The organism is Vibrio sp. V09_P4A23P171 (assembly GCF_963875615.1).
In the GTDB taxonomy this organism is placed as follows: Bacteria; Pseudomonadota; Gammaproteobacteria; order Enterobacterales; family Vibrionaceae; genus Vibrio; species Vibrio anguillarum.
Genome location: NZ_CAWNMR010000014.1, coordinates 1 through 53,066, shown reverse-complemented (window position 1 = coordinate 53,066; position 53,066 = coordinate 1). Strand labels below are relative to the sequence as shown.

General features: G+C 46.0%; 40 protein-coding genes and 2 pseudogenes. 16 read left to right on the top strand and 26 right to left on the bottom strand.

Features of this window, described 5'->3' with window-relative positions; translation table 11 throughout:
- Positions 1 to 95 precede the first annotated feature (95 nt).
- A complete protein-coding gene (locus AACT23_RS06410) occupies positions 96 to 995 on the bottom strand; it encodes a LysR family transcriptional regulator (protein ID WP_017046910.1) in 900 nt (299 codons plus the stop codon).
- A 220-nt stretch (positions 996 to 1,215) separates the two neighbouring features.
- Here AACT23_RS06410 and AACT23_RS06405 point away from each other — a divergent pair, with 220 nt between their 5' ends.
- From AACT23_RS06405 to AACT23_RS06395, 3 genes are all read left to right on the top strand, one after another.
- Positions 1,216 to 2,916 carry an L-lactate permease gene (locus tag AACT23_RS06405; RefSeq protein ID WP_029189968.1) on the top strand — a complete coding sequence of 567 codons (1,701 nt, stop codon included), beginning with the start codon at positions 1,216 to 1,218 and terminating at the stop codon, positions 2,914 to 2,916.
- Positions 2,917 to 3,023: 107 nt separating this feature from the next.
- The gene (lldD, locus tag AACT23_RS06400) at positions 3,024 to 4,160 is read left to right on the top strand and encodes an FMN-dependent L-lactate dehydrogenase LldD (RefSeq protein WP_094130067.1); all 1,137 of its coding nucleotides are present in this window, start codon (positions 3,024 to 3,026) and stop codon (positions 4,158 to 4,160) included.
- A gap of 69 nt (positions 4,161 to 4,229) precedes the next feature.
- Positions 4,230 to 7,070 (top strand): FAD-binding and (Fe-S)-binding domain-containing protein, encoded by a 2,841-nt coding sequence (locus AACT23_RS06395; protein ID WP_445286073.1) that lies wholly within the window; start codon positions 4,230 to 4,232, stop codon positions 7,068 to 7,070.
- 71 nt (positions 7,071 to 7,141) lie between these two features.
- On the opposite strand, the gene AACT23_RS06390 is transcribed toward AACT23_RS06395, so the two are convergent.
- From AACT23_RS06390 to AACT23_RS06370, 5 genes are all read right to left on the bottom strand, one after another.
- Positions 7,142 to 7,933, bottom strand: a complete 792-nt coding sequence (locus AACT23_RS06390) for a helix-turn-helix domain-containing protein (protein WP_445286072.1) — start codon at positions 7,931 to 7,933, stop codon at positions 7,142 to 7,144.
- A gap of 14 nt (positions 7,934 to 7,947) precedes the next feature.
- Positions 7,948 to 8,499 (bottom strand): YbhB/YbcL family Raf kinase inhibitor-like protein, encoded by a 552-nt coding sequence (locus tag AACT23_RS06385; protein WP_094130061.1) that lies wholly within the window; start codon positions 8,497 to 8,499, stop codon positions 7,948 to 7,950.
- Between the two features lie 306 nt (positions 8,500 to 8,805).
- Entirely contained in the window at positions 8,806 to 9,327 is a 522-nt protein-coding gene (locus tag AACT23_RS06380) for a DUF2058 domain-containing protein (RefSeq protein WP_026027777.1), read from the bottom strand.
- Positions 9,328 to 9,410: 83 nt separating this feature from the next.
- Positions 9,411 to 10,358: a hypothetical protein gene (locus AACT23_RS06375; protein ID WP_255211895.1), complete on the bottom strand. Its 948-nt coding sequence runs from the start codon at positions 10,356 to 10,358 to the stop codon at positions 9,411 to 9,413.
- The gene (locus AACT23_RS06370) at positions 10,359 to 11,687 is read right to left on the bottom strand and encodes a sphingomyelin phosphodiesterase (RefSeq protein WP_094130056.1); all 1,329 of its coding nucleotides are present in this window, start codon (positions 11,685 to 11,687) and stop codon (positions 10,359 to 10,361) included.
- A gap of 196 nt (positions 11,688 to 11,883) precedes the next feature.
- On the opposite strand from AACT23_RS06370, the gene AACT23_RS06365 reads away from it, so the two are divergent.
- Positions 11,884 to 12,414: an RNA methyltransferase gene (locus AACT23_RS06365; protein WP_370685849.1), complete on the top strand. Its 531-nt coding sequence runs from the start codon at positions 11,884 to 11,886 to the stop codon at positions 12,412 to 12,414.
- Between the two features lie 96 nt (positions 12,415 to 12,510).
- Here AACT23_RS06365 and AACT23_RS06360 read toward each other — a convergent pair whose 3' ends face one another.
- On the bottom strand, positions 12,511 to 15,429 hold the full coding sequence (locus AACT23_RS06360; protein ID WP_094130050.1) for an alkaline phosphatase family protein: 2,919 nt from the start codon (positions 15,427 to 15,429) through the stop codon (positions 12,511 to 12,513).
- Positions 15,430 to 15,663: 234 nt separating this feature from the next.
- Here AACT23_RS06360 and AACT23_RS06355 point away from each other — a divergent pair.
- Positions 15,664 to 17,221 (top strand): annotated as a pseudogene (locus AACT23_RS06355) (methyl-accepting chemotaxis protein).
- 37 nt (positions 17,222 to 17,258) lie between these two features.
- Here the strand turns inward: AACT23_RS06355 and AACT23_RS06350 are convergent.
- The 8 genes from AACT23_RS06350 to AACT23_RS06315 all read right to left on the bottom strand — a co-directional run bounded on the left by AACT23_RS06350 (position 17,259) and on the right by AACT23_RS06315 (position 27,924).
- The gene (locus tag AACT23_RS06350; RefSeq protein ID WP_026027775.1) at positions 17,259 to 18,272 is read right to left on the bottom strand and encodes a LacI family DNA-binding transcriptional regulator; all 1,014 of its coding nucleotides are present in this window, start codon (positions 18,270 to 18,272) and stop codon (positions 17,259 to 17,261) included.
- Between the two features lie 63 nt (positions 18,273 to 18,335).
- The gene (locus tag AACT23_RS06345) at positions 18,336 to 20,936 is read right to left on the bottom strand and encodes a glycoside hydrolase family 3 protein (protein ID WP_019281229.1); all 2,601 of its coding nucleotides are present in this window, start codon (positions 20,934 to 20,936) and stop codon (positions 18,336 to 18,338) included.
- On the bottom strand, positions 20,936 to 22,030 hold the full coding sequence (locus AACT23_RS06340) for an ABC transporter ATP-binding protein (RefSeq protein WP_017044899.1): 1,095 nt from the start codon (positions 22,028 to 22,030) through the stop codon (positions 20,936 to 20,938). The genes AACT23_RS06345 and AACT23_RS06340 overlap by 1 nt, the downstream gene beginning before the upstream one ends.
- An 80-nt stretch (positions 22,031 to 22,110) precedes the next feature.
- Positions 22,111 to 22,977, bottom strand: coding sequence for a carbohydrate ABC transporter permease (locus AACT23_RS06335; RefSeq protein WP_017044900.1), 867 nt, complete (start codon positions 22,975 to 22,977; stop codon positions 22,111 to 22,113).
- Positions 22,978 to 22,981: 4 nt separating this feature from the next.
- Positions 22,982 to 23,968 (bottom strand): carbohydrate ABC transporter permease, encoded by a 987-nt coding sequence (locus AACT23_RS06330; protein WP_094130047.1) that lies wholly within the window; start codon positions 23,966 to 23,968, stop codon positions 22,982 to 22,984.
- 94 nt (positions 23,969 to 24,062) lie between these two features.
- A complete protein-coding gene (locus AACT23_RS06325; protein WP_094130044.1) occupies positions 24,063 to 25,310 on the bottom strand; it encodes an extracellular solute-binding protein in 1,248 nt (415 codons plus the stop codon).
- A 30-nt stretch (positions 25,311 to 25,340) separates the two neighbouring features.
- The gene (locus AACT23_RS06320) at positions 25,341 to 26,348 is read right to left on the bottom strand and encodes a LacI family DNA-binding transcriptional regulator (protein ID WP_017044901.1); all 1,008 of its coding nucleotides are present in this window, start codon (positions 26,346 to 26,348) and stop codon (positions 25,341 to 25,343) included.
- A gap of 337 nt (positions 26,349 to 26,685) precedes the next feature.
- Complete coding sequence (locus tag AACT23_RS06315) at positions 26,686 to 27,924, bottom strand: carbohydrate porin (RefSeq protein WP_017044902.1); 1,239 nt, start codon at positions 27,922 to 27,924, stop codon at positions 26,686 to 26,688.
- Positions 27,925 to 28,384: 460 nt separating this feature from the next.
- Between AACT23_RS06315 and AACT23_RS06310 the strand changes: the two genes are divergently transcribed.
- From AACT23_RS06310 to AACT23_RS06300, 3 genes are all read left to right on the top strand, one after another.
- Positions 28,385 to 29,719 (top strand): MATE family efflux transporter, encoded by a 1,335-nt coding sequence (locus tag AACT23_RS06310; RefSeq protein WP_176428695.1) that lies wholly within the window; start codon positions 28,385 to 28,387, stop codon positions 29,717 to 29,719.
- Between the two features lie 99 nt (positions 29,720 to 29,818).
- A complete protein-coding gene (locus AACT23_RS06305; protein WP_017043842.1) occupies positions 29,819 to 30,448 on the top strand; it encodes a hypothetical protein in 630 nt (209 codons plus the stop codon).
- On the top strand, positions 30,426 to 31,163 hold the full coding sequence (locus tag AACT23_RS06300; protein ID WP_013868161.1) for an MBL fold metallo-hydrolase: 738 nt from the start codon (positions 30,426 to 30,428) through the stop codon (positions 31,161 to 31,163). The genes AACT23_RS06305 and AACT23_RS06300 overlap by 23 nt, the downstream gene beginning before the upstream one ends.
- Positions 31,164 to 31,205: 42 nt before the next feature.
- On the opposite strand, the gene AACT23_RS06295 is transcribed toward AACT23_RS06300, so the two are convergent.
- The 3 genes from AACT23_RS06295 to AACT23_RS06285 form a co-directional block, all read right to left on the bottom strand.
- Positions 31,206 to 32,450, bottom strand: a complete 1,245-nt coding sequence (locus AACT23_RS06295) for an MDR family MFS transporter (protein ID WP_176428694.1) — start codon at positions 32,448 to 32,450, stop codon at positions 31,206 to 31,208.
- 256 nt (positions 32,451 to 32,706) lie between these two features.
- Positions 32,707 to 34,335 (bottom strand): methyl-accepting chemotaxis protein, encoded by a 1,629-nt coding sequence (locus AACT23_RS06290; RefSeq protein WP_017044904.1) that lies wholly within the window; start codon positions 34,333 to 34,335, stop codon positions 32,707 to 32,709.
- Between the two features lie 270 nt (positions 34,336 to 34,605).
- Positions 34,606 to 36,966, bottom strand: coding sequence for a Lon protease family protein (locus AACT23_RS06285; protein ID WP_094130035.1), 2,361 nt, complete (start codon positions 36,964 to 36,966; stop codon positions 34,606 to 34,608).
- A 209-nt stretch (positions 36,967 to 37,175) separates the two neighbouring features.
- On the opposite strand from AACT23_RS06285, the gene AACT23_RS06280 reads away from it, so the two are divergent.
- The 7 genes from AACT23_RS06280 (at position 37,176) to AACT23_RS06250 (ending at position 43,809) form a co-directional block, all read left to right on the top strand.
- Entirely contained in the window at positions 37,176 to 37,688 is a 513-nt protein-coding gene (locus tag AACT23_RS06280) for a hypothetical protein (RefSeq protein WP_026028868.1), read from the top strand.
- A 356-nt stretch (positions 37,689 to 38,044) separates the two neighbouring features.
- A complete protein-coding gene (gene zwf, locus AACT23_RS06275) occupies positions 38,045 to 39,547 on the top strand; it encodes a glucose-6-phosphate dehydrogenase (RefSeq protein ID WP_026027771.1) in 1,503 nt (500 codons plus the stop codon).
- Complete coding sequence (gene pgl, locus AACT23_RS06270; protein ID WP_094130032.1) at positions 39,544 to 40,260, top strand: 6-phosphogluconolactonase; 717 nt, start codon at positions 39,544 to 39,546, stop codon at positions 40,258 to 40,260. Before zwf ends, pgl begins: the two co-directional genes overlap by 4 nt.
- Before the next feature lie 13 nt (positions 40,261 to 40,273).
- Entirely contained in the window at positions 40,274 to 41,722 is a 1,449-nt protein-coding gene (gene gnd / locus AACT23_RS06265; RefSeq protein ID WP_094130029.1) for a decarboxylating NADP(+)-dependent phosphogluconate dehydrogenase, read from the top strand.
- A 133-nt stretch (positions 41,723 to 41,855) separates the two neighbouring features.
- Positions 41,856 to 41,996: a hypothetical protein gene (locus AACT23_RS06260; RefSeq protein ID WP_010320537.1), complete on the top strand. Its 141-nt coding sequence runs from the start codon at positions 41,856 to 41,858 to the stop codon at positions 41,994 to 41,996.
- Positions 41,997 to 42,328: 332 nt separating this feature from the next.
- Positions 42,329 to 43,192 carry an MBL fold metallo-hydrolase gene (locus AACT23_RS06255; protein ID WP_094125056.1) on the top strand — a complete coding sequence of 288 codons (864 nt, stop codon included), beginning with the start codon at positions 42,329 to 42,331 and terminating at the stop codon, positions 43,190 to 43,192.
- Entirely contained in the window at positions 43,186 to 43,809 is a 624-nt protein-coding gene (locus tag AACT23_RS06250) for a DsbA family protein (protein WP_094130026.1), read from the top strand. Before AACT23_RS06255 ends, AACT23_RS06250 begins: the two co-directional genes overlap by 7 nt.
- Before the next feature lie 45 nt (positions 43,810 to 43,854).
- Here the strand turns inward: AACT23_RS06250 and AACT23_RS06245 are convergent, their stop codons facing one another.
- From AACT23_RS06245 to rbsD, 6 genes are all read right to left on the bottom strand, one after another.
- Positions 43,855 to 44,862, bottom strand: coding sequence for a substrate-binding domain-containing protein (locus AACT23_RS06245; protein WP_094130023.1), 1,008 nt, complete (start codon positions 44,860 to 44,862; stop codon positions 43,855 to 43,857).
- A gap of 16 nt (positions 44,863 to 44,878) precedes the next feature.
- The gene (gene rbsK, locus AACT23_RS06240; protein WP_094130020.1) at positions 44,879 to 45,799 is read right to left on the bottom strand and encodes a ribokinase; all 921 of its coding nucleotides are present in this window, start codon (positions 45,797 to 45,799) and stop codon (positions 44,879 to 44,881) included.
- A 177-nt stretch (positions 45,800 to 45,976) separates the two neighbouring features.
- Positions 45,977 to 46,855, bottom strand: a complete 879-nt coding sequence (gene rbsB, locus AACT23_RS06235) for a ribose ABC transporter substrate-binding protein RbsB (protein WP_010320543.1) — start codon at positions 46,853 to 46,855, stop codon at positions 45,977 to 45,979.
- Positions 46,856 to 46,928: 73 nt separating this feature from the next.
- Positions 46,929 to 47,897, bottom strand: a complete 969-nt coding sequence (gene rbsC, locus AACT23_RS06230; RefSeq protein WP_445286074.1) for a ribose ABC transporter permease — start codon at positions 47,895 to 47,897, stop codon at positions 46,929 to 46,931.
- 11 nt (positions 47,898 to 47,908) lie between these two features.
- On the bottom strand, positions 47,909 to 49,414 hold the full coding sequence (rbsA, locus tag AACT23_RS06225; protein ID WP_094130014.1) for a ribose ABC transporter ATP-binding protein RbsA: 1,506 nt from the start codon (positions 49,412 to 49,414) through the stop codon (positions 47,909 to 47,911).
- A 20-nt stretch (positions 49,415 to 49,434) separates the two neighbouring features.
- Positions 49,435 to 49,854: a D-ribose pyranase gene (rbsD, locus tag AACT23_RS06220; RefSeq protein WP_013868176.1), complete on the bottom strand. Its 420-nt coding sequence runs from the start codon at positions 49,852 to 49,854 to the stop codon at positions 49,435 to 49,437.
- 306 nt (positions 49,855 to 50,160) lie between these two features.
- Here rbsD and AACT23_RS06215 point away from each other — a divergent pair, with 306 nt between their 5' ends.
- A complete protein-coding gene (locus AACT23_RS06215; RefSeq protein ID WP_017050233.1) occupies positions 50,161 to 50,421 on the top strand; it encodes a DUF3012 domain-containing protein in 261 nt (86 codons plus the stop codon).
- A 65-nt stretch (positions 50,422 to 50,486) separates the two neighbouring features.
- Here the strand turns inward: AACT23_RS06215 and AACT23_RS06210 are convergent, their stop codons facing one another.
- Positions 50,487 to 50,873, bottom strand: coding sequence for a hypothetical protein (locus AACT23_RS06210; protein ID WP_047691023.1), 387 nt, complete (start codon positions 50,871 to 50,873; stop codon positions 50,487 to 50,489).
- A 664-nt stretch (positions 50,874 to 51,537) separates the two neighbouring features.
- Positions 51,538 to 53,066, bottom strand: a pseudogene (gene tssI, locus AACT23_RS06205) (type VI secretion system tip protein TssI/VgrG); the annotation flags it as partial.

Below are 53,066 nucleotides of genomic sequence, written 5' to 3'. Positions count from 1 at the left end.
CTTGGTTGCTGGCAGTACCCCCTCCTAACCTCCCCCTAAAAGGGGGAGGAACAGAACGGTATACAGACCGAAGACATGCTTTACATAAGTCACACTCAAAAATAGTGTGAAATAGTCAAATAGCGGGCGCGAATGTGCTCTATCAGCAAGCGGACTTTATTCGGGGGTTGGCGAGTAAAGGGATACACGGCGTATATACCCAATTTTTTGCCCACTTGTTCCGGGAAAATATCCACTAGCTGGCCGTTCCGAAAATCATGATAAACCAAACAGCGCGGCACATAAGCAATGCCGTGGCCGCCTAAAGCCGCTTTTCTCAATGCCGTGGCGTTATCCGTAGAAAAGCAGCCCGAGACTGTGACAATGTAGTTTCCTTTGCGGCCTTTAAATTCCCACTCGCTCGCGCCTGTGGTTTGGTAGGCATATTGAAAACAGTTGTGGTTGACTAAATCTTCCGGTTTTAACGGTTTTCCATTTTTCGCAATATAAGAGGGAGAAGCGCACACAACCCACTGTGAGTCTAAAATATGCCGCGCAATTAAGCTTGAATCTTCCAAATAACCAGTGCGGATCACTAAGTCAAAACCTCCTTCCACTAAATCAACAAAACGGTTATCAAGCGACATGTCCACCGTTAAGCCGGGGTGTAAATTGCAAAATTCCGCAACCGCGTCGGCCAATATTAGATCGCCTGATATGGTGGGTACCGACATTTTGATGTGGCCGCTGACATTTTCACCAAACCCAGACACCGCATCGACGGCTTCTTGAGTGGCAAGCTTCACATTTTTCGCACCCTGTAACAGTGCCTTGCCCGCTTCAGTCAGAGTTAATTTACGCGTAGTTCGATATAATAGCTGCACGCCTAACTCTTCTTCTAAACGCGCCATTCTTTTACTAACTACCGAATTTGTAAGGCTATTCTGTTCTGCTACTTTACTAAAACTTCCCAGTTCCATCACTTGTGAAAACAATATTAGGTCGTCTGCTCGCATCTTATTATGTCAATTTTGGAATTAATTATTTTCATTATTTCCCTATATCCATAAAAAATAAAGGAGTAAATTCACCCGGAATTAACAAAAACATCACAAATATAATAATTTAGCTACCCGACGTGGCCGAAAGGTCTGTAGCCCCTACAGGATGTCTGCTCCTCAACTATCCTACTATTTAGAGCTAGTACGAAGAGCACACTTTACGAGGAAGTATCCAATGAACGAAACCTTACTGGCACTAGTGGCCTTCTCCCCCATTGTGGTGGCAGCGATTCTTTTAGTCGGGCTCAACTGGCCTGCGAAAAAGGCGATGCCCGTGGCCTTTGCATTAACTGTGGCCATCGCCCTCACCTTTTGGGATATGTCGGCAAACCGCGTGCTCGCTTCTGTTTTGCAAGGGTTCGGTATCACGATTTCCGTGCTCTGGATTGTGTTTGGCGCAATCTTCCTACTCAACACCTTAAAACACACTGGTGCTATCACCACCATTCGTAACGGTTTTACGGATGTTTCGGCTGATCGCCGTGTGCAAGCCATTATCATTGCGTGGTGTTTTGGCTCTTTTATTGAAGGCGCTTCTGGTTTTGGTACACCGGCGGCTATCGCGGCTCCGTTGCTGGTTGCGATTGGTTTTCCTGCGTTGGCTGCCGTATTGATGGGGATGATGATCCAATCCACTCCTGTCTCTTTCGGCGCAGTGGGTACGCCCATTATTGTTGGGGTAAACAAGGGGTTAGATACGCACAACATCACCGAAACGCTGATCAGCAACGGTTCAAGTTGGGATGTGTATTTACAGCAAATCACCGCCAGTGTCGCCATCACCCATGCGATAGTCGGTACATTGATGCCAGTATTAATGGCGATGATGTTGACGCGCTTTTTCGGTAAGAACAAAAGCTGGACCGAAGGGTTAGATATTTTGCCTTTTGCGATTTTCTCTGGCTTGGCTTTTACTGTGCCTTACGCGCTAACGGGCGTCTTTCTTGGCCCAGAATTTCCCTCATTAATCGGTGGCTTGATCAGCTTGGCACTGGTTGTCACGGCCGCGAAAAAAGGCTTTTTAGTACCAAAATCGCAATGGGATTTTCCAGAAGAGAAATCGTGGCCCGCAGAGTGGTTAGGCTCATTAAAAATTGATATTGAGGAGATCAAAGCTAAACCGATGGGCCTTGCATTAGCTTGGACTCCCTATGTTCTGCTCGCGGTTATCCTTGTGGCAAGCCGTGTGAGCAGCGAATTTAAGTCACTGCTGGCTGGAGTGAGCCTATCCTTTAACAACATTCTGGCTGAAACAGGCATCAGCACGGCCATTCAACCGCTTTATCTTCCCGGTGGCATCTTGGTTTTTGTCGCGTTACTGGCAGTAATATTGCAGTCACGCAGTGCGACACCACTCATCAAAGCATTCGGTGAATCAAGCAAAACGCTGATCGGTGCGGGCTTTGTGTTGGTATTTACTATCCCTATGGTGCGCATTTTTATTAACTCTGGCGTCAATGGCGCAGAGCTTGCGAGCATGCCTGTCACTACCGCCAATTTTGCCGCGGGTTTAGTCGGTGATGCCTTCCCTGCATTAAGTGCCACCGTTGGTGCACTTGGGGCGTTCATCGCAGGCTCAAATACGGTGTCGAACATGATGTTTAGCCAGTTCCAGTTTGAAGTGGCGCAAACACTCTCTATCTCCAGTGTGATGATCATTGCGCTACAAGCTGTTGGCGCAGCAGCGGGCAATATGATTGCGATTCACAACGTCGTCGCGGCATCAGCAACGGTCGGTTTATTGGGCCGTGAAGGAGCCACGCTGCGCAAAACCATTATCCCAACTTTCTACTACCTTGTGATGACCGGCCTTATCGGTTTAGTGGTGATTTACGGCTTTAATATGACCGACGTACTAATGACCCAGCAACCCTAAGTTTGGTGATGTGATTTGGTATCAACTTGGTTTTTATAACCATTAATCTTGTGTAATAAATGCAGAGCTCGCTAGGCGGCAGCTCTGTACAAATTAGGATTCAATCTATGATTATTTCAGCCTCCACCGACTATCGCGCTGCCGCGAAAGCGAAATTGCCTCCTTTTCTGTTTCATTATATTGATGGTGGCTCATACGGTGAGCACACGCTCACACGCAATACCGCGGATTTAGCTGACATCGCACTGCGCCAACGCGTGCTTAATGACATGTCAGAGCTCAGTTTAGAAACACAACTGTTTGGCGAACAGCTTGCAATGCCGATTGCACTTGCCCCTGTTGGCTTAACTGGTATGTACGCGCGGCGCGGCGAAGTGCAAGCGGCGCGCGCGGCTGAAAATAAAGGCATTCCTTTTACACTGTCTACCGTATCGGTTTGCCCGATCGAAGAAGTATCATCGGCGCTGGCTCGGCCGATTTGGTTTCAACTCTACGTACTTAAAGATCGCGGTTTTATGAAAAATGTGTTGGAGCGCGCCAAAGCCGCGGGGGTAAAAAACCTCGTGTTTACCGTGGACATGCCCGTTCCCGGCGCGCGTTACCGCGACATGCATTCTGGCATGAGCGGCCCTAATGCGGCGATGCGCCGAGTGTTTCAAGCGATGAAACACCCAAGCTGGGCGTGGGATGTCGGCTTGCTCGGTAAACCACACGATTTAGGCAATATTTCTGCCTACCGTGGCACGCCGACTAAATTGGAAGACTATATTGGTTGGCTTGGTGAGAATTTTGATCCTTCCATTTCATGGAAAGATTTAGAGTGGATCCGCGACTTTTGGGACGGCCCGATGATCATTAAAGGCATTCTAGATACAGAAGATGCCAAAGACGCGGTGCGATTTGGCGCTGATGGCATTATCGTATCCAACCACGGTGGTCGCCAGCTTGATGGGGTATTGTCAACCGCCAAAGCCTTACCTGCGATTGCTGATGCGGTGAAGGGCGACCTGAAAATTCTGGTCGATTCAGGGATTCGCACTGGGCTTGATGTGGTGCGCATGCTGGCGCTGGGCGCGGACTGCACGCTGCTGGGTCGCTCGTTTGTTTATGCATTGGCGGCGCAAGGTCAAAGCGGCGTTGAGAACTTGCTCGATTTGTATGAAAAAGAGATGCGCGTTGCCATGACCTTAACCGGAGCGAAAACCATTGCCGATTTGTCACGAGACTCGTTAGTCAAACTTTAATCTCATGATGACAAACCAACGGTAGCCGCACGTTAACCTATCCACAACCTCAATTTAAAATGGGAAACAATGATGGCCAGCACTCTTTCAGACGCCACCTATCGTCAACTGGAAACGCAACTCGCTACGCGCATCGACCCTGAGCGCATCATCACGCAGCAGGCAAAACGCCTTGCTTATGGCACTGATGCCAGTTTCTATCGCTTGGTGCCGAAAATTGTGCTGCGCTTACAAAGCCTTGATGAGGTCATTTTTGCCATTAAAAGCTGCCGCGAGCTTGGCGTTCACTGCACGTTTCGCGCCGCTGGCACCAGTTTATCTGGTCAGGCAGTTTCTGATTCGGTTTTGATCGCCTTAACCGATGACTGGCGAGGCCATAGCATTCACGATGAGGGCAAAAAAATCACCCTACAACCGGGGGTCATCGGAGCCGATGCCAACAAATACCTTGCCCCTTTTCAACGCAAAATCGGCCCAGATCCAGCCTCAATTAACACCTGCAAAATTGGTGGAATCGCCGCCAATAACGCCAGTGGTATGTGCTGCGGCACCGCGCAAAATTCTTACCGCACTGTCGATAGTATGAAGATCGTCTTCGCAGACGGTTCCGTGCTCGACACCGCAAACCCAGAAAGCATCGCTGCATTCAAAATCGCTAAACCCGAATTGATTGAAGGTATTGCTCAACTTCATGCACAAACGGCGCAAAATCACACACTATCAAAGCTTATTCACCACAAATATCGCCTAAAAAACACCACTGGCTACGCCCTAAATGCTCTCGTTGATTACTCTGATCCGATTGAAATTATTGAACATTTGATGATTGGGTCGGAAGGCACACTCGGTTTTATTGCCGACATCACCTACAACACCGTCATTGAGCACGCGCACAAAGCCTCGGCGCTGCTTGTCTTTGCTGATATTGAGCAGGCTAGCCAAGCGGTTACGACCCTGTCCAAAACCCCAGTTGCGGCAGTCGAAATGATGGATGGACGCGCGATGCGCTCTGTCGCTGACAAAGCTGGCATGCCCGCGTTTATTGCGCAATTGGATCTAGAAGCCGCTGCGCTGCTAATTGAGTCTCACGCCAGCGATCACGTAACACTTCATTCACAATGCAGCACCGTGATGGCAGCACTAAGCGACTATCAGATCATCGAATCCGTACCATTCACCTCTGATACCAAAACGGTGGCAACCTTATGGGGCATTCGCAAAGGGATGTTCCCTGCCGTCGGCGCGGTGCGCGAAGTAGGGACAACCGTCATCATTGAAGATGTGGCGTTTCCGGTAGAAAGCCTTGCCAATGGTGTGCGCGATTTGCAGGCTCTGTTTGATCACTACCACTATCACGAAGCCATCATCTTCGGCCACGCTCTGGAAGGCAACTTGCATTTTGTCTTTACACAAGGCTTTGATAGCCAAAGCGAGATCGACCGCTACGGCGCATTTATGGATGAAGTGGCCGAGCTGGTGGCAGTGAAATATCAAGGCTCACTCAAAGCCGAGCACGGCACGGGCCGCAACATGGCACCGTATGTGGAGTTGGAATGGGGCAAAGACGGTTACGCCTTAATGCAACAAATCAAAACCCTGTTTGACCCACAAGGCTTACTCAACCCCGGTGTTATTATCAACGATGATCCGCGTTCCCACTTAGCTAACCTAAAGCCGATGCCAGCGGCTGATGCCTTGGTCGATCGCTGCATCGAATGCGGGTTTTGCGAACCTGTTTGTCCATCTCGCACACTATCACTCTCGCCCCGTCAACGAATCGTCTTGTACCGCGAGCTACAACGTCGACGCGCGCAAGGTGAAACGGTAGAAGCTTCTGAGCTTGAAAAAGTCTTTGAATACCAAGGATTAGACACCTGCGCCGCAACTGGCTTATGCGCTGAGCGCTGCCCTGTTGGTATCAACACTGGCGATTTAGTGAAAAAGCTGCGCACCGCGAAATACCAAAAATTCATCCCCATTGCTACATGGACGGCGGATCACTTTGCCGCCACCACAGCCGTGGCTAAAATCGGCCTCAGTGCCAACCAATTGGCGAGCAAATGGCTGGGCGAGAAGTTAGTCGGCGGCGCAACCAACGGCTTGCGTAAACTCAGCAAAGGCAAAACGCCTATTTGGTATCCACAACTGCCGCAAGCCAATCATCAAAACTTAGCCATTGCAGTAGAAAACCTGCCGCGCCGTGAGAAAAAAGTCGTCTATCTACCCTCTTGTGCGAGCCGAAATATGGGCCAACAAAACAGCGCGGGCGATCAGCGGCCATTAACCGAAGTGACCTTATCGCTGCTTAACAAAGCAGGATATGAGGTGATCCTACCTAACGAGCTCAACAGCCAATGTTGTGGTATGCCCTATGACAGCAAGGGAATGAATGAGCTTGCACAGTCAAAAGCGCAGCAGTTAGAAGCCGCGTTATGGCAAGCTAGCCAACAAGGGCGATATCCGGTATTGATGGATACCAGCCCGTGTGCAAAACGCAGTATTGAACAATTTACCAAACCACTGGAGATCTTAGAACCCGTCGGTTTTGTCAATAAGTATCTGCTGGATTCTTTAGCTATCAAAGTCAAAGAAGAAACTGTGATGCTGCATATCACCTGCAGTGCGCGCAAAATGGGGTTAGAAGCCGAGATGCTCAAATTGACCCAAACCTGCGTCAGCACGGTGATTGTGCCAGAGCATATTCAATGCTGCGGCTGGGCGGGCGATAAAGGCTTTACCACGCCAGAACTGAATGCGGCGGCCGTTCATCCGCTCAAAGAGCAAGTCCCTGCTCACTGCGAACGCGGATTCAGTAATAGCCGTACCTGTGAAATTGGCCTATCACACCACAGCGGCATTCCATATCAATCCATTTTGTATTTGGTCGATGAAGTGTCTAAACCGCTTTGATCTACCCTCAATCTTAAAATAGCTCATTGGATAAAATGGGCTGTTTTTTTGTCTCTTTATCTGGCGTACCTTTACCTCGCATACCAAGAGTTTGTAAATACGCTTTGGGGCTTAAACCAAACTGCAAACTGACTGCGAAAGCGTTGATTAAATCGCTGTTCCGATTGGTAGCCGCAACACTGTGCCAATATCGCTATATTTCGTTGGCCACTTTGCATTAAGTTCAGCGCGTGATTCACACGCACTTCAGCCAAAACCTCACGGTAACGGGTGCCATGTTGCTTTAAGCGTCGAATTAAGGTCGCGCGGCTCATGGCAAAGTGCGTTGCTACCCGCTCAAGTGGATGTTCTTCTTCTGGTGACTGGGCGAGGTAGTTTCTCAGCTTCTGCTCAAAGGGTAGAGAATTACTCTCAAAGAGCCAATGCAGTGCACCTTGCTCAGCCAATTGTTGGTATAACACCATCAGTAGATAGGCTTGGGTTTCTTGGCTGATTAACGAAAGATCGAACGAGGCGAGCGCATTGAGCGAACTTTTCAGTGAGGGGCTGGTTGAAATCACAGGCCACATAACTGGGCGATCATGACTTGCGCTTAACGCAAGCATCGCCTCGGTCGGGCGGTAGGTGAAACTGAACAGCCTTGAAGAGAAGTAACCGTGTTCTGGTAAATTTTCGAAACTGAGCGAAGCTGAGGCCTCACACAATAATAACGAAGTGCTCGATAGATTGATGGCGTCGTCCTTATGAAACAGTTTTTTACTGCCAGATTGGATCTGAATCAAGCTTGGAGAGTGAATCCTCACATTTCTCAGCCTTTGTTGCTGAGCGGCTCGAAAGGTGGTGACTTGGTATTGGTGATTCATCACTCCCCCATGAATTAGCGTGTATAGGTTGCGGTCAGCGTCGCTTTTTCTAACGCCAAACTATTGAGGGTAAAACCAACCACCGCAGGTGATACATCGGCCGCCAAATTGAGTTTTTCCGTCGGGAGAGCCCATACCGTAAACTGGTAACGGTGCATTCCGTGCCCTTCTGGCGGACAAGCACCACCAAAACCAACGCTGCCATAATCGATACGTGTTTCTATTGCACCGAGCTTTTTGACTTCAACCCCACGTGCTAGCTCACTCGCTGTCGCTGGAATATCCAGCGCAATCCAATGCCAAAAGCCACTTCCTGTCGGAGCATCTGGATCAAAAGCCGTAATAGCAAAACTTTTGGTTCCTTGTGGTGCATCAGTCCAAATTAAGTGCGGCGAAAGATTCTCCCCAGCACAACCCCAGCCTGAAAATTCAAAGGTTTTTGCCATCGGGTGGCCTTCTTGGATATCACGGCTACTGAGTTGCAAAGCATTTGCCATCCCTGTAAATAATAAGCTGGTGGTTAACGTCGTGATGACGATGGCCGAGCTAAAAATCGTCGAGTTCATTGTTTTCTCCTATGAATAAGTTCATGAACAAGTCTAGCAGCATCACCCATGCAACATCCGACAAAAAGTATCATTTATCTTCTTTAATAATCAGCCAATGATACTTTGTGTTGCAGCCACTCTTCTATTATTAATACGTCTACTTGGCTTAATAGCGGCAATTGTATTGAGTTCGACTCAAGCCACAGCTTCAACGGAAAAAGAACCACTACCCACTATCGCGGATAACGTTATTGTAGAGTGGAAAGTAGAGGTAGGAAGGGAGAACGAGAGCCCTCCTCCGTTGAGAAGGAGAGCCGGAAGGAATTACCACATCAAATCATCAGGGACTACGAAATCCGCGTACGGATCATCTTCAGCAGGTAGAGATTCATCGGCGGTTTTATTTTCGATAATGCTCTCTTCATCACGCATGAAGATTTTATCCGCTACCACACCCGGAATGACAGCATAGCCATCTTCATAACGTGCAATAGCCAGGATTCCTTTACTCAGTTGATCACGAACCAGTGAATCGACATAAAGTGACTTCACCAACTTACCATCAACAAAGTTGTATTTGATTTCACCGTGTTTTAGATCCAGCTTATTCATCTCAATCAGTTGTTTTACTTGAGCACGAATTTCTTTGCTCAACAACTGCTCTTTTTGCTGTTTATTTAGTGCCTTGTCGCGCTCTTGTTGCTCGACTTTATTCGCTTCTACTGCCGCTTTCACTTCACGTGCTTGCACGCGCGATTTTTTAGAGCTCTTTTTCGCTTTGCTGAGTTTTTTGGCGTTAACTAAACCCGCTTTTAGCATTTGCTCTTGTAGAGATAAGGTTGCCATGATCAATCCAAGTCAGTTATTTGCTGGTGAGTTTAACGGTTCATGGCGAGTGAATAAAGAGCGCTGTGGTTATCTTATTCATCCTAACGAGCAAAAAATGCTTTTCTAAACTCATAACGCTGCTTTGCCGTGTAGCGCACCCACTCTTCTGTCGAAAGGGTGGCATAGGCTGTCTTTCTCTGGCTTGAGAGCGTCTTTTCTAACTGCGCTAATGCTTGCTGGTAGTCAATGACTTGAGCAGCCTGCGCTTGTTGCTCGATTTGGCGATGCGCCACCTCACTGCGCTCATGTTCATTTAAGTAAAGTTCGGCCAAACCTTGTTGTACTTCTAAGCGCTGTTCTAACGATAAATGTGGAGGGATCAGCCGAATCGCTTGTTCATAGCGTGCATTACCTGTGTTTAATGAAAAGGTATCCCATTGATATTGATGCTGTGTAAGCCGCTGTTCAATGCTCTGCAACGCCTCTTCTACGGAAGCAATACCTTCGTAGTCATTGGGTTGCCGTACAAAATCATCATAAGCGTACTGATCGGCGAACAAAATGTCCGCTTGTTGCCCCCATACTTGCTGATCAATCGATTTTACATAAGCCATTTTGTCACCTAATTCCGTATCCTGACTGATGATTTCCATTCCAAGCAGCGCGTCACGTTGCGCCTGTTTTTGCCAATAGAGAGCAACCAGTTCATAGCGTTCATGGGGCAACTGCGCTTGTAATTGTTGTAGCCGCGCAGCACACACATTTTGCTGACGACACTGCTGCCAAAACTGCTCTATTCTCTCTCTCAGCGCTTTGCCTATTTCTGTTTGCAGCGTTTCACCAACGAGTGTCCACTCTTCATGGGTTTGATGATCGCGATTAGCCAGCAAAGCAACGCCACTTTGCTCTGGCAAACGCACCGTGCCCGGCAATGCAACCTCAATTCTATTGGGGGGTGTTTGGATAGTGGGAAACTCATCCCTCTTCACCCACCAATAACTTGCGCTGCCGACTAAGGCAACGCAGATCAATAACCTAACCCAACGCATCTAGCGGATCTCAGCTTTAACCGGGAAGTGATCCGATAAATTGTAATGCTGCCATAAACGCTCGTCCGTGGTTCTTGGCACCAGCACAGTATTGCGGTTTTGTTGTTCGCTTGGTTGTGCAAACTCTTGGCTTACCACCACATAATCAAGGTACTCCACGTTTTCACCACCGGATAAGGGTTCTCCTGCAAAATCATTGATGCGCGGATCAAACGTTGATTCGGTATAGCCTGCGTAGCTAGGTTCGGTTGACGCAAGATTCGCGAGCATGTTTTGATAGTCATCGGCAAATTTACGTTTATTCACGTTAAAATCACCGCCATAAATCACCGTTTCTGTGCTGGGAATAGAGAACGATTGTGCAAAACTGCGCATCTGTCTGAACTGACGTTGGCGATAATCGCGAGCGGTATCGGTATCAAACGAGGCAGTATGCGTTGCAAACAGATGATAAGCCTGACCATTTTTGATGATTTCAGCATAATTCACCCCTTTATCAGCAAAACAGTCAGTTCCCGAGCAATCAGGGAAAACATATTGTCCTTGGTTAACAATTGGGTAGCGGCTGACGATGATCACTCCACCGTCATGGATATTCACCCCAAACTTATCGAGCATCTTCGTTTGGTACGGATACTCTTTTGCCAGCTCTCGAAGAAAGGCATCACGCCCCGCAGCAAACACTTCTTGCAGCATTACGGCATCATATCCTTTGATGTGCTGAGGGATGATAGCAAAACGCTCGGCAATATTTGAAGCAATCACAGGTAACGCCCAAACGTTATAGGTCATCACTTTTAAGGTCTCAGCATCGGGTATTTCTTCTGTATTCGTTGGCGTAATGGTGTAATAAATATCGTCGTAACGAGTGGTGCTGACGGATTTAAACGCAAGCTCGGTTGGACGTTCAATCAACTGCGTTGAGTAATAACGGTGAACCGCACGATCATTTTGCCACTGAAGAGGAACATCTCGTGCTTGTACCCCATGCTCAATGCTTGAGTTATACCAATGACCTTCCATCTTCTGCTGTAAGGAGAAAACCGGCCCTTGCGGTAAAGTTACCATGGTTTCAAATTGGTACGTTTTGCCAGATTTCACCCCTTGCCAGCGGTTAAAGCTGAGCACCATTTTAGTTTCCCACGGGCCTAGCGTTTCACTGTGTTGCTGCCATTCACTGCCTTGTTGCAACTGATCAGATCCGGTCTGTTTCACGGCAATAGACATTGGCAGCGCAGAGTTATTGGTTAAATAAATATCGGTGTCCGCCAATACCGCATGAGCAGCAAGAGACAACCCAAATAGCATGACTTTATTAATAATCTTCACGTTTTCATCCTTTAACTGTGAAAAAATAAATTAAGCCATCCCCCTATGAAATATTGATGTAAGAAATACGACAGTTTGAATACTCCAAGAAAGGTCACGAAAAATATAAAAACTATTGAACGATTTATCGATATTTTTTCTTTCAAGGCAAACTTTAGCGTTATACTGCCCGCCCCAAATTGTGAGAGGATTTTTTGTGGAACGTGAAATGTCAGTGATCATTGGTTTGTGTAACCCTAAAAGCCCAACCAACGTGGGTGGTGTGATGCGCGCAGCAGGTTGCTACCAAGCGTGCGCGGTTCGCTACAGTGGTGAGCGTTATGATCGCGCAGTGAAATTTCAAACCGACACAAAAAACATTCAAAGTAAAATCCCGCTCACCGCGATGGTAGAGATCACGCAGGACTTGCCAAGTGAGATGAAAATCGTCTGTGTTGAACTGGCAGAAGGGGCGACACCACTGCCCGAGTTTATTCACCCGGAAAAAGCGCTGTATGTGTTTGGCCCTGAAGATGGTTCTATTCCACAAGAGATAGTTAACCAAGCCAGTGAGGTTGTATACATCCCAACGATTGGTTGCATGAATTTGGCCGCAAGCGTCAATGTGCTGCTGTATGATCGATTGGCAAAATCCAAGCTCGATATTGACCACAGCCAACGTATTCTGAGCAGCCGAGATGTGAAAAATCGTTTGAAGTTTAAACGTGCTGATCAACCAGCCACTTAAGGCTGCAATCGAAGCCAATGAAACAAGCGAACGTTCTTCACTCAATAGAGCCAAACGCTCACTTATTTCATTGGCAGTCATAACGGTTAAGTCTCGCTAGCGAATATCCAGCTGTTTAAGAACAGATGGATAACCCCACCCATCTTCACCAACTTTAACTTCGTCTCCCGTTAAATAGTGATAAAGAGTGGGCGCAAGTGAGCCATTTTCGACTGAACCGAGCGGCGTGGCTTGATTGCCAATCGGGCTCCCCCAAAAACCGATAAAAGCATCTTTTTCTAGATAGCTTTCACCCGCATGACGTCCCGGAACTTTAGTATTAAAGCCAACGCCCTCTTTAGGAAATAGGTTAATGGTGCCCGCACGGTCGTCTTCATAAATAGCAGCGAGCTGATTAACCGAATCTGGACGGGGCGTAAAACGTGTTAACTCTCGCCACTGCGCACTTGAGCACCACGTCTCAGGTTGATTCGCTTTAGCGTGATAAACGCAACGTTCGACGAGTTGTGCATAATGTTCTAGCTCGTCAGATGAAGGAGGCGACAAATAAGCATTTAGCTGCTGAACGCCAAGCAGCAATGGCTGTTCCGATTTAGCAAAATAGCGCAGTTTATCACCCTTTTTTTCAATCCATTCATCCACTCGTTTACCTTGCCGCTCGCCAACCAACCGTACAGAACAGTCCGTTAAATCACATGGTTTTTCTCTCACAACTAAATAATCTAGGCTTTCAGCAAGTCGCGCTACGGTTTCATCGATCACATCAACCTGCTGCCCTGGCTTAGAATGGATCGGTTGCCAACGGATCAACTCTTGATAAACCGGTTGAACTTCCCATCCAGCTTCTGCATTAAAGAAATCCATCATAAAATTTCCACCCGCAGTGGAAGCGACGACCACATCAATCCCTTTGTTTGACGGCGCGTTAATCGCATTCGTCATTTTTGGCCCTTCTCCCTCATCCGATGAGATTTTCTTCACCTTGAGTTTTATTCCCAGTTGCGACGCTAGCGGCTCAAAGATCTGTTTTTCTGGGTTGAGGGAGAAATAAACAGGAGCTAAACCATGATCGCCAGCCATGCCCCATAACGTGCGGTTATATACTCCCGCGTCTTGATAGGTTGCTTCTATTTGCGCTAGCCAGTAATCGAGGCGGTTTAGTTCCCCAGTTGGCATGATGACTTCATCGCTGAATGGGCCGCTAAAATGAGCAAAATGATCCGGCCATGGATTATAAATCAGCGTATAGTCGGGCATTCCTTTCAGTTCTTTTTGTGCAAGTTGTTTCAACTGGTGAGCAAGCACTTGATGGCGAGTCCAGCGAGTATAAAAATCCCACTTGCTTATCTGCTGATAGCGCGTGACCTCTTCAACTAATGTCGCTCGCAACTGTTGAAGTTCACGTTCGACAATCGCGCGCTCTTTCAGCTCACGCACACACCGCTTTTCACCAAAATCACGTAATGCCTCACCCGCCCCTAAATTCACTAAACCATCATAAGTGGTGTGAGCATTCCAATCGTATTGCGCATTGCAGTTGAGGGTGTTGAGGTAAGCGAGGCGATCAAACATCGTTTGTACTTGGTTTTTAACCAGTAAGCGATCAAGCTGCAGTGCATCATTACCAAAAAAGTAATAAGCTCGGTCGGTTGGGCGATCAACAAAGTGGAAATTGGGTATGCCAGTACCACCTTGGCCGGACACCTTAGCTCCTGTTTTTATGATCGGTAAATTACGCACACTGATCGTTGGTGTTGATGAAATGCCCACTTGAGTAATAGAAGCGCGATGATCACGATACAAGCGTTTAAAAAACGGCAAGTAATGTGGATCGTGATAAGGCTGCTCAGCCAATATCTGCATGAAACGTACTTGCTGCTGATGTTCGGGTTGAACCACCTCCATTGAAGAGGGCTTAGTGCTCAATCGATTGTGGTGATCTTGGTGAGCTTTGCGGATGAATGGCTTACTCGGGTCAACCAAACCTTCGATCAGCCCTTGTTGCAAACCATCCACGGTGATCTGCACTGCCATACGACGTTGTTGCTGAGAGCGGAGAAACGCAATCAATGCTTGAGGATCATCATCAAGTGCTTTTTGTAACCAGGAATTTAGTGCTTGTTCACGCTCTTGCTGATAGACAAATTGGCGGTAGCCTTTTAATACGTTCATACGCACAAAATCAATCAAAGTAACCGTGATTGCCTCTGCTTTGTTGTTCACACGTGCTGTATTTTCTGGCTTTGCATCTTCTAATACCCCAAAAAGGGCTTGCTTCATCTCTCCTTCATCCATCCCATTAGCAGCCTGACTAATAATTTGGATCACTATCGGTTGGATTTTATTAATCAGTAATCGATCGGGTTCACTTGACGTCAGATATTGATAGTGATCCGGCAATCTCTCAAGCTGTTGCCACTCACCAATTTCAACCAAGGCATCATACACAGTCACCATGGCTGCAATAAATTGGGCATCCACTTTAATCCCTTCATGATGCCCTTGATCTTTAATATTTTCTTTTTGTTCACTCACCACCTCTTCCCCATAATGGTAGAGGCTATGCTCGAATCCCTTTAAAACCTTTGCTTCATAAACAGTACTTAAATACTGTTTAAATACATCATCATTTTCTAACCCCGTATAACGATCATAATATTGATATAAAAAATAGCCCAGCGGGATGGCGTAAGTTGGGTTAGAAATTTGTGCAATAACGCGAGCTTTTGTTTTTGCATCTAAAGGCAACATAAGGATATAGCTATCGAGTGTTACCCCGGCGATGGTAAATAAGGTTGAATCACGGGCAAAGCGCGTTGAATAGCTTAAAGACGAGGCCATTTGATTTTTCAATATTTGCGCCGAATTGAACAGCCCGCCAACCACAGGCGCATCACTGATAGCAGCGAAAGAGGTTGATGAAAGTAAAGAGGTTAAGAGTAACGCGATGGGTTTTAGCCGCCCAAAAGAATAAAATATCATACTGTTTTCCCTACAGTTATTGCATGCGCACATTGTGGCAAGCTTACTCGTAAGGTCAAGCCGTAAGTTATATTTACGTTATAAATCGGCCATATGTCCATATCAAAAGTAATGATACCAATTAGGTATTCTATATTGGTTAATTCTATTGCGTTCTTAGCGATTCGAATCTATAACAGTGGAAACAAAAATAATAAATAACACCCTCATCTAACGCTAGAGAAGCTTGGCTTAATTTGTTTTTAACTTATTTAATTCGAGGTAATCATGCGTACCAACCAACCTGTCACACAAAAAGAAGTCAAGTTTCCACCTAGCTATAACTTATTATCGCTCACTAAACCAAGCAGCCATATCACTTATGCCAGTAAAGAGTTTTGTGAAGTGGCGGGCTACTCATTAGAAGAGCTTATCAACCAGCCTCACAACCTAGTTCGTCACCCTGACATGCCAGCAGAAGCGTTTAAAGATATGTGGGAGCATTTAAAACGCGGCCAATCTTGGATGGGTATCGTCAAAAATAGATGTAAAAATGGCGATCATTATTGGGTTGATGCGTTTGCTTCTCCGATTGTCGAAAATGGCAAAACGGTTGAGTTTCAGTCGGTACGTTTGTGTCCAAGTCGCGAACACATCACCAACGCAGAAAAAATCTACGCGCAGCTTAAAGCAGGTAAAACACCTAGGCAGTTAAAGCTGCCTAGGACTCGCCTGTGGCAACGTTTGGCCATCGCCTTAGTCCCCATTGCAGGCATCAGTTTTGTGGCTGATACTCTTCTTCCGGGAATAGGCTTAGTATTGATGTTATTACTGTCCATGGTTGCATGGTTATTATTTAACTCGCCGTTTAGAATCGCTCAGTGCCGAAGCACGCAAGATATTTGATAACCCACTAATGGAATTGGTGTATAACGGCCATATTGATGACATTTCTGAAATAAAACTTGCGTTAAAAATGCGCCAATCCGAACTCAATGCTGTGGTGGGACGCATTCAAGATTCAAACCAACAAATTGGTGAAGCAGCCAATTCATCTTCAAAAAACTGCAAAACAACTGCGACCAATTTAGAAGGTCAAACACGAGAAACAGAACAAGTTGCCGCCGCGATCAATGAAATGCACTCTACCGCGAATGAAATTGCACAAAATGCGCAAAGTGCTTCTGACGCGACAGAGAAAGCAAAATTGGCCGCCGAAGAAGGTATGGATTCGGTAAAAGATACATTGAATGCAATGCAACAGCTCGCAACCCAACTAGACAGCGCTTCATCGGTTGTCACACAATTGGCAGACCACGGAAAAACCATTGGCCAAGTGTTAATTGTGATCCAATCTGTCGCTGAGCAAACCAACCTGCTTGCACTTAACGCCGCTATTGAAGCTGCTCGGGCTGGCGAGCAAGGCCGTGGATTTGCGGTCGTCGCCGACGAAGTTCGCACCTTGGCACAACGCAGCCATGAGTCCACTAAAGAGATCCAAAATGTCATTGCGCTGATTCAAACCAGCACCCACCAAGCTGTCGATGCGATGCATGAAGGCGCACAGTTATCTAAATTATGTGTCAATAGTGCTAATGTCTCTGGCGATAAACTCAATATGCTACTTACACAAGTAATTGATATTACGGATAGAAATGAACAAATTGCCACCGCCGTAGAAGAGATGGCACGCGTGACTGAAGATATGAATTCAAGCGTTCAATCGATCAGTGATGTCTGTGTTGCGACCAATATTTTGGCCAGTGATACACGAGATGAATGTGAGGATTTAGTGGTAAACCTTAGCTCTCAAGGCACATTAGTTCGCCAATTCCGACGGTTATAATTTCATCGCCTACCAGCCCTCTAACGAGGGCTTTTTATTAACGATAGATAGACTTTGTGGACTCTCGCACAATTAAATCGATAGGGGGTAACCTAGCATCGTGCCTCTCACCACTGAGCAAGTTGAGAATGGAATGCGCACACACCGCACCGATCTCTTCAATTGGTTGGCGCAATGTCGTTAGGGCCGGAGTGAAATACTGAGAGACAGGTAAGTCATCAAAACCAATCACTGAAACATCATCTGGCACTCGCACTCCGTGGTCAGTTAACGCCTTAATGGCACCATAAGCCGTTTGATCATTAGCAGCAAAAATAGCCGAGAAATGGACTTTCGACTGCAACAGTTCAACCGTCTTTTCATACCCACATTCAGAGCTAAAGTCACCTTGTTTAATGAGTTTAGGCATAGGCTTAATTCCCGCTTCACGAAGCGCTTTTTGGTAGCCAGTGAAACGGGCGGTTGAATCAGGCTGATTAGCGAGCCCTTTTATATGAGCAATGTTTACGTGCCCTAATTGCAATAGGTGCAAGGTGGCAATATAACCGCCGAGTACATTGTCCACATTAATGCAACGTACATTATTACTAACAATTTGGTGGCCGACAGCAATGATGGGAATCGATTGAGCATATTTGAGGATTTGATCGCTTTTTAAACTGCCTGTCACTATGATCATTCCATCGACATTGCTTCTAGCAAGATACTCCAGTGCATGTGCTTCCAAGTTTTTCTGCCACTGACCTGTGGCAATCACCAGTGAATACCCTTGGGTCATTAATACCTTCTCCATGTCATTCAGAATTCGACTGGTGTGAGGGCTCTCTGCGTGCTGCACTAATACACCAATAGTCATCGAACGCTTATTGCCTAGATGACTGGTTGGGTAACTAGGTTTGTAGCCAAGGGTTTTAATTGCACGTTCAATATTTTGGCTTTTTTCATCCGATACGTAAGTTGTGCGATTCAAAAAACGAGAGACAGTGCTTGCCGAAACTTCGGCAAGCTTAGCGACATCATAAACAGTGGGTGCTTTCTTTGATTTTCTCATGGCGATGTTTGGCCCTTTAGAAGCACTCCTTCTCCACACGGAGAAGGAGTCTATCGTTTCTTTTTACTGTGTATCCCAACATATATTGGCGATCACAAATTGACACTCACCATTAGTAAATAATGAGAAGGGCGTGTCGAGATGAGTAAAACTTAATCCCTGCTCTGAGAAATGTGAACAAGCAATGTTCACGCGCGTAAAGCTATCATTGATGGTTGAAAAGTAGTGGCTGACGTCCACTTTAACCACGTTATCAATATCCCCCAAACATCCAGGAACAACGGCGCGTTGCAGTGACAAATAAACAGGTTCTGTTGCCGCTCTGAGCACTTTAATCTCAAAACTGACCACACCATGCGCATTATCGTAATGGCTGAAATCTTCCGCTTGCCCTAGCCCCGTTTGCGCATAAACCATTGCTCCACCCCCCAGAATTTCTACCTCAACGGCATCTTGCTGCTGCTGGTAGTTATACGGCTTAGTTCGGACAGCACCGAGTTTCATCACGTTGTTGCGTGAGACATCCACGCCCATCCAATGTTCAGCATCCGACACTTTAAGTTGATAATCGCCTATCGTCGCCATAATGCCATACAGATGCTCTGCACGTGTTGCTTGCCATTTTGCTTCTTCTGAGTCGATATCTAAATCAAGGTTATCCAAATCTCGAGTTTGTTTTTTTTCAGCGTAATTAAGCCCATAACCGTATTCAAATAAAGGAGCATGTTCCCCAACCGGAGACTGCTCACATTCAGGCACGACATAATTGGGAATATGAGGAGGAATACGGTTCACACAGGTGCTGCGCTTTTTATTGGGCCAACTGAATGACAAGGTACCAGAGAAGTCGATATTAACTTCACCATTCTCTTTAGCCACTAAAACATCAGTAATGCCACGTCCTTCGCTGCCGGGTAAAAATGCCGCAACAAAAGCATCAGACAAGGATATTTCTTCATTGACAAACAGTGGACGACCGCTAAAGAAAATCGATACCACTTTTACGCCGCGCTTATGAAATGCTTTGATTTTTTCGCTATCTGCTCGGTAGCGACGTTTCAAGGTTGAAAACTCCAAAGATTGCCACGCTTTGATGTCACCCATCATTTCAGAATAAGGATCTTCACCAAACACCACGACCGCAATATCACCCGCTTGCCAATCACCCGTTAATTCTGGATCGTAGCAAACATTATCTATGCCCAATTCGGCTTCTAACGCCATTTTCACTGTGGTAGCTCCGGGGAAATCGGCTAAGTTATTTTCGTCCCCTTGCCAAGTGAGGTTCCACCCGCCCGCTTGCTTTTGCAAATCATTGGCGCCGCTGCCCGTTAACACAACCTTGCACCCACGTTTGAGTGGTAAAATACCCTTGTTATTTTTCAACAGTACCATCGATTGCTGAACAGCTTGGCGAGCGATAGCACGATGTTCAGAGCAACCAATCAGAGATTGCTGACCAGCCAAAGCTCGCGCTGAAGGATGCGGTTTTTTCCATAAACCCGCGCGCATTTTCACCCGTAAAATACGCGTCACAGCATCATCAATTCGGCTCTGGCTCAGTACTCCACTTTTGGCATCGCTCACCGCTTGACGATAGGCTGATTGCCAATGCTCACGAATAGGGATCATTAAGATATCGTTACCCGCATTGATAGCGTAAGTCGCATTACCATCGGTACATTTACTGACTTCAGAATGACCATGCCAATCGGTTACAACTAATCCATCAAAGCCCATTTGATCTTTCAAAACATCAGTGAGTAGGTACTTACTGCCATGAATTTTGAGGTTGTAATCACCTGAAATGTGCGGCGCGTGATCGTAGTTCGCTTGGTTATCCCACGAATTAAATGAAGACATCACCACTTGCGCACCGGCATTAAGGCCACTGAAATAGCCCATGGCATGCACGTTACGCAGCAGATTTTCACTGTAAGTATTGCTGCCACGATCAACACCATTCACTGTGCCGCCATCACCCACCCAATGTTTGACGTTTGAGATCACATGGTGCTCACCTTGTAAGTCAATGGCGTCACCTTGCAAACCTGCGACCATTTCGCTGGCATAAACATAAGTCACTTCAGGGTCTTCAGAGTAACCTTCATAACAGCGCCCCCAACGCAAATCACGAGGGGTGGCCACGGTTGGTGCAAAGGTCCAATCAATACCCGTCGCGGCGATTTCCAGCGCGGTAATACGGCCAATTTTGCGAATTAAAGCAGGATTGCGCGCGCACCCCAACCCAATATTGTGCGGAAATACGGTTGCGCCAAAGACGTTATTGTGGCCGTGTACTGCGTCAGTCCCCCACATAAACGGAATATGAAATGGGCGACCTTGATAAGCTTTTTCTGCGGCAAACCAGTATTCATCGGCTTTCGCTACCCATTCACTGGCTGGTGCATGTTTATTGCTGTTTGGCCAAGAGCCACCACCATTAAGTACCGTGCCAATCTTATAATCGATGATTTCTTGCGGCGTAATATCGCGGATTTCTGGTTGGATAATCTGGCCAATTTTTTCTTCTAAGGTCATCAACCCTATGATTCTTGCTACTTGCTGTTCAATTTCAGGGTCAGCTTTGATTGCTGATTCTATTTTGGGCCAAACGTCGAAATAAGGGGCTTGCTTTATTATTGTCATCGTCTTGTTCACCATTAAAAACTGGCCAATGAGTTTTCACTCAGCGCATCAAAAATATGAATCGCATCTAGGTCGAGATAGAGTGTAACCTTCGTCACCTCTACCTCTGCCGCTTGGGTTTCCACCATCAAAGGCTGGCCTGCAACATGGGTTTTCAACAAAATACTCGCACCGAGCAACTCTTTATCTTTGAGGGTGACGGCAATTGGCAAGACGCGTTCATGGTTAACTTGTTCTGCGCGTAAGTGAATATCGGTGGGGCGAATACCGACATGCAATGCGAGGTTTTTAGACGCATGCGCTTTAAATCGCTCGGGAAGCGGGATAAAGATGTCACCCAGTTGGATAAGCCATTCGCCATTTTGCTGGATAAGTTGTGCATCAAGCATGTTCATCGAAGGGTTACCAATAAACTGCGCCACAAATTTGTTCGCCGGGCGTTGAAACACCTCTGTTGGCGTACCGACTTGCGCAACATAGCCATCTTTGAGGATCACAATGCGATCAGCGAGCGTCATCGCCTCAATTTGATCATGCGTAACATAAATAGTGGTGGTTTTAAGCTGACGATGTAACTGCTTGATCTCTTCGCGCATCACACCACGAAGTTTGGCATCTAAGTTAGAAAGTGGCTCATCAAACAAGAACACTTTTGGCGTACGCACCATGGCACGCCCCATCGCCACGCGTTGGCGTTGACCGCCGGATAACTCTTTAGGCTTACGATCAAGGAGCGGGTCAAGCTCTAACATTTTTGCCGCTTTACGCACTTCCTTATCGATTTCAGTTTTTGGCATGCCTTTTAACTTCAATGCAAACGCGATGTTTTCATACACGCTCATATGTGGGTAAAGCGCATAACTTTGGAACACCATCGCTAAGTCTCTATCTTTGGCATCTACGTTATTCATCCACTTGTCACCAACGTAAATATCACCGGCAGTAATCGACTCCAGCCCCGCCAACATGCGTAATGTGGTTGATTTTCCGCAACCCGATGGGCCAAGAAATACCACAAACTCACCATCATTCACCGTGAAATCAAAATGCCTAACAACATCCACATGACCAAACGACTTCTTAATGTTCTTAAATTCAACTTTTGCCATAATTTTTCTCCTTCACACTGCGCCTTCTTTCAACAAAACCACGCCAGCATGAGTAACTAAAATGAGGGATTAAAGGCCAATTAGCCTTTTACTGCACCGGATGTTAAGCCGCTTATCATCTGTTTGGACGCAAAGAGATAGATAGTCACCAGTGGCAATATAGAAATGGTGGTGCCAAGCATCACCGCACCCCAAGGCGTATTTGGAATGCCTTGCACGCTACGTAACGCCTGAGTAATAACGTAGTTTTCTGGCGATGTGAGCACCACTAACGGGTTCATAAAGCTGTTCCAGAAAAAGACAAACTGTACAATCGCCAGTGTTGCCAACGCTGGTTTCATCAACGGCAAAACAACGCTCCAGTAGGTACGAAACTCTCCCGCGCCATCGAGTTTGGCCGCTTCTAATAACTCTTTAGGAATAGAGGCCATCACGTGTTGGCGCATTAGAAAAATCCCAAATGGAGTGGTGGTAAACGGCAGCCAAACCGCCATGTGGTTATCCATCAAACCCAGAAATTTCACGATCATAAAATAGGGGATCAAGCTCAAGACGGGTGGGATCATCATGGAAGCCACCAACATGCCAAATAGCGCGTTCTTACCTTTGAACTGAAACACAGCAAATGCGTAACCGCCCATACTGCAAAACAACAGTGAGATAGTGGTGCCTAAAAAGGCAATGTAGATAGAGTTAAACATCGCCTGCCAAAATGGCATAATCTGCAACAGCTTTGCATAGTTAATGGCTAAGCTATCCCCAATGGCAAAGCTGATGCCTGAACCGAAGATTTCCGTACGATCGCGCGTTGACAGCAGCGCTGACCACAAAAATGGGAAAACTGTGATAAGCGCCGAGACAATCAATACAACCGCCAGTAGCGCCATCATTACTTTAGTGATGAGTTCAATGCTGCGATCACTGAGTTTTAAAGCGTGGATTGACATGCTATTACTCCCCCAACCCTTTTTTACCAAAGAAGAAAAACTGAATCGCAGTACAAGTTGCAATCAGCGCAAACAGCAGCCAAGAAATAGCGGATGCCGTGCCCATCTCTAGCCACTCCCAACCCACTTTGTAGAGGTACATTGAGATAGTTAAGCCTGCTTGGCCTACGCCTCCGGTGCCGCGCGTTAATACAAACGGTTCTTCAAACAGTTGTAAGTTGCCAATGATGGTCATGGTGACGGCAAAGAAAACGAAAGGGCGAATCATCGGCAGTGAGATATTCCAAAAACGGCGAAAGGCGTTGGCACCATCCATCCGCGCGGCTTCTAAAATTTCTTTGGGAATGGTCATTAAACCCGTGGTGTACAACACGATGTTAAAACCGGTGTATTTCCAAAAAACCATGATGGCAATCGAGGGTTTGATCATGTTGGCATCATCTAACCAACGGATAGGTTGATACTCATTAAGCCAAGAAAATGCCCAGCCAAAGACACTGCTATTAGCTAAAGCCATTAAGCTTTGGTTGATGATGCCCGAATTGGGTGAATACATATTGAAGAAGATGAGCGACGCCGCCACCGTTGAGGTAATGAATGGCAAAAAATAAGCGGATGTCAGCCAATGACGCAGCCGATCGCCCAATGAAACCAAAATATAGGCCACTGGAATAGCCACTAAATGTTGAGCGACGCCCGAGGTTATCGCCAACCACAATGTATTGCTTAATGAACGCCACAACCAAGGGTCGGTCAATGCAACTTGGTAGTTATCAAATCCCACATAATTCATGGCGGCAACCCCTTCGACGGGGTTCCACGCATGAAAAGAGAGATAGACAGAAAACAGGAGAGGAAAAACTCCAAAAACAGAAAAAATAATCAAAAACGGCAATAGAAACCCGTACGGTGTAAGCGCTTTCAAACTCAGGTGAGAAAAAAAACGTCGACCCGATGGCGCTTGCACAGCGTTGCTCGTAACGTGATTCATAATAACGACCTCTTAGGCATAACATCATGCCTTCTATAACTTACGCTTAGTGAACCACCAGCACCGCTGGCGGTTCTTTTTAATGATGACCGTGCTATTGCATATTACGGGTACGACGCTGAATTAAACGTTCTGCATCTTTCAGTGCGGCTTTGATGTCTTTGCCTTCATCCAACACTTCCATCAGTGCATTTTCTAAGATGATAGAACGAGCCACATGGTCGCCTTTCGCAGGCGCGACTGGTTTGATGTTTTTTGCCACATTCGCAAACAACAAACGCGCTTTTTGACCACCTAGAAATTCAATTTCTTCATTGAACATTGGGTCATCGTAAGTCGTGACATTAGAGGGGAACGCGGCAATCGTTTCGAACGCTTTAAGCTGCACATCACGGTTGGTTGTCATGTACTCAATCAGCTTCCACGCGTCATCTTGATGTTTTGACTGAGTAGGGATTGAGAGAAATGAACCGCCCCAACTGCCGTAAATACCATCAGGAAGGTTTGATACGGCCCATTTGCCTGCTGTATCTGGCGCAATCCAGTTTTTCAGATGTCCGAGTAACCACGCACCAGAAAGCTGAGTGGCAAAAGTACCGTTACGGAAACCCTCATACCATTCGTTAGACCACGCTAAAATTCGGCCATCTAGCCCTTTTTCACGAATCGTTTTTGCCACTTCAAATGCATGTACAAAACGTTCGGAAGTGACGACTGAATTTCCCTTACTATCAAAATACAATCCTTCGCCGTCAGGAACCGTGGTAAAAATGATCGCTTGTGCTACATCAGCGGCGGATGCAATCAGCTGTACGTTTTGTTTCTTCAATATTTCACCGGCTTTGATGTAGGAGTCCCAATCTTTTATCGCTTGATTGATGTCAATCCCCGCCTTTTCAAACACATCGGTTCGGTAGTACATAACGCCTGGGCCAAGATCGACAGGAATGCCATACATATGGCCATCCCCCCCCTTACCTTGTGCCCAAGCATAAGGTGCGAAACGGTCTTGGAATTTGTCCGCGCCATATTTTTCCGACAAATTGACTAAGCCACCGGAGGCAACAAAGGGGCCAATTTTCTCTACATCAACCACAATCACATCCCCCGCTCCGGAGCCTGTGGCAAGGTTCGTCGTCAGCTTGGTGTGGTGGTCGCCGTGGTTATTCATTAAATAGTCAACCTTGATACCACTCTTTTGTTCAAAGTCCGGCAATAAGACTTTCAAACTGCTATCAAAGTCGGGGAAACCGTCTAAACGGATGGTGTGGTCGGCAGCATATGTAAGCGAAGAAAATCCTAAAGCCACGGCGCTTGATAGCACTAAGGTCTTAAATTTCATGATTCATCCTTAATATCTTTATTGTTAGGTTTATAGGGTGTTGAGTAAATTTTTGACGGAGTCTCGTATCACCAACGAAGGGGATAATTTGAAGTTCACGTCGCGTTTGTTTTTGTGCAGCTTTTGAATAACGAGCTGAACCGCTTCTAAGCTCATCTGTTCAAGAGGGAAATTCACGGTCGTTAACGCTGGGGTGAGGTAACGCGCGAATAAAATATCGTCAAATCCAACCAAGGATATGTGTTGTGGTATTTGCAACCCGACACGGCGCAACTCTTCAAATGCACCAAATGCCATATGATCGTTTGAAGCAAATACGGCGCTAAATTCACAGTGACGCATCAGTAATTTGCGCATCGCTTTGACGCCGGATTCTTCGGTAAAACCAGCTTCAGACACGAGCGCTTCTTCATAGTCAAGCCCAGCCTCTTCCAACGCTTTTCGGTAGCCTTGCAAACGGCCTCGCGCATCAGATTTATCCAATGGCCCAGTAATACAAGCAATTCGTTGATGACCCTGACTGAGTAAATACTGTGTTGCCAAAAAGCCACCTATCTCGTTATCAATGTCAATACAGCTGCTGGCCATTTCAGGAATAAAACGGTTCACTAGCACCAAATGAACCCCTTGTTGATCCAATTCAATCAAGTAGTCATCGGTTAGATGTTGAGTATGGAGAATTAATGCATCGACTCGGCGACCTAGCAGAAATTGCACCGACTCTTTTTGTCCTTGCTCGGTGTTCGAGCCTGCCGTCACGACGACGTGGTAGCCAAACTTACGCAATTGCTCTTCAATGTTGTGCAAAATGCTTGAATAAAAAGGGCCCCCTAATTCCGGTACTATGATGCCGATGCTCCCCGTACGGCTTGAGGCCAGTGCTTGAGCAATAGAATTGGGGCGGTAACCAAGATCTTTAATCGCCTTTTCGACTCTGAGTTTTTTATCGTGGCTAACACGGCTAGTTCCATTAATCACCCGCGACACCGTCGCTTGCGATACACCTGCATGTTCAGACACATCTTTAATTGTCGCCACTCTCGCCTCACAACATTACTGACAAAACCAACAAGAAACCGCTTTCATGAGCTAGTATTCAAGATATCCCCTCGCTTTAGCGTGAGAGAAATCACATCGAACTAGGCACACAAATGACAATTATCTAAACATTGAAAGCCACAGCAGTTTCCCAGGCAGCCATGAAACTGTTTCATGGCAATCGGAAGAGAGAAAAAGATGATGGCCGATTACCGTAAATAAAAAAGGGCCACTAATGTGGCCCGAAAGCGTAAGTGTATCGCTGGAGGTTAAAAACCACGGCAGGCATCGAGCGAGCCGTGAAAAAAGAATGGACAGTTAATGATCAAATATGGGGTTACCACCACGCTTCCCACATCGCGCCAATCGTTACCGTATCTGGGTTACTTGCGGCTTTAAATAGGCCGTCTTTGTCGATCACAGTTTCGTTATCGGCATCACCCAAAGTGGCATAGAAACGGAGCATTGGTCGAGCGCCTGCACCTTTACCAAACGAAATGTTCTGCGATAGTGTCACTTTCCAAGAAGAGTTGGTGGCGTCGATGTTGTCAAAATCCACAACATCATAGCCAGCTTCTAACCACGTTGAGTTGGTCTCATCCCAAAAATACATCGGTCGAACCAACACGTTGTAGTTAGTACGGTCATACTGTTTGTATGCACCATCTTCGTAGGCTTGATAAGCCGCTAAGTATTCGATCGCCGCATTGTCTCCCAGCGCCTTACTCCCATCAAAGCTCACCAACAACGCTGATTGATTCTCCGTTTTCCAAAAAACACTGTCTTTGGCGTTATCAGCATAACGCACCACCAAACGGTCATCCCCAAACTTCAATTCACCCGCCACTTGAAACGCGTTGAGTTTTTTGGCCGTTGGATCCGAATTGTCATCAAAGCCGTAGTTAGCATAAATACTGAGATTGGTTGTATCAGAAAATTGAATGCCGTGGATTTTGGTGGTCAATGCGTAATTACCATCTGGATGATCGCTAGGAGAAGCCCCCGTTGCACTGACGACACTGGCGTCGAATTTAATGCCTCCTAGATTAAGGTTGTAGAAACCACCACCTTGCCCATCATGCGTCATCCAAAAATAGTCGTTCAAATTCGTTGAAATACGTTGGTGAAAGTCTCGACCAGCCCATACATAAAGTTCAGGTTGGCTTTCAAAAATGTTGGTTCCGCCAGCGTAAGCTTTAGGCACACCCACCTCATCACCCCAATGGTTGAACATCACCACCACATCCCAAATAGCACCGCTGTCACTGACGAATCCTTTACCAAATTGGAACTCACCACCGTTACCTTCGTTACCTAAACGGCCTGTTGAGTTACCGTTTAAACGACCATTGGTTTCAACCAGTTTGACATCGCCATTTTGGTAGGCTGCGCCATAGCGAGCATAACCAGAAAATACGATACCCGCAGGAACGTTTATATCTGGTGTCAGCACCAGTGGTTGTTGATCTTGATCCAACACCTCAGGATTTGGCATTGGATCATTGGCAAAAGAAGGAGCAGAAGAGAGTACGGCAGCCACAGCTAGGGATAGAGGTAGAAGCTTATAATTTTTCATGTTAAGTCCTATTAATCACTTGGTTTGTTTTTGTTCTGTGGTCAGTTTAAAAAATGAAACAAGTGAAAATTAGGTGTCGCTTCACAGCGCGCTCGACTGCTTTTGGCGATGAAACTGAGGAAGAGCGTTATTGTTATTTTTTATTAACACCATCAATACATTAAACGCAAATTGATTCACAAAACAGAAATGAAATCGGTTTCATTTCATAGAAATAGGACGAGTTCATCACGAGATTAACGCTCAAGTATTCACCAAATGTTTAGGTTTTTATGAAAGATTTCATCAATATGATGATTTTCATGTTATTGCACGGAACAACTCGATGGGGATGAACGTCGCTCTCTTCACGTATAGCTGTTAACATACTCAACGCACATAACGTACAAACCATTCTGAGCTTGTTTTTCACCGCAGAGGCCACATATTAAAACCTCTACCCATATAGTTGAGCCGAGCAATGTCAAACACCACCCCGTTATCTCCACCTTCACTCACGCGCCAACTCTTGCAAATGACTTGGCCGATGATGTTTGGTGTGCTGTCCCTAATGAGCTTCCAACTGGTCGATAGTGCGTTTATCGGCCAACTTGGCGTGTTACCCCTTGCCGCGCAAGGGTTTACATTACCCATTCAGATGATCATTATTGGCCTTCAGGTTGGGCTTGGCATTGCGACCACAGCGGTGATTGCTCGCGCATTGGGTGCGAACCAAATTCGCTACGCGAAGCAGCTTGGAGGGTTAGTCGTCGCTATTGGCAGCATTGGGGTTGCTCTGTTTTCAGTGATTATCTATTTACTGCGTCATCCCATCTTAGCGCTACTCAGCGCTCCTGAATCTGTGTATCAGATCGTCGACAGCTACTGGATTTATTGGTTAATCAGTGCTTGGGTGGGCGCGGTGCTGTACTTTTTATACAGCCTGTGTCGAGCCAATGGTAATACTATGTTGCCGGGGACTATGATGATGATCACCAGCATTTTAAACCTGATTTTAGACCCTATTTTTATCTTCACTTTTGATTTGGGTATTGAAGGCGCAGCGCTGGCGACCATTCTAGCCTTTGGGATTGGTGTATTCGTGGTTGCGCCCAAGGTGTCGAAAAGACACTGGATGCTGTTTGATTGGTCAGATTTGGATGTAGGGAAAAGTATTCGCTCTATCAGCCATATCATGGGGCCGGCCATGATAAGCCAGCTTCTTCCACCGCTTTCTTCGATGCTGGCAACCAAACTATTGGCCAGTTTCGGCACCGCAGCTGTCGCGGCATGGGCGTTAGGATCTCGTTTTGAGTTTTTTGCGATGGTAGCAATATTGGCATTAACTATGTCGATGCCACCGATGGTGGGTCGTTTGCTTGGCGCAGGCCAATTGCAAGACATTCGAAAATTGGTTCGTGTTGCGTGCCAATTTATTCTTGGGTTTCAGCTCATCATCGCCGTAGTGACCTATCTATTATCCGGCCACCTTGCAGCGCTGATGACCAGCGAACAAAGTGTCGAATCCATTTTGCACTGGCACTTAATGATCGTGCCAATCAGTTTAGGGCCGCTTGGTATCTGCATGTTAATGGTCTCGGTTTCTAATGCGTTAGCAAAATCATACACCGCCTTAACCATTTCCGCGCTGCGCCTGTTTGTGTTCTTCTTGCCCTGTTTATGGGTTGGCGCTCAAATAGCGGCACTGCATGGCCTGTTTATCGGGGCGTTGGTCGGTAACATCCTCGCAGGCCTTGCCGCGTGGGTGATGTACCAACGTGCACTTCGGCAAGTTGAGCAGCAGAAAAACCATTGAGTTTAGGTAACACAGAGCCAAAACGAGCAATCTAGTCTCAAAAATATGAATCTGGTCTATAGTTAACACACGTTAAGTTGATGAATATTTTCGATAACTATGGACAACAAACCGGTTTTCGTAATTGCGGCGGAAGTGGCAGCAGAGCTAAACCAAAGCGTACTCATTGCAAAAAAATTACTGCTTGTCGCCAGCAATGCCAGAGCTCTGGCTCTGCGTGCGGGCGAAAGTGCCGCAGGTTTTCGGCCAATTACTGATTCGATTGATGATTTAGTCCGCGTCACGCTAGAGGCGTCGCACACCATCAACTTGAAGGCGCAGCGTATCAGCCAACTCGCAACTGCAAGGACTCGTGCACGCGCTGCGCTTGAACGTTTTGAAAATGTGTATATACAAGCGCATAACGCTCGGCATTTACACAGTTTGGATGTCGTACATCATCAAAACCAAGAGGAATATAGCAAACTCAGTCACAGTTTCTACTCTGAAGCTCAAAACCTGCACGAGTTATTGCAAACCTTATACGACAACCTGCGCATTGCACAAATCATCTCGATCATGCTGAGCGTGGAAGCCTCTCAAGCAGATGAGCGATATCAAGCCCAACTGCAAAGCATTGCGAATAACGTCGCTGAACTGGCAAAAGAAATTCAAGCTCACGTCATGCTATCGCTCAAAACATTCTCGCTCTTTTCTCAGGTGAACTATGCAATCAAAAATACTATTTGAACGCGGCCATCATCGCTGGGTGATGTTTGCTCGCGATCCAAACAAACCAGAAAAAATCATTGATACCAACCAATATATGATAGTCAATCGTGATCAAGCGATATTGCTAGACCCCGGTGGCATTGAACTGTTTTCGGCGATGCTCGGTTGCGTCGTGAAAGAAGTGCCGATTGAACATATCAAGCATCTTTTTGCCTCTCACCAAGATCCAGACATCATCTCTTCCCTCGGTTTATGGGATAAAGCACTGCCCAGTGCAACATTACATTCACCTTGGTTGTGGGAAGGGTTTATCCGCCATTTTGGTATGGAGTCAATTCAATTCTCCCCCATCAAAGATGAAGGTGGAAAAGTGTCCTTATCAGGTCACGACCTGCACTTTATCCCAGCACATTACATGCACTCTTCTGGTAACTTTTCGGTTTACGACCCTGATGCAAAAATATTGATGTCTGGCGATATTGGTGCCGCGCTCGACAGCCCTAACGCCTCTTTTTTTGTAGAAGATTTTCAAAGCCATATTCCAAAAATGACTTATTTTCATCAACGTTGGATGCCATCTAACCGCGCCAAAAGTGATTGGATTGAGCGAGTCAGCCAGCTAGATATTGAGATGATGTGTCCGCAACATGGCGCTATTTTTCGGGGCGATGATGTTCAACGATTTTTGGAATGGCTAGATAAGTTGGAAGTTGGCGTAGCGATAAAAAAATAGCGATGTTAAGGCTCTCGATGAGAGCCTTACAAAAAGAGCAAATTAAGCTTGAGTAATGGGTTCACGCTCGACCGTATCGGGCTGATGCTCTGCGACCCAGTAAAGCCAAATCATCACTAAGCACAGCACAAAGCAAAGGCCAAACAGCCAGTTTGAATTGAGGTATCCAATCACCGCCCCCCCAACCAGTGGCGCAATCGCAAAACCTAATGAGTAAAGCGCCGCGGCACCAAAGTAAGAACCACGCAAATGGGCGGGAGCCATACGGTCTATTTGTACGTTTAAGGTTGGAAAAGCAATGACTTCGCCCATACTCAAAACAAAGCAAGCAAGCGCCCAACCAATCGGTAAATCTGCAGGGGTAAACAGAAAGCCGAGTTGCGCAAGCCCCATCAATAACATGCCGATCCGAGTTCGTACAAACAGCGGGACGTTTTCCAACCACTTCAGCATTGGGAACTGGAAGATGATAATGGTCATGGTATTTACCAGCACTAACCCTGCGACAATTTGCGCTGCATCGGCGGCACTGGTGCGTACAATCACTTGTGGAATAGACGATTCTACCTGCCCATAGATGAACATCATGATGAAGTTCGCCACCATCAACTTCACAAAAATATTATCTTTACTGATCACTCTTAGCGTCGAAGAAAAATTAGGCAAACCAGAGCGATCGGGCTTGGTGTAGCGCCCTTTACGTTCAATACCGAGCTGCAGCCAAAAACCAAACAATAAATACGTGCCGCCAGTAAAGAAAAAGAGAGTTTGTGGATGAGAAAGCCCAAACGTAATCCCAAGCAGTGGCCCAATGGCACCACCTAGATTGAGTAGGAAATAGCGGATGTTAAGCGCCAGCTCGCGATCTTTCAAATTCGGCAAGTTATCACCGATCACCGCTTTGCCCGGCGCTTCAATCATTGGTCGCATTAAACCGGTAAGGACAATAAGCACGTAAAATTGCCAGATTTGATCAGCCACACCAATGCCACTGTAGGCAAATGCAGCCATCACACTGCCAAGAACCATCACCCACTTGCGACCAAATTTGTCGGAAAGATACCCTGAATACAGCCCAGTAATTGCTCCTACAACAGCAGAGGTCGCCAACATTCCACCCACTTCAATCGGCGATGCACCATAATCTTGGTAAAGAAACACGATCAAAAATGGCCATGCCATGAAAAAACTGGTACGAGCAATCAATGTTCCGGTTAATACCGTCCACACTGAAAAATTAAACCTTTTTACCCTTTCTAAACGAAATAAGCTTTCCTCTTTCGCCATAAAAACACTCCTTACTTTCAGCCACTTGACCATGCGTTCACACGATGAACATCACATTTCTAGTTCTTATTGGGTCAATATATGAAGATAATGTTAATAAAGATAGTGTTTTTTATACGAGGGAGATCGAATCATAAAAACAAACAGATAACCCCAAAAAACCTAGTCATTTCGGATGGTTAGATATTCTTTGATTCATAAAAAAACCGCATAACCTTTCGAGTTATGCGGTTGAGACTAGGAAATAGTAGTCGATTTATAGTTTGAAGAAGGCGAGCTGCGCTTTTTGCTTCTCGGCCAATTGTGACAGTTCGGCACTGGCACTGGCGCTCTGGCTGATACCCGTTACGTTTTGATTTACAAGCTCAGACATATTAACCACGTTACGGTTAATATCTTGCGTGACTTGCGACTGCTCTTCTGCCGCAGTCGCCACTTGGGTATTTGAATCATTGATGTCTGAAACCGATTCCGTGATCCCAACAAGTGCATCATTTGCTCGTTGCGTTAACTCACCGTTACGCGCAAGCATCTCAATGCTGGTTTGCATACTATCGTTTGCAAGAATCGATTGGCTTTGCAGCTCTTCAATGATAACTCGAATCTCTTTAGTTGAACTCTCAGTACGTGCAGCAAGCATGCGAACTTCATCAGCCACGACCGCAAAACCACGACCAGTCTCACCTGCACGTGCCGCTTCAATAGCCGCATTCAGTGCCAATAAGTTGGTTTGCTCAGAGACACCTCGGATCACTTCAACGACATCGTTGATCTGCTCTGATTGCTCTTTTAGACGCAGAACTACGCTCGCAGCATGATTCAGCGCTTCTGACATTTGTAAGCTCGCTTGGGCGCTCTCTTTAAAAATAGCTAAGCCTGATTTAGCAAGTTCATCCGCTTCGCGAGCGGTTGAATCAGCGACCGTTGCGTTATCACTCACGTTGTTTGCTGTGCTCGCAAGTTCATTCACCGCCGAAGCAACTTGTTCAATTTCACTCAACTCTTGTTGTGCATTTGACTCTGCTTGCGTCATCACCGCAGCCAGCTCGGTTGAAGCTGACGCCACTTCTTCACTAATACGGTTTAAATGATCTACCGTAGCATGTAACTGAGAGGTAGTCGTATTGACATCTTTACCCAACTTTGAGATTTCATTCTCGCCATCCGCATCAGCGCGAATGGTTAAGTTCCCCTGCGCTAATTCACGCATTACAGCTTGTAACTTTTGAATCGGGGCCACAATCATATTTGAAAGGATCCAAGCCATCGCAAGAGAGAGCGAAAGTACAGACAGAACAGTGACCATAGCCGTGTTCATAACACGAATGTTGTCTTTGTCGCTTTGAGCCAATGACTGCGTCGCTTGTTGGTTCACTTGCTGCGAAAGATCATTTATCGCATTGACCATTTGCTCACCACTTTGACGAAATTGCGCAATAAATGCTGTGTATTCTGCTTCAGAGGTCATCCCTTGATCGCGACGGTTAAAAAATTCCACCATTTTCGTCGACATATCAACGTAATGTCCGATGCTTTTATGAACTACCTCAACATCGCTCCGATAAAGCTCATCTTGTCGCATTTTGCTCAAATTGCGCTCTACTTCTTCCAGGCCATTTTTTAACTCAGCTAAGAATGTGGCGCGACGAGCGGGATCATAAATAGCGTATACCGCACTAATACGCAGCGGATAAACGGTATCGTCCACACTGGCAAGAGCATCTTTATATTCAACGAGCCGATCAGTACTGTTCGACACTTTGATTTGTTCATTTTGGAGATTACTTTTGGTTATCCACAGTGCAATAAGTAAAGCGAAAGTGGTTAACAAAACGGGTAATAAAACTTGTACGCGAATTGACAAATTTTTCAGTGAAAAATGCATTTAAAAGCCTCGATTAAAATAACATTCGCATCCATGCCTTGGGACTAATCCCACGGACTAAACAAGAGCAAACAATAGACAAAATTCACATTTTTGTCCATGAAATAATATAATGCAATTCATATAGTTATGAGCATATAGTCGTCAAAACAATGACTAGATACCAATAAGACAATATAAGTTAAATTATGATGATTTATGAAGAAAAATGACCACTTGCTAGGTGGTCATTGAGGTGGTTAGTACTGAAGAACTTATTCTTCGATAAGGCTATTTTCTAAGCGCATTCAGTTTGGCTTGTGCTAAACCGAAGATGGTATCAACCGGGTAGCTGCCATCTTCTGTTGCTTCGCCTGCGGGTTTGCCAGTAAAGAGCTCAACCGCTTCAGTGACATGTTCAATAGCCCAGATATTGAACTCCCCTTTCTCGACCGCTTTAACAACGTCAGCGCGTAACATCAGATTGTGCATGTTTGAACGAGGAATGATGACACCTTGTTGGCTGGTGCGCCCTTTGATTGCACACACATCAAAGAAACCTTCAATTTTCTCATTCACACCACCAATCGGCTGCGACTCACCAAATTGGTTCATCGAACCTGTGATCGCAATATCTTGGCGATTAGGCCGTTTAGAAAACGCAGACACAATCGCACAGAATTCGGCCATGCTGGCACTATCACCATCCACACCACCGTATAATTGCTCAAATGTGATGGTCGTGGTGAGTGGTACGCGCGCCGTACGGCCAAATACCGAAGAGAGATACGCGGATAAAATCATCACACCTTTAGAGTGGATGCTGCCACCCAGATCGACACTGCGCTCAATATCGATAATGTCACCATCGCCATAGGAAGTGGTGGCGGTAATACGGTTTGGCGCACCAAACATATGATCGCTGGTGCTCAATACCGACAGCGCATTCACCTGCCCGACCGCCATGCCTTGCGTTTGGATTAGCGTTGTACCGTTAACATACGACTCCATCACACTGTCTTGCAGGCGGCTCACTCGCATCTCTTGGTTGCTGAGCGCCTCTTCGACATGATTCTGGCGGATCATGTTTGAATTCGCCTGCTTCGCCACATAGTTAGATTCGCGTAACAAATTGGCAATATGCGCCGAATGAAGTGACAGTTTGCCTTGATCGCCCGTTGTACGTGAACTGTGTTCAATGATGCGTGCAATCGCTTTACGGTCGCAATGCAGCATATTGTTGTCGTGCACTATGCTCGAAATAAAACGCGCGTAATGTAGCTCGGTATCGGGCGTACGTTTCATCTCATCTTCAAAATCGGCCGTTACTCGGAACAATTCGCTAAATTCAGGATCGTAATGAGTCAGCAGCTGATAGGTGTGGTAATCACCAAACAGGATGATTTTCACATTTAGCGGGATAGGCTCTGGGTCAAGTGAAACCGTCCCTGTTAGCGTGACCTCTTTTTCCAAAGAGGTAAAACTCATTTGGCGTGAACGCAGCGCGCGCTTTAAACCGTCCCAAACATAGGGCTGTTCAAGCACTTTCACCGCATCCATCAACAGCACACCACCATTGGCTTTATGTAAACTACCCGCTCGAATCAACGAAAAATCGGTAAATACTGTGCCTTTAAAAGTCGCCGTTTCGATATAACCAAATAGAGAGTGGTAGTTCGGGTTCTCTTCTACTACGATCGGTAGCTTGTCTGAAGGCTGGCTGACCAGCACATTGACTTTGTAGCGACGCGGCAGACGCTTATCTAAAGAAGCTGTCGCGACTTCGCCTTGCTCACTGTCTTCATCTAAGAAAATGTCCGCATTATCGACGATGTCTTTTTGTAACTCCGTGAGATACGTTTTGATGTCTGGGTAGCCAGAATAATCTTGCTTAAGCTGCTTAATAAAGTGGGTAATCACGCCAAGCGTTACTTCATCATTGAGCTTTTTGATCTTCTCACTGTAGGAGTCTTCCCATTCGGTCAGTTGACGTACCATATTGCGTAGGCTGATTTCTAGCTCATCAATGGTATGGCTAAAGTGCTCTTGCTCTTTTTTAGACAAGGCGTCAAAGGACTCTTCGGTGTGCATCTCTTCACCGTTCATCGCAACAAATTGATAGTCGCCTTGAGTGGTGATGGTTAAGCTAATGCCTTTATCTTTGGCTTCTTTACTGATGCTATCCAATTCACTTTGCTGTTTTTGTGCCATCTGATTTTTCAGTTTATCGGCACGAGCAAAGTAAATCTCGTTATCAAAAGCTAACGGGATCGCATTGACCAACTTATTCATTAACTTTTCAATGTCTTGCTTGAGTTTAACCCCAATACCCGAAGGTAACTTCAGCACTTTTGGGGTTCGAATATCGCTGAAATTGGCCACATAACACCAATCAAACAACGCATCGACATCATGCTGATGGCGGTTTAAATAGCGCAAAATCATCGTACGTTTGCCCAACCCATTACGGCCAATAGCGTAGATGTTGTAACCCTTCTCTTTGATCGACATTGCAAATTCGACCGCTTTTTGCGCCCGTTCTTGCCCCACAATCTCATCAACTGGGTCTAACTCCTTAGTTGATTTACAAGGGAGTTTTTCTAACTGGGCAACGTGGTAGAGCTGCTCTGCATTCAATCGTTGAATCGCCATCACTCCGCTCCTTAGCTTTTGGATTCTTGTTGTAGTTTGACCTAAGTGTAGAAGCAATTCATTTATATTTTAGCGAGTTACACCTTATTCGCGTTTAACCGAACAAATAATAAACAATCACCACACTTAAAATCGCAAATAACAATTATTTGCATTTGATAATAAATTGCATTTAAATAAGTGAACGCCGTCATTCTGGAGAATTGAGTATGGACTTACAACAGTGCTGGACAAGCTATCTCAAGGCTGAACAACTATTAGCACAGGGGCATTGGCCACAAGCACACTGTTTGTTTGAAGATGTACTGCATCATATGCCAAGTCATATTCAATCAGCGCTAAACTGCGAACATACAAAACCTTGCCAGTTGGTGTGCTTGATCTCTGGGCTATGTGATGCTGCTGTTTCTCAATCTGAAATTTTCAACCACTTGGGCCAGCATAAACAAGCCTTTGATGTCTTAAATCAATCTTATGCTCTGCTGCAGTTTACTGCGATTGAGCCCAATGCCTTGGTTAACCGCCTTGCCAACGTACTCACCAAACAAAGCGATGACTTGCTCAAACATATGGGTGCTTTTTGTTCAGCGCAGCGCAGTGCGACTTGGATGTTGGAGTTCGAACACGTACAAAAAGCGCACCACTATTTCAACCAACTCAAACGTTATAACCAAGTACAGGCTCAAGTTCTGTCGTCAAACTGTCATTGTTCAACTGAATAATCACCATAGAGTTACCATTCCGGATAAGACTGACCACCTAGCATCATTCACAGCCGCTATAAGTAACGTGCTGTGGTCAGGGGATGAGACTTAGGCAGAACGTAACCTCTCACCCTGAAAATGTGTCGAGATGGCATGAGAATTTAATCGATTGCGTTATCAATAGTTGATGTATGTCAAATTGTCGTAGACAATACGCACCCGAGTCTAGGGGCGATCCCTAGACTGCGTTCTGCACTTTTGGAGGAGCGCATTGGTTTTAACTATCGACATTATAGTTAGAGCCTATTTTCTATTTTTGCATGACGCTGCTACCGTTGGCGCATGCTAAATACCTCGTTTTTAAGGGAAAGATGATGGTAATACCTGAAAACAGCAGTATTGTGATTTTTGGTGCTTCAGGCGACTTAACCTATCGCAAGCTTATACCTGCTCTGTATCACTTGTTCGCCAGTGATCAACTGCCGAAATCCTTTGCTATTCTGGGCGTCAGCCGAACCCAATACAGCGATGAGTCATACCGTGAAAAATTAAAGCGCTCTCTTCAGGAAATGGAAAAGACCGTCCCAGATATTCTCGACGCCTTTTGCGAGCACTTGCATTATCAAGCGATCAATACTTCAGATGTTGCAGAATACGCGCAGCTCGCCACGCGTCTTGACTCTTTGGCTGAGCAATACCAATTCACGCAACGCAACACTCTGTTCTATCTCGCGACGCCGCCGAGCCTTTATGGCGTCATCCCGGCCAATCTCGCAGCGCATGGATTAAATAGCGAAGCGCAAGGTTGGAAGCGTTTGATCATCGAAAAACCGTTTGGTTATGACCTCGCATCGGCTCAAAGCCTTGATATCGAAATTCATCGCCATTTCCAAGAACACCAGATCTACCGTATCGACCATTATTTAGGCAAAGAGACAGTACAAAACCTGTTGGTTTTCCGTTTTGCTAACGGGATGTTCGAACCTTTGTGGAACCGCAATTTCATTGACTATGTCGAAATTACAGGCGCAGAATTTTTGGGCGTCGAAGAACGCGGTGGCTATTACGACGGTTCTGGTGCGGTGCGTGATATGTTCCAAAACCATTTACTGCAAGTGTTAGCTATGGTTAGCATGGAACCACCAGCCGCCATTAATGCCGATTCAATTCGTAACGAAGTCAATAAAGTGCTGCAAAGCCTGCAACCGCTTTCTGATGATGACCTACGCCACAACCTCGTACTGGGGCAATATACGGAATCAGAAGTTCGTGGCCAGTTTTTACCCAGTTACCGTGATGAACATGGTGTGGCAGCAGATTCCCGCACTGAAACCTATGTCGGTTTGAAAATGTTTATCAATAACTGGCGCTGGAATGGTGTGCCATTTTATGTGCGTTCAGGTAAACGTTTACCAACGCGCGTCACCGAAGTGGTCATTCACTTTAAGCGTACGCCACACCCTGTTTTTGGGCAAAATGCCCCTGAAAACAAGCTCATCATTCGCATTCAGCCCGATGAAGGCATTCAAATGAGCTTTGGTTTGAAGGAGCCAGGTGCGGGCTTTAAAGCCAAAGAAGTCTCTATGAACTTCCATTACACATCACTGGAAGAAACCAAGATGTTGACCGCTTATGAACGGCTTCTTTTGGATGCGCTCAACGGTGATGCAACTTTATTTGCGCGTACCGATGCCGTAGAAGCGTGTTGGAAGTTCGTGCAACCTATTTTGGATTTTAAACAAGACCCTCAATCGCTGTTTGGCTATGCCTGTGGCACGTGGGGACCAAAAGAGTCCGATTTGCTGCTACACAATGATGGCCGCGCGTGGCGCTTCCCGTGTAAAAACTTGACCGATACGGATTACTGCGAATTATGATCAATCATAAAATTTTTCAAACCCCAGAACAGGTGGTTGAAACGCTCGCCAATGAAATGCAACGCTATAGCGAGCAAGGTCAGCCAGTTCATATCTCCCTTTCCGGTGGCAGCACACCCAAAATGCTATTCAAATTATTGGCCAGTGAACTTTATGCAGAGGCGATTGCATGGCAAAACCTGCATTTCTGGTGGGGTGATGAACGCTGTGTCGCTCCTGACGATGCCGAAAGCAACTTTGGTGAAGCCAATACACTGCTGTTTAGCCAAGTGAACATTCCACCTCAAAATATTCACCGTATTCGCGGCGAAGATGATCCACAAACCGAAGCTAAGCGCTTTGCCGATGAGATGGCAAAAGTCATTCCATCCGTCAACGGTACTCCTGTTTTTGATTGGATTTTGCTCGGTGTTGGCGCAGATGGCCATACGGCATCCCTGTTCCCTAATGTGACCGACTACGAGGATGAGAATTTATCTTTAGTGGCAACGCATCCGGAATCAGGCCAACTTCGTGTCTCTAAAACAGCGAAAGTGTTGGAAGCTGCAAAACGCATTAGTTACCTCGTTCTTGGCGCAGGTAAAGCCGAGATCGTACACGAAATTCACACCACGAAAGCCGAGGATCTTCCTTATCCGGCTGCCAAAGTTAAATCAACAACTGGCGAAACAGAGTGGTTTTTAGATTCAGATGCCGCAACAAAGATTGCGTGAAGGAGAGAAATAAATGAAAGGTGATATCGGTGTAATCGGCCTAGCAGTGATGGGCCAAAACCTTATCCTAAATATGAACGACCACGGTTTTAAAGTGGTAGCTCACAACCGTACCGCGGCAAAAGTCGATGAGTTCCTAGCAGGTCCAGCGAAAGACACCAATATTGTTGGTGCTTATTCACTGCAAGAGTTAGTCGACAAACTGGCGACACCTCGCAAAGTGATGCTGATGGTGCGTGCAGGCCAAGTTGTGGATGATTTCATCGACCAACTGGTTCCGCTACTCGATAAAGGCGACATCATTATCGATGGTGGTAACACGAACTTCCCAGACACCAACCGCCGTGTTGCAGCACTGCGTGAAAAAGGTATTCACTTTATCGGTACAGGCGTTTCTGGCGGCGAAGAAGGGGCACGTTTTGGCCCGTCTATTATGCCAGGTGGCGCACCTGAAGCTTGGGAAGCCGTGAAGCCAATTTTCCAAGGTATCTCAGCAAAAACCGAAGCTGGTGAACCTTGCTGTGATTGGGTGGGTAACGACGGCGCGGGTCACTTCGTTAAAATGGTACACAACGGTATCGAATATGGCGATATGCAGCTAATTACCGAAGCTTATCAGTTTATGAAAGACGGCTTGGGTTTAAACCATGATGAAATGCAAAAAGTGTTTGCTGATTGGAACAAGACCGAGCTCGATAGTTACCTAGTGGAAATCACCGCTGATATCTTAGGCTACAAAGACGAAGATGGTGAAGCTCTGGTTGAGAAAATCCTCGATACTGCTGGCCAAAAAGGCACAGGTAAATGGACGGGCATTAACGCACTCGATATGGGTATTCCGCTGACGCTGATCACTGAGTCAGTTTTCTCTCGTTGCCTTTCAGCATTGAAAGATCAGCGCGTTGCTGCCGAAGCGCTGTTTGGTAAGAGCAATATGCAGATCGAAGGTGATAAACAAGAGTGGGTTGATGCACTTCGTCAAGCGCTACTTGCGTCTAAGATCATCTCTTACGCACAAGGCTTTATGCTAATGCGCCAAGCGTCTAACGAAAATGGTTGGAATCTTAACTACGGTAACGTGGCATTGATGTGGCGTGGTGGTTGTATCATCCGCTCCGCATTCCTGAGCAACATTCGTGATGCGTTCGAAGCTAACCCAGAAATCGCCTTCTTAGGTTCAGATGCCTACTTCAAGGGCATTTTGGATAACTGCCTAACGGCTTGGCGTAAAGTAGCGGCCAAATCAATGGAAGTCGGCATTCCAATGCCATGTATGACCTCCGCGCTCACTTTCTTAGATGGCTACACCACCGCTCGCTTACCGGCTAATTTACTGCAAGCACAACGTGATTACTTTGGTGCTCACACTTATGAGCGTACTGACCGTCCACGTGGTGAATTCTTCCACACAAACTGGACCGGTACAGGCGGAAATACGGCGTCTACCACTTACGACGTATAAAAAATTCGGCTTACGATGAAAAAAGGACTAGCTAAGCCCCTTCATCTACGCCTATAATTTGACCGTCATGGAGGATGTTAACTAGGTTAACATCCTCTATTTTTTTGTTTCCAAAACTACATGAGATCCAAAGATGACCATCAATAAGTTCTATGTATTTGTCCCACAGGCTGTGGAAGAAGACACTCATAGGGAAAATGAAGTTCAATCTGCTATGGAAGCTCAACGTCAGGCATTAGTGCAACAAGCGCAGAAACAAGGCGCAGTAGCATAATCCATAAGCAGAGTGTGGCAACACGCTCTGCTTATCACTCCTCTCTACCTCATCTATAGGCATATCGTTTGCCAATCATGATTCACAAAATACTCTTTCTGACATTCAATCAAAGCTTGTACTGCTAGCGATAAACCTCTGCCATTTAACTGTAGCTATAGCACGAACGCGTTAAGCGAATTCTATATCCAAAAACTCTCGTTTGTTGGTTAATTTATTCCTCATTAGTTCAAATTAAGAAACAATGATGTTGGTTATTCGCTATATATCCGAACCAATCTAATTCGTATGATAGCTCCCGAACCGATAACATACTCTTTGGATAAATAATCATGAAAACACTGACTCTACTTACAGCAACCACACTCATCAGCAGCACCGCGTTTGCAGCACAACAACCTTTGACACTTGACGTCTACAATGCAGATGGCAATAGCTTCCATGTCAACTCCACTTTGGTTTATGGCGAAACAGAAGCGATGGTGGTTGACACTGGCTTTACTAAAGCCGACGCACTCCGTATTGCAGCAAAAGTACTCGACTCTGGCAAAAACTTAACCACGATTTTTATTAGCCAAGCTGACCCTGATTACTACTTTGGCGCTGAAGTACTGCATGACATGTTTCCACAAGCGAAAGTGCTCACGACTCCTGGCGTACGTGCAACGATTGCAGAAAAACTCGAAGGTAAACTGGCATTTTGGGCTCCCAAAATGGGTGCAAATGCCCCTGTAAAACCAATACTACCAACGGCTTATAATGGCAAAACCTTAACCATTGATGGGCAAACTATTGAAATTCGCGATGCGGATGGAGAATTAGCGCATCGTCCTTATTTATGGATACCAGCCAATAAAGCGATTTTAGGTAACGTCGCGGTATACGGAAATGTTCATTTATGGATGGCTGATGCACAAAGTGATGCGAGCCGCCAAGCTTGGGCGCAACAACTTGATCAAATGAAAGCACTCAAACCAAACGTAGTGATCCCGGGGCATATGACTTCTGGAACAGCGCTTGATGCTTCTTCAATTGAATTTGCACAACAATATCTTATGGATTTTGCTAAAGCCAAAGCAAACAGCAAAGACAGCGCTCAGTTAATTCAAACCATGCAAAACCTTTACCCTAATGCTGGCCTCCCAATGGCTTTAGAAATTGGTGCCAAAGTTCATATGGGTGAGATGAAATGGTAAACGTCCACTATATTTTCGACTCAATGTGTGGCTGGTGTTACGGAGCAACCTCTCTGATTCAGCAGTTGAATGAAATGAGCGGAGTAAAACTGCACCTTCATCCGGGTGGAATGATCGAGCGATCGCCTCTTTCAGATGGTTTTCGCCAACATGTACTGCAAGCTGATCTGCGCATTGCTCAGCAAACAGGAGCCGTATTTGGGGAAGGTTACATCGCCAAAATCAAAAGTGGCGAAACCGTGATATTGGACTCATACGTTACTGCTCAAGCCATTATTGCAGCGCAATTACTCGGTGTATCGCCAAGTGTTATGCTCAAAAGCATTCAACAAGCGCACTACCAGCAAGGTTTGCCTGTGGCCGATACTGACACATTGGCACTGTTAGCCCAATCGCTTGACCTAGAGCCAAATCAATGGCTACAAGCGATGGAGCAAGCCAAAGCTCAGTTACCAGAGCAGTTAGAGCAGACGCAAAGCTTAATGGCGCAATATCAGCTTTCTGGTTTTCCCTCGATTGTGTATGAAGCAGAGGGGCAATGGCGAACCGTATCTGTTAGCCATTTCTATAATCGACCACAACAATGGGCTGATTTCTGGAAAAATATGACTCAGTAATTAGTGCCTCATCCCTCTCTTGACTAAAGAGAGGGATTTTTCCATCTACTTGTTCATCATTTTGATGCTTTTACGCACCACTAAAGTCGGCTCTAATTGGACAATTTGCGGTTCGAGCGCTTCGTTTTCTAAACGGGCAAGTAAGGTGTCAACTGCCGCTTTACCTAAACGATATTTGGGTTGATGAATAGTGGTTAGAGCTGGCGACATAAAACGGGCGATGTGAATATCGTCATACCCCATCAGCGAAAGATCTTCAGGAATGCGGATTCCTTTTTCATTAGCTGCATTAATCACCCCCATTGCCATCATGTCATTAGAGACAAAAATCGCACTCGGCAATGGCCCTTTAGCTAACATTTTATTGAACGCTTCGTAGCCACCTTCACATTCAAAATCGGATTCAACAATCCAATTGGGATAAATGTCCAAACCTGCTTCCAAGACAGCGCGCTTATAGCCTTCATAACGCATTTGAGCTTGGTGTCGAATCAATGGCCCGGTAATACAACCGATTTCTTTATGACCGCACTCAATCAAATAGTTCGCCGCAATATAACCGCCACGTAAAGAGTTATCTTGTATTTTATCGCTAGGAAAGAGCATTGGGCCCCAATCCATCACCACGACAGGGATATCTGGGTAGCGTTCAAAAACGTCAATCCGCTCACCTTCTAAGGTGGAGCACATCAAAAGTAAGCCATCAACGCGCTTTTGCAGCAGCGTGTTGATAGAGGCTTGCATTCGCTGGCTATCCCCTTCGGTATTACACAAAATAAGGTTATAACCTTTGTGATAGCAACTGCGCTCTACCCCTTTGACCACTTCGCCAAAAAAGGGGTTAGTCGAAGTGGTCACTAACATGCCAATGGTACGCGTTCGGTTCATTTTGAGACTGCGAGCCAATGCTGACGGGGCATAGTTCAGATCTTGCGCGGCTTTATTGACACGCTGAGCGATTTCATCGCTCACATAGCGAGATTTATTAATGACATGGCTGACGGTAGACGTGGATACGCCAGCTAATCTTGCAATATCTTTCATTGTCGCCATGTCTGTTTTTCCTATTCTATTGATGCTGAGCGAGAAACGCGTCCACTTCTACTCGGGTGGGTATTGAGGTTTGCGCGCCAAAACGGGTAACAGAAATGGCTGCCGCAGCATGCGCAAATTTAATGGCTGATTCTAAAGGCATATCTTCCAACAAACCCGTGACCAAAGCACCGTTAAACGTATCACCTGCCGCGGTGGTGTCTGTCACATCGACTTTAAAACCAGCAATCAGTTGACCACGTCCATTTTGGCTTAGCCAAACGCCTTTTGCACCTAAGGTGATCAAGACGATTTCAATCCCTTTTTTATGCAGTTCATTGGCCGCTAATTGCGCCGTGTGATCATCATCAACCATGATCCCCGTTAAGCGCTGCGCTTCCGTTTCGTTTGGTGTGATTACATCGACACATTCTAGCAGAGTATCAGGCAGATCTCGGGCAGGCGCTGGGTTTAAAATCACATTGGTACGATTTTGTTTGGCGATTTGCGCAGCTTTAATAATGCCATCGATTGGTGTCTCTAATTGCATCAATAAATATTTGGCCGCGCCAATGGCGGCTAAATCCGCTTCAATAGCATCAGCCGTCAGCTTGTCATTCGCCTCTGCCGAAATACAGATGCTGTTTTCTCCGCTGTCCGAGACTTGGATCATCGCAATGCCCGTCGGACAATTGGGCTGCATTTTAACTCCCGCAATGTTGATACCATCGAGCTTAAAATTCTCACGAATATTGATACCGAATGCATCGTCACCCACGCAGGCAATAAAACCGATGTCCGCTTTTAATCGCGCGGCAGCTACAGCTTGGTTGGCCCCTTTACCACCGGGAATAACTTGATAATGACGACCATGCAGCGTCTCGCCCGGGCGAGGAAATGAAGGCACTTGCAAAACATGGTCAGCGTTAACACTACCTAATACCACTAACTGATTCATAATTTGTCCTTTGTTCATGAGTGAACATGTTTGAAATAGAGCTGGAGAGGTTTGGCTTTTGTGGCTTCACCTGAAAAAACAAACCTATCGAGCCTGATTACTGGTTATTAATGGCTGAGGGGTTATAGAGAAGAGGTAGCTCTCTACGAGCCAGTAAAGAGCTACCTACAGCAAAGATTATTTGCTGATGATTTTTAGAGGAACCGGAATGTACTCATCCACTTGTTCGCCTTTTAGCATTTTATCGGCCGTTTCAATGCCAAGTGCACCGATCATGTCTGGTTGCTGAGCAACAGTCGCAGCAAGTTGGCCGCGTTCTACCGCCGCGATACCATCGTCGGTACCATCAAAACCGATGATCATCACCTCTTTGCCTGATGCTTGAACGGCGCGAAGTGCACCCAATGCCATTTCATCATTTTGGGCAAATACGGCTTGAACATCTGGGTTTGCCGCTAGCAGGTTTTCCATTACATTCAAACCTTTAGTGCGGTCAAAATCAGCAGGCTGGCTAGCAAGCAGTTCCATTTCACTGCCTTTCACCGCGTTCATGAAACCTTCGCCACGCTCACGAGCGGCCGATGTGCCGGCAATCCCTTCCAGTTGAATGACTTTGGCTTTTGCGCCGATTTTTTCGACGATAAAGTGACCGGCCATTTCACCACCGACTACGTTATCAGAAGCGATGTGGCTCACAACATCACCACGGCTTGCACCGCGATCCAGTGTTAACACTGGCACTTTAGCGCGGTTGGCCATACGAATGGCGTTAGAGACTGCATCAGAATCGGTTGGGTTGATCAAAATCGCTTTAACGCCACGAACGGTTAAGTCTTCTACGTTTGATAGCTCTTTGCTTGGATCATTTTGTGAATCCAAGACGATCAGGTTGTAGCCTAACTCTTTCGCTTTCGCTTCTGCGCCATCTTTCATGGTGACAAAAAATGGGTTGTTCAGAGTGGATAGTACAATTGCCATGGTGTCTTGCGCATGCGCAGCCACAGAGACAGTGGTGGAAAGTAGAGCAGCAGAGATTAAAGTTGCAAGTTTTTTCATCTTTATAGTCCTTTTTGTAGGGGCCGTTTTAAAGCTAATATGGCTCGCTTTAAAACGGAGGTTTTCTATCGTGTTACTTATTTTTGTTATCCACGAGTACCGCGAGCAAAATAACCACGGCTTTCGCAATCATTTGGTAGTAAGAAGAGACATCAAGCAGGTTCAGCGCGTTATTAAGAAAGCCGATGATCAGCGCCCCAATTAACGTGCCCATAATGCGTCCTTTACCACCCATCAAGCTGGTACCACCAAGTACGACGGCAGCGATGGCATCCAGCTCATAACCCATACCAGCAGTCGGTTGCGCAGAAGAGAGGCGAGACGTGACGATGATGCCAGCCAGCGCAGCCAATAGACCACAGATGGCGTACACACCAATTTTCACGCGATCCACATTAATACCTGACAATCGCGTCGCAGACTCATTGCCACCTAGCGCGTAAACATAGCGGCCAAAACGTGTATGGTTGAGTAAGTACCAAACCGCAGCAAAGACTACCACCATCATCCACACCGGAACGGGAATACCCAATGCGTAACCTGTACCAAACCAAGCAAAAGCATCTGCAGTATCGGTAAAACCTGTCGAAATTGGACGCCCATCGGTATAAACCATGGTCACACCACGCAGTAAGGTCATAGTGACTAAGGTGGCAATAAACGCCTGCACTTTACCTTTGGCGATAATGATGCCGCTAATCGCACCCAGTGCCGCGCCAGCAAGTAACGCTGTAGGGACTGCGATAATGACAGGAATCTCAAGACCAATCATGGTTGCAGCAAAAGCGCTGCACAACGCCAGTACCGAGCCAACACTCAAATCGATACCTGCCGTTAGAATAACCAAGGTCATCCCCACAGCGATAATGGCGTTGACTGAGGTTTGGCGCAAAATGTTCAGTATGTTGTCAACCGTGAAGAAATTGGGGTTTAAAAAAGAGACAACGACCACTAAAAAAAGCAAAGCAATCAGTGATTTTTGCTCAATGAGCCACTCTTTACTGATCCATTTTCTGCGGTTAGTTTGGGTTGAATTACTCATGCTGTTACTGCTCATGCTGCTTCCTCATTGATCTTTTTGCCTACCGCACAGGCGAGTAGAATCTCTTGGTTGGCTTGTTTGGCACTGAATTCGCCGCTGATTCGACCTTCATGCATCACCAAAATTCGGTCACTCATCCCTAGCACTTCTGGCATCTCTGACGAAACCAAAATAATACTCATCCCTTCGGCTTTAAATTGGTTAATCAATTGGTAAATCTCTTTTTTGGCTCCCACGTCAACCCCGCGTGTGGGTTCATCCAAAATCAAGACTTTGGGACGTGTCATCAACCCTTTCGCAATCGCTACTTTTTGCTGATTGCCACCGGACAAATTGCCAATGATTTGATCACGAGATGGCGTTTTGATGTTGAATAGGCGAATAAAATCTTCCACTGCGATGACTTCATCACTGTGTTGAATCTGTACGCCTTTGCTAAATTTATTCAACGCACACAGTGACATGTTCTCTTTCACCGACAGGCCAAGAACCAAACCGTCCCCTTTGCGATCTTCTGAAATATACGCGATACCGTTTGCAAGGCCATCTTGTGGGCTGACTGGGTTGATGGTTTTGTTCTCAAGGTTAATCACGCCTCGCTCACTGGGCAGCGCGCCGTAAATCACTTTCATTAATTCAGTGCGCCCTGCGCCCATCAAACCCGAGACACCGAGGATTTCACCTCGTTTGAGCGTAAAATTAATGTCATGCACACCTGAGCCCGTAAGGCCTATCACTTCAAGACAAGTGTCGCCGTGCTTTACCTCAATACGTGGGTACTGTTCTTCTAATTTCCGGCCGACCATCATCTCAATCAGGCCATCTTCATTGGTGTCAGACACTTTGCACTGGCCAATGAATTTGCCATCACGTAACACGGTAATATCGTCACAAATTTCAAAAATTTCTTTCAACCGATGTGAGATATAAACAATGCCGCAACCTTGTTCACGCAGCTCGTTAATCACATTAAATAACGATTCAGTTTCGGTATCCGTCAGCGCATCCGTCGGTTCATCCATGATGATCACTTTCGACTCAAATGAGAGCGCTTTTGCAATCTCAACCATCTGTTGCTCACCAAGGCTTAAGTCACCCAACAAGGTCTTTGAGCTGTGTTTAACGTTTAAGCGAGCCAGTAGTTTGTCGGCTGCTTGGTACATTTCATTCCATAAAATTCGCCCCATCGCACTGGTTATCTCTCTACCCAGAAAAATGTTTTCAGCAATGGTTAATTCCGGAATCAAATTCAACTCTTGGTGAATAATGCTGATGCCCGCTTGTTGTGAATCTCGTGGGCCTTTAAAGGCGGCTGGTTTTCCTTGGTAAGTGATAGACCCCGCATCCAATGAATAGATACCCGTCAACACTTTCATTAAGGTTGATTTACCCGCGCCGTTTTCGCCCATCAACGCCATCACACGGCCGGGGTAAACATTGAGGCTAGCTTTATCGAGTGCTTTCACGCCGGGGAACGCTTTTTCAATCTCACTGAGCGCTAAAATTGCTTGAGTCATAGTGGATCCTCAATCGCGGCTTAAAACACGACGCCTGCTTGAAAAATAACATTCGCATACGGCGTGCATTCGCCAGTTCTTACTACGGCTCGGCTGCGCATAGTGCGCTCTTTAAAATCTTGATGAGAGAGGTAAGTGACAGCAATCGCTTTCTCGCACAACTCCTCTTCCGCTTTCAGCTCAGCAAGCAGCGCTTTGTGATGCTCAGGGCTTACTTGTGCAAACTCTTCAGCAATGATCACACCTTCAATTTGAGATTCAGAAAGAATCACGCGGACCGTGTCAATAAAACCGGGAATACCGTGAGTTAATGCTAAATCAATACGCTGCACTTCATCAGGAATGGGCAAACCTGCATCACAAATTGTGATTTCGTCGGTATGCCCTAAAGTAGCCACCAAGTAAGAGAGTTCTGAGTTTAATAGGGTACTTTTTTTCATTGTTATACCTTCACGTTAGGCTTTATGTTTCGATTTTTGACACCTTTCTATCACTCTTGAATCGTTCAAGAAAATCTCATCGAAACGTTTCGATGAATCCTAGCGTAGCAAAAATAATTTGCACGATGCGAAAATAGGTAATGTGATTTTGATCGTTGATTAGTGAGCTGAGGAGTAAAAAAGAGTGAGGACCATCACTGGGTGATTTGTCATTAGATGCCCATTTTTAGCATAGGATTAACACTGAGACCGTGATTTTCGGTATAGTCACTCCGAACAAAAATCGCATCCATTTGGAACTCAAACATGAAAAAAATAGCCTTGGTATTGTTTACTGCATTTTCACTCGCCGCCTGCTCAGAAGTGGGCAGCGAAGCATGGTGTCAAGATATGAAAGAGAAACCAAAAGGCGAATGGAACGCCGGGCAGGCGGTGGATTATGCAAAGCACTGTGTCTTCCAATCACAAATTGGCAGCGACGCGTGGTGTGAAGATATGAAAGACAAGCCAAAAGGTGATTGGACAGCGAATGAGGCTGGCGACTTCGCTAAGCATTGTATTTTTTAGGATTGGTTTAAATAAAGAGCCTAGCTATGTTGGCTCTTTATTCTATTTAAAACAACAGTCAATATCTAACCGTAGGGCTCATCACATTCTATTTTTTGATCTTCGGTAAAAATACGACAGCTCATTGAATACCAGAGTGTATCGTATGAAAAACTAATATCGCTCTTTGATACACTTTTTAAAGTAATATAAAAACCTTGCTTATCACTATTCGACAAGTTTTCATTCTCGTTAATAACACAATACTCATAATGCTTTCCATTAGTAACGACATTCAGACAAGGCTTTCCTATTGGTATATAGGCAACATTATCTCCAGTTTTACCTGTCTGATTATCGTAAGACTTAATTAACGTTCTTAACTCATTACTTGGTGGAATCGGAAATGCCCCAGCATAGGATGAATAAGATAATAAAAAAGTGCAGTAAAATATTAGGTTATAAGTGGTCATATCTTATTGTCTTCCTGTTTAGTGGTACACTATTCCATACTGCATTTTCATAATGCATAATTCTTTTAAAGTTGAAATAGTTCATCGATACTTTGTCTTCAACTAATGCCGGAACATAGGCTCTACGAGTTTCAGTATAGCTATCACCACGATATGTAATATCTATAGTTACATCCTTCACACTACGAGGCATTCCTTCCCAATCAACAACTCCATATGTTTTTTGTACATCTGCTTTTGTAACTAAGATTTTTGTCTTATTTTCAAGATATTCATAAATAGTGTTAAACATAATGTACTGTTGCTTTCTAGTAATAACCAACTCTTCATCGGTTAAATCACTCGACTTCAAGGCACTCAATGCATCGCTTTTTGTTTTACCCTCAACACTTAAGAGCCACACTGATAACTTCGGGTTAAGACCCGCTAGCTCAAATAAATTTTTCAAATCCAATTTAGAGGGATTTTGGCCATTAGCACCGCTTGGAGGACTGCCGAGATCCAGACCTCGCCCGATAGTAACACCTGAATTTCCTATCACTTTTCCGCGATGATTAGGTATGTGCACTTTCCGAGAAAAGAATGGGCTTCCTTCGATGTCATTCCCCTCTGCATCAAAGGTCAATTGACCTTTTGGTACAGTCAACCATTTCAGATCCATCTCATCATTTTCATAAACCCACTCATCGACCAGCGCTTCATCTAAACCTAACAATGTCCCTTGGCCAACAATACCATCAACGGGGCCAATGCTGTATGACGGATGCGTTTGATGACTGGGTTGATAACTTTTTTGGAACTGCTCAATGGCCGTTTTGGTTTTACTACCGAAATCACCATCGACTTGCAAATCAAATTTCATTTTGATTAACGCTTGCTGAATCAAGCTCACTTCTTCGCCATTGTTGCCTTTTCTGAAAGCGCTGGCTTGTTTCTTCGCTAACTTCTCCAGCTCTTCTGAAGGTTTCAACACATCCGATTGTAGCAGTGATGCTTTATCTTCGTTTTGTGCATCCTCTTTTGGGCTCTCTTCCTGAGCGCTCTTTTCTGCCGCCTTAGATTCTGACTGCTTTTCTGATGATGCAGATGATTTCTGCGCAGCGGATTGTACTGCGGCAGCCTCAAAATGAGTGATCACATTCGCTTGGCCGCTTTGCATGGTCGCGTTAATTGCACTCGCTTGCAATTCGGCTGGAGCTTTCATATCAAGTAGTGGGGTTGCCAACATGGCGGATTGCCCACCATAAGCGCTACCGCTGCCAGCACTTCCGCCAGCATTAAGGTTAATCGCAGGACCAACGATGTGCACGCCACCAGCATCCACTTTGACAAAGCTGCCACCCGCTTTTAAAGTCACTTCAGCCCCAGCTTCTACAACGATTTTAGCTCCCGCTTTAAGGCTGATTTCGCGCCCTGTTTGTATCGCGGTCAGTTTGGCCACTTTATGCCGTAATGACCCGCTAATCTCTACACTGCTATCTTTGGTTATGTTATCGCGGCTTTCGCCCTCCACCGTGAGGTGGTGGTTATGTTTAACGTGCGTGAACTGGTCGTTATCCACCGTGAGGTGCTGGTCGTGCTTGATGTGCGCCGTGGCATCATTGAGCACCAAGGCGTCTAAGTCTTTTTGCGCGTGTAGGTAGATTTTCTCTTGCGCCGCTTGGTCTTCAAAGCTCAGCTCGTTAAACCCTTCTCCTTGGTGCGTTTCACTGCGCAGCACGGTTTTAGTTTTGTTATCCGGCAGTGTGTACGGCGCTTTGTTGGTCGCATGGTAGGTACGGCCTGTCACTATCGGTTGGTCTGGGTCGCCGTTGAGAAACGAGACGATGACTTCATGGCCAATGCGCGGAATGGCTATCATGCCATATTGGCTGCCAGCCCAACCTTGTGAGACACGCACCCAGCACGAGCTGTGTTCATCGCCGTTGGAATATCTGTCCCACGGGAAATGCAGTTTGACGCGGCCATGTTCGTCGCAGAAGATTTCTTCGCCGTCAGGGCCCACGACTAACGCCATGCAAGGGCCATCCACTTGAGGTTTGGCTTGCGGTGTCGCACGCCACGTGACATCAGCAGGAATGAGCGTGAATTGGTTGCTGTACGTGGTCGCGCCACTGCCGCCCTCTTCTTCCAATGCTTGTGGCTGACGCCCTTGATGATGCACTTGCACGACAACCCAGTCGCGGTTCGCGC

Bases quoted from the DNA above. Each gene is read 5' to 3' on its own strand.
- AACT23_RS06210 (WP_047691023.1), bottom strand. From the start codon at position 50,873: ATGACCACTTATAACCTAATATTTTACTGCACTTTTTTATTATCTTAT.
- AACT23_RS06325 (WP_094130044.1), bottom strand. From the start codon at position 25,310: ATGAAATTTAAGACCTTAGTGCTATCAAGCGCCGTGGCTTTAGGATTT.
- AACT23_RS06350 (WP_026027775.1), bottom strand. From the start codon at position 18,272: ATGAGAAAATCAAAGAAAGCACCCACTGTTTATGATGTCGCTAAGCTT.
- AACT23_RS06250 (WP_094130026.1), top strand. From the start codon at position 43,186: ATGGTAAACGTCCACTATATTTTCGACTCAATGTGTGGCTGGTGTTAC.
- AACT23_RS06280 (WP_026028868.1), top strand. From the start codon at position 37,176: ATGGACTTACAACAGTGCTGGACAAGCTATCTCAAGGCTGAACAACTA.
- rbsC (WP_445286074.1), bottom strand. From the start codon at position 47,897: ATGAGTAATTCAACCCAAACTAACCGCAGAAAATGGATCAGTAAAGAG.
- AACT23_RS06380 (WP_026027777.1), bottom strand. From the start codon at position 9,327: ATGGCAACCTTATCTCTACAAGAGCAAATGCTAAAAGCGGGTTTAGTT.
- AACT23_RS06345 (WP_019281229.1), bottom strand. From the start codon at position 20,936: ATGGTGAACAAGACGATGACAATAATAAAGCAAGCCCCTTATTTCGAC.
- AACT23_RS06300 (WP_013868161.1), top strand. From the start codon at position 30,426: ATGCAATCAAAAATACTATTTGAACGCGGCCATCATCGCTGGGTGATG.
- AACT23_RS06375 (WP_255211895.1), bottom strand. From the start codon at position 10,358: ATGCGTTGGGTTAGGTTATTGATCTGCGTTGCCTTAGTCGGCAGCGCA.
- rbsB (WP_010320543.1), bottom strand. From the start codon at position 46,855: ATGAAAAAACTTGCAACTTTAATCTCTGCTGCTCTACTTTCCACCACT.
- gnd (WP_094130029.1), top strand. From the start codon at position 40,274: ATGAAAGGTGATATCGGTGTAATCGGCCTAGCAGTGATGGGCCAAAAC.
- AACT23_RS06390 (WP_445286072.1), bottom strand. From the start codon at position 7,933: ATGAATCACCAATACCAAGTCACCACCTTTCGAGCCGCTCAGCAACAA.
- AACT23_RS06285 (WP_094130035.1), bottom strand. From the start codon at position 36,966: ATGGCGATTCAACGATTGAATGCAGAGCAGCTCTACCACGTTGCCCAG.
- rbsK (WP_094130020.1), bottom strand. From the start codon at position 45,799: ATGAATCAGTTAGTGGTATTAGGTAGTGTTAACGCTGACCATGTTTTG.
- AACT23_RS06360 (WP_094130050.1), bottom strand. From the start codon at position 15,429: ATGTGCGCATGCAATAACTGTAGGGAAAACAGTATGATATTTTATTCT.
- AACT23_RS06310 (WP_176428695.1), top strand. From the start codon at position 28,385: ATGTCAAACACCACCCCGTTATCTCCACCTTCACTCACGCGCCAACTC.
- AACT23_RS06255 (WP_094125056.1), top strand. From the start codon at position 42,329: ATGAAAACACTGACTCTACTTACAGCAACCACACTCATCAGCAGCACC.
- AACT23_RS06290 (WP_017044904.1), bottom strand. From the start codon at position 34,335: ATGCATTTTTCACTGAAAAATTTGTCAATTCGCGTACAAGTTTTATTA.
- AACT23_RS06260 (WP_010320537.1), top strand. From the start codon at position 41,856: ATGACCATCAATAAGTTCTATGTATTTGTCCCACAGGCTGTGGAAGAA.
- AACT23_RS06395 (WP_445286073.1), top strand. From the start codon at position 4,230: ATGATGGCCAGCACTCTTTCAGACGCCACCTATCGTCAACTGGAAACG.
- AACT23_RS06330 (WP_094130047.1), bottom strand. From the start codon at position 23,968: ATGAATCACGTTACGAGCAACGCTGTGCAAGCGCCATCGGGTCGACGT.
- AACT23_RS06405 (WP_029189968.1), top strand. From the start codon at position 1,216: ATGAACGAAACCTTACTGGCACTAGTGGCCTTCTCCCCCATTGTGGTG.
- AACT23_RS06315 (WP_017044902.1), bottom strand. From the start codon at position 27,924: ATGAAAAATTATAAGCTTCTACCTCTATCCCTAGCTGTGGCTGCCGTA.
- pgl (WP_094130032.1), top strand. From the start codon at position 39,544: ATGATCAATCATAAAATTTTTCAAACCCCAGAACAGGTGGTTGAAACG.
- zwf (WP_026027771.1), top strand. From the start codon at position 38,045: ATGGTAATACCTGAAAACAGCAGTATTGTGATTTTTGGTGCTTCAGGC.
- rbsD (WP_013868176.1), bottom strand. From the start codon at position 49,854: ATGAAAAAAAGTACCCTATTAAACTCAGAACTCTCTTACTTGGTGGCT.
- rbsA (WP_094130014.1), bottom strand. From the start codon at position 49,414: ATGACTCAAGCAATTTTAGCGCTCAGTGAGATTGAAAAAGCGTTCCCC.
- AACT23_RS06295 (WP_176428694.1), bottom strand. From the start codon at position 32,450: ATGGCGAAAGAGGAAAGCTTATTTCGTTTAGAAAGGGTAAAAAGGTTT.
- AACT23_RS06335 (WP_017044900.1), bottom strand. From the start codon at position 22,977: ATGTCAATCCACGCTTTAAAACTCAGTGATCGCAGCATTGAACTCATC.
- AACT23_RS06410 (WP_017046910.1), bottom strand. From the start codon at position 995: ATGCGAGCAGACGACCTAATATTGTTTTCACAAGTGATGGAACTGGGA.
- AACT23_RS06385 (WP_094130061.1), bottom strand. From the start codon at position 8,499: ATGAACTCGACGATTTTTAGCTCGGCCATCGTCATCACGACGTTAACC.
- AACT23_RS06340 (WP_017044899.1), bottom strand. From the start codon at position 22,030: ATGGCAAAAGTTGAATTTAAGAACATTAAGAAGTCGTTTGGTCATGTG.
- AACT23_RS06215 (WP_017050233.1), top strand. From the start codon at position 50,161: ATGAAAAAAATAGCCTTGGTATTGTTTACTGCATTTTCACTCGCCGCC.
- AACT23_RS06245 (WP_094130023.1), bottom strand. From the start codon at position 44,862: ATGGCGACAATGAAAGATATTGCAAGATTAGCTGGCGTATCCACGTCT.
- lldD (WP_094130067.1), top strand. From the start codon at position 3,024: ATGATTATTTCAGCCTCCACCGACTATCGCGCTGCCGCGAAAGCGAAA.
- AACT23_RS06305 (WP_017043842.1), top strand. From the start codon at position 29,819: ATGGACAACAAACCGGTTTTCGTAATTGCGGCGGAAGTGGCAGCAGAG.